General features: G+C 37.9%; 39 protein-coding genes. 18 read left to right on the top strand and 21 right to left on the bottom strand.

The features are described 5' to 3' along the window. Positions 1 to 24 precede the first annotated feature (24 nt). On the bottom strand, positions 25 to 849 hold the full coding sequence (gene dapF, locus ACWIW0_RS07525; protein WP_454452820.1) for a diaminopimelate epimerase: 825 nt from the start codon (positions 847 to 849) through the stop codon (positions 25 to 27). A gap of 157 nt (positions 850 to 1,006) precedes the next feature. Here dapF and ACWIW0_RS07520 point away from each other — a divergent pair, with 157 nt between their 5' ends. Next, positions 1,007 to 2,329 (top strand): anaerobic C4-dicarboxylate transporter, encoded by a 1,323-nt coding sequence (locus tag ACWIW0_RS07520; protein WP_157394298.1) that lies wholly within the window; start codon positions 1,007 to 1,009, stop codon positions 2,327 to 2,329. Between the two features lie 90 nt (positions 2,330 to 2,419). Here ACWIW0_RS07520 and tpx read toward each other — a convergent pair whose 3' ends face one another. Further along, positions 2,420 to 2,917 carry a thiol peroxidase gene (gene tpx / locus ACWIW0_RS07515; RefSeq protein WP_454452819.1) on the bottom strand — a complete coding sequence of 166 codons (498 nt, stop codon included), beginning with the start codon at positions 2,915 to 2,917 and terminating at the stop codon, positions 2,420 to 2,422. A 195-nt stretch (positions 2,918 to 3,112) separates the two neighbouring features. Beyond that, positions 3,113 to 4,321 (bottom strand): acetate kinase, encoded by a 1,209-nt coding sequence (locus ACWIW0_RS07510; RefSeq protein WP_454445827.1) that lies wholly within the window; start codon positions 4,319 to 4,321, stop codon positions 3,113 to 3,115. Between the two features lie 172 nt (positions 4,322 to 4,493). Between ACWIW0_RS07510 and mrcB the strand changes: the two genes are divergently transcribed. Continuing rightward, positions 4,494 to 6,884, top strand: coding sequence for a penicillin-binding protein 1B (mrcB, locus tag ACWIW0_RS07505; RefSeq protein ID WP_454452818.1), 2,391 nt, complete (start codon positions 4,494 to 4,496; stop codon positions 6,882 to 6,884). 126 nt (positions 6,885 to 7,010) lie between these two features. On the opposite strand, the gene glpK is transcribed toward mrcB, so the two are convergent. The 3 genes from glpK to glpT form a co-directional block, all read right to left on the bottom strand. Then, on the bottom strand, positions 7,011 to 8,525 hold the full coding sequence (gene glpK / locus ACWIW0_RS07500) for a glycerol kinase GlpK (protein WP_454452817.1): 1,515 nt from the start codon (positions 8,523 to 8,525) through the stop codon (positions 7,011 to 7,013). 33 nt (positions 8,526 to 8,558) lie between these two features. Then, positions 8,559 to 9,338 carry an MIP/aquaporin family protein gene (locus ACWIW0_RS07495; protein ID WP_454452816.1) on the bottom strand — a complete coding sequence of 260 codons (780 nt, stop codon included), beginning with the start codon at positions 9,336 to 9,338 and terminating at the stop codon, positions 8,559 to 8,561. A 236-nt stretch (positions 9,339 to 9,574) separates the two neighbouring features. Continuing rightward, positions 9,575 to 11,020: a glycerol-3-phosphate transporter gene (gene glpT / locus ACWIW0_RS07490; protein ID WP_454452815.1), complete on the bottom strand. Its 1,446-nt coding sequence runs from the start codon at positions 11,018 to 11,020 to the stop codon at positions 9,575 to 9,577. Between the two features lie 280 nt (positions 11,021 to 11,300). Here glpT and glpA point away from each other — a divergent pair, with 280 nt between their 5' ends. From glpA to glpC, 3 genes are all read left to right on the top strand, one after another. Next, positions 11,301 to 12,992 (top strand): anaerobic glycerol-3-phosphate dehydrogenase subunit A, encoded by a 1,692-nt coding sequence (gene glpA / locus ACWIW0_RS07485; RefSeq protein WP_454444452.1) that lies wholly within the window; start codon positions 11,301 to 11,303, stop codon positions 12,990 to 12,992. After that, the gene (glpB, locus tag ACWIW0_RS07480; protein ID WP_454452814.1) at positions 12,982 to 14,265 is read left to right on the top strand and encodes a glycerol-3-phosphate dehydrogenase subunit GlpB; all 1,284 of its coding nucleotides are present in this window, start codon (positions 12,982 to 12,984) and stop codon (positions 14,263 to 14,265) included. The genes glpA and glpB overlap by 11 nt, the downstream gene beginning before the upstream one ends. A gap of 75 nt (positions 14,266 to 14,340) precedes the next feature. Continuing rightward, positions 14,341 to 15,618 (top strand): anaerobic glycerol-3-phosphate dehydrogenase subunit GlpC, encoded by a 1,278-nt coding sequence (gene glpC / locus ACWIW0_RS07475; protein WP_454452813.1) that lies wholly within the window; start codon positions 14,341 to 14,343, stop codon positions 15,616 to 15,618. Positions 15,619 to 15,764: 146 nt separating this feature from the next. Here glpC and ACWIW0_RS07470 read toward each other — a convergent pair whose 3' ends face one another. The 8 genes from ACWIW0_RS07470 to lsrA form a co-directional block, all read right to left on the bottom strand. Then, positions 15,765 to 17,258 (bottom strand): PTS transporter subunit EIIC, encoded by a 1,494-nt coding sequence (locus ACWIW0_RS07470; RefSeq protein WP_454452812.1) that lies wholly within the window; start codon positions 17,256 to 17,258, stop codon positions 15,765 to 15,767. A 114-nt stretch (positions 17,259 to 17,372) separates the two neighbouring features. Beyond that, positions 17,373 to 18,092: a hypothetical protein gene (locus ACWIW0_RS07465; protein WP_454452811.1), complete on the bottom strand. Its 720-nt coding sequence runs from the start codon at positions 18,090 to 18,092 to the stop codon at positions 17,373 to 17,375. Beyond that, positions 18,085 to 18,387 (bottom strand): (4S)-4-hydroxy-5-phosphonooxypentane-2,3-dione isomerase, encoded by a 303-nt coding sequence (lsrG, locus tag ACWIW0_RS07460; RefSeq protein ID WP_454446943.1) that lies wholly within the window; start codon positions 18,385 to 18,387, stop codon positions 18,085 to 18,087. Before lsrG ends, ACWIW0_RS07465 begins: the two co-directional genes overlap by 8 nt. A gap of 52 nt (positions 18,388 to 18,439) precedes the next feature. Continuing rightward, positions 18,440 to 19,318, bottom strand: coding sequence for a 3-hydroxy-5-phosphonooxypentane-2,4-dione thiolase (lsrF, locus tag ACWIW0_RS07455; protein WP_157395687.1), 879 nt, complete (start codon positions 19,316 to 19,318; stop codon positions 18,440 to 18,442). Between the two features lie 14 nt (positions 19,319 to 19,332). Beyond that, positions 19,333 to 20,352: an autoinducer 2 ABC transporter substrate-binding protein LsrB gene (lsrB, locus tag ACWIW0_RS07450; protein ID WP_454452810.1), complete on the bottom strand. Its 1,020-nt coding sequence runs from the start codon at positions 20,350 to 20,352 to the stop codon at positions 19,333 to 19,335. 70 nt (positions 20,353 to 20,422) lie between these two features. Continuing rightward, positions 20,423 to 21,409, bottom strand: coding sequence for an autoinducer 2 ABC transporter permease LsrD (gene lsrD / locus ACWIW0_RS07445; protein WP_454452809.1), 987 nt, complete (start codon positions 21,407 to 21,409; stop codon positions 20,423 to 20,425). A 12-nt stretch (positions 21,410 to 21,421) separates the two neighbouring features. Continuing rightward, the gene (gene lsrC / locus ACWIW0_RS07440) at positions 21,422 to 22,399 is read right to left on the bottom strand and encodes an autoinducer 2 ABC transporter permease LsrC (protein WP_454446946.1); all 978 of its coding nucleotides are present in this window, start codon (positions 22,397 to 22,399) and stop codon (positions 21,422 to 21,424) included. 12 nt (positions 22,400 to 22,411) lie between these two features. After that, the gene (gene lsrA, locus ACWIW0_RS07435) at positions 22,412 to 23,908 is read right to left on the bottom strand and encodes an autoinducer 2 ABC transporter ATP-binding protein LsrA (RefSeq protein WP_454452808.1); all 1,497 of its coding nucleotides are present in this window, start codon (positions 23,906 to 23,908) and stop codon (positions 22,412 to 22,414) included. A gap of 224 nt (positions 23,909 to 24,132) precedes the next feature. On the opposite strand from lsrA, the gene lsrR reads away from it, so the two are divergent. Together lsrR and lsrK are read left to right on the top strand one after the other, a co-directional pair. Continuing rightward, entirely contained in the window at positions 24,133 to 25,092 is a 960-nt protein-coding gene (lsrR, locus tag ACWIW0_RS07430; RefSeq protein ID WP_454452807.1) for a transcriptional regulator LsrR, read from the top strand. Positions 25,093 to 25,165: 73 nt separating this feature from the next. After that, the gene (gene lsrK, locus ACWIW0_RS07425; protein ID WP_454452821.1) at positions 25,166 to 26,716 is read left to right on the top strand and encodes an autoinducer-2 kinase; all 1,551 of its coding nucleotides are present in this window, start codon (positions 25,166 to 25,168) and stop codon (positions 26,714 to 26,716) included. Positions 26,717 to 26,761: 45 nt separating this feature from the next. Here the strand turns inward: lsrK and rbsK are convergent, their stop codons facing one another. The 7 genes from rbsK to ACWIW0_RS07390 all read right to left on the bottom strand — a co-directional run bounded on the left by rbsK (position 26,762) and on the right by ACWIW0_RS07390 (position 34,401). Beyond that, complete coding sequence (rbsK, locus tag ACWIW0_RS07420; protein ID WP_157395681.1) at positions 26,762 to 27,676, bottom strand: ribokinase; 915 nt, start codon at positions 27,674 to 27,676, stop codon at positions 26,762 to 26,764. Between the two features lie 72 nt (positions 27,677 to 27,748). Continuing rightward, positions 27,749 to 28,621 (bottom strand): ribose ABC transporter substrate-binding protein RbsB, encoded by an 873-nt coding sequence (rbsB, locus tag ACWIW0_RS07415; RefSeq protein WP_157395680.1) that lies wholly within the window; start codon positions 28,619 to 28,621, stop codon positions 27,749 to 27,751. Between the two features lie 166 nt (positions 28,622 to 28,787). Then, positions 28,788 to 29,747 (bottom strand): ribose ABC transporter permease, encoded by a 960-nt coding sequence (rbsC, locus tag ACWIW0_RS07410; RefSeq protein WP_157395679.1) that lies wholly within the window; start codon positions 29,745 to 29,747, stop codon positions 28,788 to 28,790. A gap of 30 nt (positions 29,748 to 29,777) precedes the next feature. Next, positions 29,778 to 31,265, bottom strand: coding sequence for a ribose ABC transporter ATP-binding protein RbsA (rbsA, locus tag ACWIW0_RS07405; protein ID WP_454452806.1), 1,488 nt, complete (start codon positions 31,263 to 31,265; stop codon positions 29,778 to 29,780). Between the two features lie 8 nt (positions 31,266 to 31,273). After that, positions 31,274 to 31,693, bottom strand: a complete 420-nt coding sequence (gene rbsD / locus ACWIW0_RS07400) for a D-ribose pyranase (RefSeq protein WP_454452805.1) — start codon at positions 31,691 to 31,693, stop codon at positions 31,274 to 31,276. A gap of 493 nt (positions 31,694 to 32,186) precedes the next feature. Next, positions 32,187 to 33,332 carry an FMN-dependent L-lactate dehydrogenase LldD gene (lldD, locus tag ACWIW0_RS07395; protein ID WP_454447240.1) on the bottom strand — a complete coding sequence of 382 codons (1,146 nt, stop codon included), beginning with the start codon at positions 33,330 to 33,332 and terminating at the stop codon, positions 32,187 to 32,189. Positions 33,333 to 33,411: 79 nt separating this feature from the next. Beyond that, positions 33,412 to 34,401 (bottom strand): substrate-binding domain-containing protein, encoded by a 990-nt coding sequence (locus ACWIW0_RS07390; RefSeq protein WP_454452804.1) that lies wholly within the window; start codon positions 34,399 to 34,401, stop codon positions 33,412 to 33,414. 230 nt (positions 34,402 to 34,631) lie between these two features. Here ACWIW0_RS07390 and ACWIW0_RS07385 point away from each other — a divergent pair, with 230 nt between their 5' ends. The 11 genes from ACWIW0_RS07385 to ACWIW0_RS07335 form a co-directional block, all read left to right on the top strand. Further along, a complete protein-coding gene (locus ACWIW0_RS07385; RefSeq protein WP_454452803.1) occupies positions 34,632 to 35,513 on the top strand; it encodes a DUF6892 domain-containing protein in 882 nt (293 codons plus the stop codon). Between the two features lie 83 nt (positions 35,514 to 35,596). Next, on the top strand, positions 35,597 to 35,983 hold the full coding sequence (locus ACWIW0_RS07380; protein WP_454452802.1) for a hypothetical protein: 387 nt from the start codon (positions 35,597 to 35,599) through the stop codon (positions 35,981 to 35,983). Between the two features lie 165 nt (positions 35,984 to 36,148). Beyond that, positions 36,149 to 36,577 carry a 50S ribosomal protein L11 gene (rplK, locus tag ACWIW0_RS07375; RefSeq protein ID WP_123957011.1) on the top strand — a complete coding sequence of 143 codons (429 nt, stop codon included), beginning with the start codon at positions 36,149 to 36,151 and terminating at the stop codon, positions 36,575 to 36,577. Positions 36,578 to 36,581: 4 nt separating this feature from the next. Then, positions 36,582 to 37,271, top strand: coding sequence for a 50S ribosomal protein L1 (gene rplA, locus ACWIW0_RS07370; RefSeq protein ID WP_454452801.1), 690 nt, complete (start codon positions 36,582 to 36,584; stop codon positions 37,269 to 37,271). 301 nt (positions 37,272 to 37,572) lie between these two features. Beyond that, the gene (rplJ, locus tag ACWIW0_RS07365) at positions 37,573 to 38,064 is read left to right on the top strand and encodes a 50S ribosomal protein L10 (RefSeq protein WP_454446201.1); all 492 of its coding nucleotides are present in this window, start codon (positions 37,573 to 37,575) and stop codon (positions 38,062 to 38,064) included. 57 nt (positions 38,065 to 38,121) lie between these two features. Beyond that, positions 38,122 to 38,490, top strand: a complete 369-nt coding sequence (gene rplL, locus ACWIW0_RS07360) for a 50S ribosomal protein L7/L12 (RefSeq protein WP_157395670.1) — start codon at positions 38,122 to 38,124, stop codon at positions 38,488 to 38,490. Positions 38,491 to 38,833: 343 nt separating this feature from the next. Next, positions 38,834 to 40,279, top strand: a complete 1,446-nt coding sequence (aldA, locus tag ACWIW0_RS07355; protein ID WP_454452800.1) for an aldehyde dehydrogenase — start codon at positions 38,834 to 38,836, stop codon at positions 40,277 to 40,279. Positions 40,280 to 40,450: 171 nt separating this feature from the next. Next, the gene (gene rpsL, locus ACWIW0_RS07350; RefSeq protein ID WP_005708967.1) at positions 40,451 to 40,825 is read left to right on the top strand and encodes a 30S ribosomal protein S12; all 375 of its coding nucleotides are present in this window, start codon (positions 40,451 to 40,453) and stop codon (positions 40,823 to 40,825) included. A gap of 129 nt (positions 40,826 to 40,954) precedes the next feature. Next, complete coding sequence (gene rpsG, locus ACWIW0_RS07345; RefSeq protein ID WP_454447415.1) at positions 40,955 to 41,425, top strand: 30S ribosomal protein S7; 471 nt, start codon at positions 40,955 to 40,957, stop codon at positions 41,423 to 41,425. Between the two features lie 85 nt (positions 41,426 to 41,510). Next, entirely contained in the window at positions 41,511 to 43,613 is a 2,103-nt protein-coding gene (fusA, locus tag ACWIW0_RS07340; RefSeq protein WP_454447414.1) for an elongation factor G, read from the top strand. Positions 43,614 to 43,680: 67 nt separating this feature from the next. Then, on the top strand, positions 43,681 to 44,171 hold a 491-nt coding region (locus ACWIW0_RS07335), incomplete at its 3' end, for a GTP-binding protein (protein WP_454452799.1).

Here is a 44,171-nt window from a genome sequence, read left to right as displayed (position 1 = left end):
TAGTTGCTTATTTACCCATTACACCTATAAGTAAATATGACCATCATAAATATGCACTGCATCGCCAGTCATATAAAGTGGCGTACCTTCGCCATTCCATTCAATATTAAGTGAACCACCAGGTAAATCCACTTGTACTTGATTATCTAACAATCCTTGCATAATACCGACAGCGACAGCACCACAAGCACCACTACCACAAGCTTGAGTTTCACCTGCTCCACGTTCAAAAACACGCAGTTTAATGTGATTGCGGTTAATGACTTGCATAAAACCAATGTTGGCACGTTCTGGAAAACGTTCGTGGCTTTCCAGTAACGGACCTAATTCATCTACGTTAGCCGTTTCAATATTTTCAACTTGCAACACGCAGTGTGGATTACCCATTGAAACCACGCCACACAATACGGTCTGAATAGCGGTACGAAGAATATAATTTTTTTCAAATTTATTAGCAGTGAATGGAATTTGAGCAGGTTCCCAAATTGGCTCGCCCATATTGACTGTAATTTTTCCATTTTCTTTTAGGCTCAATACCATTTTGCCTTTGGCGGTACTTACACCAATATCTGATTTATTAGTCAGCCCTTTTAATGTAACAAAACGAGCAAAACATCTCGCACCATTACCACATTGAGAGACTTCACTTCCATCTGCATTGAAAATACGATAGTGAAAATCCAAATCAGGATCATAAGGTGGTTCAACCAGTAAGAGTTGATCAAAGCCAACGCCACGATGGCGATCAGCTAATTTACGGATAATGTCTTCCGTTAAATAAACGTTCTGCGTAACGCCATCAATGACCATAAAGTCATTACCTAAACCGTGCATTTTAGAAAATTGCATATATTTTCCTATAATTAGAAATTTTTATTGATCTGAGTTATAGCGATTATATTTATTTATTGATATATTGCTCGCCTTTCTATTGGGAAGGGGCGAATTATCGCTAGAATTTTTCGTCAGTATGAAGTTTTTTTTTGAAAATTACAATGGAGCAATTATGTCCGCAATGTTTCTTCTTCAATTTGCCGTTGTATTACTTTGTATTCTGATTGGTGCACGAATTGGCGGCATCGGTCTTGGAGTAATGGGCGGTGTTGGCTTAGCTATCTTATCTTTTGGCTTTGGGTTAAAACCAGCAGGTTTACCTATTGATGTAATGTTGATGATTATGGCAGTAGTTTCTGCCGCCGCTGCAATGCAAGCGGCTGGTGGTTTAGATTATATGATCAAAATCGCAACCAATATTTTACGTCGTAATCCTAAATATATTACATTTATTGCCCCAGCAGTAACTTGGACATTTACGGTTCTTGCTGGTACAGGGCACGTTGCTTATTCTGTATTACCTGTTATTGCAGAAGTAAGCCGCCATAATGGTATTCGTCCAGAGCGTCCACTTTCAATGGCAGTAATTGCCTCTCAATTTGCGATTGTGGCAAGTCCGATTGCTGCAGCTGTAGTTGCTGTGGTTGCGTACCTTGAGCCACAAGGCATTACATTAGGTAGCGTATTAGGCGTAACAATTCCTGCTACTATTCTAGGTTTATTTTGTGCTTGTTTAATCGTTAATAAATTGGGTAAAGAGTTAAAAGATGACCCTCATTATCAACGTTTATTACAAGATCCTGAGTATGTAAAATTAAACCACGCAGGTACTAACCCAGAAACTATCGAAATTAAATCAACTGCAAAAACATCAGTGGGCTTATTCTTATTCGGTGCGTTACTTGTTGTTGTAATGGGGGCTATTCCATCACTTCGTCCAGTATTTGATGGAAAACCAATGGGAATGGCACATACAATTGAAATCGTAATGTTAGCAGTTGGTGCGTTAATTATCTTAATTTGCAAACCAAACGGAAATGAAATTACTCAAGGTTCTGTATTCCACGCAGGTATGCGTGCGGTGATTGCTATCTTTGGTATTGCTTGGTTAGGTGATACTTTAATGCAAGGTCATATGACAGAAGTAAAAGGAATGGTTCAAGGATTAGTAGAAGCAGCACCTTGGGCGTTTGCCTTTGCTCTGTTTGTTCTTTCTGTATTAGTAAATAGCCAAGGTGCAACGGTTGCGACATTATTCCCAATCGCTGTGGCACTAGGTATCCCAGCACCTGTTTTAATTGGGGTATTTGTTGCAGTAAATGGTTACTTCTTTATTCCAAACTACGGACCAATCATTGCATCTATTGACTTCGATAGTACAGGTACAACGAAAATCGGGAAATATATCTTCAACCACAGCTTTATGTTACCAGGCTTATTAAGTATGGCATTCTGCTTAGGCTTCGGTTTATTATTCTCAAGTATCTTACTGTAACGACAACATCGTTATATTAGCTTGAATAAATAAAGCGGTTAGATTATTGCAAATTGTTGCAAAGATCTAACCGCTTTATATTAGATATCTTTAAAGCACTGCTAATGCTGCATCATAGTTTGGTTCTTGTTTGATTTCAGGCACTAATTCACTGTGTAAAACGGTGTTATTTTCATCTAGTACGATCACAGCACGAGCCGTTAAACCTGCTAAAGGCCCTGTTGCAATATCAACACCTAATTGAGAGTGTAGTTCTTTATTACGGAAAGTTGATAGTGATTGAACATTGGCAATCCCTTCTGCACCACAGAAACGAGCTTGTGCAAAAGGTAAGTCCGCTGAAATACAAAGCACCACAGTATTATTTAGCTCTGCTGCTTTTTGGTTGAATACTCGTACAGACGTTGCACAAATACCCGTATCAATACTTGGGAAGATGTTTAATACTTTACGTTTTCCTGCAAAATCTGCTAATGCAACAGTCTCTAAACCATTATTTACTACAGTAAAATTTTCAACAGTTGCATTTTTTGCTGGAAATGTACCCGCTACTTCAATCGGGTTTCCGCCTAATGTAATTTGAGTCATAATCTATCCTTCATCAAAATTAAATGGGTTGATGCTTTAAAAGCCTGACTAATATAACGATTTTTTAACGTAATTAAAAATAAATATCTTGTATTGAGTTGTTTATTCTCCTACAACAAATCACACAAAGTAACACTTTATAGGTAGTTTTACGGCACTAATTGATAAATTTCACCAAGAAATACTTTCAGACACCTAAATAAAACTCGCTGTATATTTTGCAATAACTAGCTCTTCATTTGTTGGGATCACATAGGCAGAGTGCTGAGATTGCTCAGAGGTAATTTTGCCACTTTGTCCGAAACGTGCAGCTAAATTACGCTCTTGATCGAGTTCAAAACCTAGAATGGTTAATTTCTCAAGCACTAAACGGCGTACGAGTTCTGAGTTTTCGCCAATTCCACCAGTAAATACGATGGCATCAAGTTTGTTATCTAGCAATACTGCATAAGAACCAATATATTTTACAAGGCGGTGAATGTACACATCTAATGCAATTTGGCAGTATTTATCTTTGGCATAATTCTCTGTGATGTAACGGAAATCGCTACTACTTCCGTTGGTTAATCCGAGTAAGCCAGATTGTTTGTTGATAAGATCGCTTGTTTCTTGTGTAGAGAGATTGAGCTTTTGTTTTAAATAAATCAATAATGCAGGATCAACATCTCCACTGCGAGTTCCCATTACTAGCCCTTCACAAGGTGTAAACCCCATTGAAGTATCAATACTTTGTCCATTTTTTATTGCTGTAATTGATGCACCGTTGCCTAAATGACAACTGATCATATTCAAATCTTCAAGTGGCTTACCTAAATATTCTGCCGTTTTATAAGCAATATAGTAATGACTAATACCGTGGAAACCATAGCGTCGAATACCGTATTTTTCATAGTAGGAAATCGGTAATGCATACAAATAGGCTTGGGGTGGTAAAGTGGCGTGGAAACCTGTATCAAATACGCCTACATTTTTTTCTTTTAGATGAGGGAAAGCGACTTGTGCTGCTTTTACTCCCGTTACATTAGCAGGGTTGTGTAATGGGGCAAGTTCAGCTAAGGCAGCTAAATCATCAAGTACTGATGGGGTAAGAATAGTCGGTTGGGAGTATTTTTCACCACCGTGTGTAACTCGGTGTCCGATGGCTTTAATTCGTTGTTTAAGTTCAGGATAATGAATGAGAATTTGTTCAGTAATAAATTGAAGGGCATCAGTATGGTTTGCTTTTTCAGGTAAGGGGGCTTGATGTTTTTCGCCTTGATATTTCCAACTGATTTTTGCTTCGGGTAAGAGCAGGCATTCTGCTAATCCTGATAATAAACTTTCTTCATTTACAGGGTTGATAATTGAAAACTTAAGGGAAGAGCTTCCGCAATTAATCACAAGAATGTAAGGTTGTTCAGACATAATCATAACTCCATAACTTAAAATGAGTGACCAATACCGCTATATCATTTACCCTAAATTCCCTATGGTCAAGCAAATTTGCAATAAAATCAAAAATAATTGATTTGATAGGGTACGATTTTGCAAAATTCTTGTAAAATCACACCGCTTAATTTTTATAGATAACATTACAATGTCAAATTTGCCAGAAACAGAACAACCAGAAAAACCTAAACGTAAAGCATATATTATTCCAACGCTCTTTAAGCTCTCAGTACTTGGGGCTTGTTGTGTGGGAATTTATGGTATTTATTTAGACAGTAAAATCCGTTCTAAAATGGAAGGACAGATTTGGCAATTACCTGCTGAAGTTTATTCTCGAATTGAAAGTATTAAATTATCCGATAACTTAGATTTAGAACAAGCCAAGCTACTCTTACTTCATAATGGCTATCGTGAAGTCTCTAATATTGTTACACCTGGCGATTTTAAAATTGATGGCAACACTCTAGTGTTACTTCGCCGAGCCTTTCCATTTCCTGAAACACCGGAAGCTCAACGTGTACTGCGTATGCGGTTTATAGATAATAAACTGGTGGCGATAGAAGATCTTATTCAGCGTAAGCAGATTGATGAATTTCGTTTAGATCCAAAACTGATCGCAATGCTACATTCTGATAATGATGAAGAGCGTCAGGCTTTGCATCTGCATAATTATCCTAGTTTACTGATAGATACGCTAATTTTGACCGAAGATAAGCGTTTTTATGAACATAATGGTATTAGCCCTTTAAGTATTGTGCGAGCTTTGGTAACAAACTACCAAGCAGGAAAAACAGTACAAGGGGCAAGTACACTCACTCAACAGTTAGTCAAAAATCTATTTTTGACTAGTGAGAAATCATTAGAACGTAAAATTAACGAAGCCTTGATGTCTATTATTTTAGACGCTCGCTATGATAAAAACCGTATTCTTGAAACCTACCTAAATGAAATCTATTTGGGGCAAAACGGTAGTTATCAAATTCACGGTTTTGCACTTGCCAGCCAATTCTATTTTGGGCGACCTATTCAAGAAATTAGCTTATCACAAATGGCATTATTGGTTGGTATGGCGAAGGGGGCCTCTCTCTATAATCCTTGGCGAAATCCACAACTTGCCTTAGAACGCCGTAATGTGGTGTTGAAAATTCTGCTAGAACATCAAAAAATCACTCAATCCGAATATGATTTTCTTGTACAACAGCCATTAGGTGTTAAAGAAAAAGGCAGTGTTTACCGCCAACAACCTGCATTTATGCAAACATTAACCACTGAGCTAAAAACGGAATTTGGTGAAAATAATATGACGTTACTTTCAGGGGCAAGAATTTTTACCACTTTGGATCACAAACAACAAAGTGCAGCGGAGCAAGCTGTTATTAACGGTTTAGAAAGCCTTGAAGAACAAAATAAGAAGATCAAAGACTTAGAATCAGCGATTGTTGTTGCGGAATATAAAACAGGAAAAGTGCGTGCGGTGGTGGGCGGTCGTCTAACGCAATTTGCAGGCTTTAACCGTGCAATTCAAACTAAAAGACAGATCGGCTCATTAGTTAAGCCTTCAATTTATGCGATTGGTTTAGCTCAACCGAACTTATTCCGTTTAAATACCCCAATCAATAACCAACCAATTACTATTACGATCAAAGGTAGTCCGCCTTGGTCACCACGCAACTATGATCGCCGTTTCAGTGGCTCGGTAATGTTAATGGACGCACTTGTTCGCTCTTTAAACATTCCAACGGTTAATATTGGAATGAAAGTCGGTTTGAAAAAAGTCATTGCTAAACAAAAAGAAATGGGCTGGGATAGTGCAGAAATTCCACCTTATCCAGCTACATTATTAGGCTCATATTCAATTTCACCTTATGATGTAACTAAGTCTTATCAAGTCTTGGCAAATTCAGGGTTAAAAACACCGCTTACAACCATTGAAGCGATTATTTCTCATACTGGTGAAGTTATTCAACAGCGAGATATAGATAAAGTTAGCACACAAGTCCTACCGCCTGAAGCGGCTATTCAAACCCTATATGCAATGCAACAAGTGGTAGAACGCGGTACAGCTCGTAGCCTACAAAATGATTTTGCTCAACTCCGTTTAGCAGGTAAAACAGGGACAACCAACAATGCTCGTGATACTTGGTTTGTGGGCATTGATGGCGAAAATGTAACAACAATTTGGTTAGGTAAAGATAATAACAGCGATACCCACTTAACAGGTTCAAGTGGTGCATTGCAAGTATATAAGGAGTATTTAAAACGTACCACACCATTGCCTTTCGTTTTACCAAAAAGCCCAAATTTACAGTGGGTTGGGATTAACAGCTACGGCTCTTGGGATTGTTCAAGCCCACGTCAAATCCCTGTTTGGAAAGATAAAGGTCAGCGTTATTGCACCAGTGGCGGTACAGTAGTTGAAGCCAAACCAAGTGTATGGGACGCACTCTCTCTAAGCAAGGATACACCGCAAACTCAACCAACTAAGGCAGATGAACTGGAAGGTCAAGCACCGATTGAAGAAGTTGCTCCAAGGGAATAGTTAATCATATTTTTATAGTAATCTATAAAATCTCAGTTATTTTGTCCATTACACCTAAAAGGATTGAGTCCTATACAATATAGAACTCAATCCTGAATTAAATCAGTCTAACTTTTTGGGGTCAGATCATTCTTCAGCGTCTTCTTTTTCCCATTCTAATGCACGTTTTACTGCTCGTTTCCAACCTTTATAGCGTCTAGTACGTTTTTCTTCATCACCATCAGGAATAAAAGTTGTTTCTACTTCGGCTTTACCACGCAGCTCTTCTAAACTTCCCCAGAAACCTGTTGCTAACCCTGCTAGATAGGCTGCACCTAATGCAGTTACTTCACGCACGACTGGGCGTTCAACTTTTGCATTTAAAATATCTGCTTGGAATTGCATTAAGAAGTTATTGACTACTGCACCACCATCAACTCGTAATGTTTCTAGTGTTTCGCCGCTATCTGATTGCATTGCGTCTAAAACTTCGCGTGTTTGATAAGCAATGGATTCTAATGTTGCACGCACTATGTGGTTGCGATTAGAACCACGAGAAAGCCCAACAATAGCACCACGAGCATAAGGATCCCAATATGGTGCCCCTAAGCCAGTAAATGCAGGTACAACATAAACCCCATTTGAGCTTTGAACTTTAACCGCAAAGTATTCTGAATCTCGGCTATCGTGAATAATTTTTAGCTCATCGCGTAACCATTGAATAGATGCCCCACCCATAAAGATAGAGCCTTCAAGGGCATAGCAAGGTTCACCTTTAGCATTACACGCAATTGTCGTTAATAGCCCATTTTTAGATTCAACCGCTTTATCTCCTGTATTCATTAGCATAAAACAGCCAGTACCATAGGTATTTTTTGCCATTCCTGCATCGACACATAAATGACCATATAACGCAGCTTGTTGGTCTCCTGCAATACCTGCCACAGGAATGCGTACACCACCCATACCGCCGATGTTAGTTTGCCCGTAAATTTCAGATGAATTTTTAACTTCAGGCAACATTTCTCTTGGAACATCTAATAATTCCAACATTTTGTCATCCCACTGTTTTGTATGAATATTAAACATCATTGTACGGGATGCATTAGTATAATCGGTAACGTGAACTCGACCTTGAGTTAATTTCCAAACTAGCCAAGTATCAACAGTACCAAAGAGTAATTCACCTTTTTTAGCACGCTCACGAGCACCTTCTACATTATCTAAAATCCATTTTACTTTTGTACCCGAGAAGTAAGGGTCAACGACTAACCCTGTGGTTTTACGAATATATTCTTCGTGTCCATCTTCTTTCAGTTTTGAACAAAAATCAGCAGTACGGCGACATTGCCACACAATCGCATTATAGATTGGTTTACCAGTTTCTTTTTCCCAAACAATTGTTGTTTCACGTTGGTTGGTAATGCCAATAGCAGCAATCTCATCAGAAGTTACACCTGCTTTAGCAACCAATTCATTTAATGTAGAGCTTTGGCTAGCCCAAATTTCCATTGGGTTATGCTCAACCCAGCCTGCTTGTGGGTAAATTTGTGTGAACTCACGTTGTGCAACTTCAACTATGTTAGCATTTTTGTCTAACAATACTGCACGAGAACTTGTTGTTCCTTGGTCTAAAGCAATAATATATTTTTTTGTTGTCATAGGAATCACCTTAATTAAAAAGAAATTGTTACGTTATAATTTGCAAGGTAAATTTTTACCAATTAAACGAGTGTAGAAAAAACCACCTAATAAAGCCCCAACAATAGGTCCAAAGATAGGTACAAGGAAATAAGGAATATCACGACCACCAGTGAAAGCGATGTCTCCCCAACCAGCTAAGAATGCAAAAATTTTAGGACCAAAGTCACGGGCTGGGTTCATTGCAAAACCAGTTAAAGGTCCCATTGCTCCACCAATAACAGCAATCAATAACCCAATGAGTAATGGTGCCATTGGACCTCTTGGAACACCATTACCATCATCTGTTAAAGCTAAAATAAGTACCATTAGAACGGCAGTAATTACCACTTCAACAATAAAGGCTTGGAATACGCTAATATGTTCATTTGGATAGGTGGAGAACACTCCAGCAAAGCCAACGCCTTCGCCACGCACGATATTTTGTGCAGCTTCTGTGGCAATAAAGAGATCTCTATATAAAAAATAGACTAACGCAGCAGCGGAAAAAGCACCGAGCATTTGTGAGATGATATAAGGTAAGATTTTTTTGCCATCAAAACAGGCGAATTTCCATAATGCGATGGTAACAGCAGGGTTTAAATGAGCACCAGATAACCCCGCAGACGCGTAAACAGCCATCGCAACAGCGAGCCCCCAAACAATAGAAATCTCCCATAACCCAAATGTAGCTCCTGCTACTTGGGCTGCAGCAACACAACCTGCCCCAAAGAAGATAATCAATCCAGTACCAATAAATTCACCAATGCAAGCGGCTTTTAATGATTTATCCATAACTTCCCCCAAGAAATTAGAATATAAAAAAATAGATAATTGTTTGAAAACGAAAATTTCGGATGTGAAATATAGTGAAATGATCATTTTTAGCAAATGGGAAAAGTCATTTTTGTGACATACTGCACAAAAATTTGTTACTTTTATGTGATTTTTTTGATTTTTATCACATTTCGAAAACAAAAAAGCCATATTGAAATATATCAATATGGCGTATAAAGAGAGTTATTTAATTATTATTTGCCGTAATGGTCGCCTAGTTTAGCTTTATGTTTACTTTCTTCTAGCATTGTGATGAACATTAAGAAGATAGCTAATACACCACCAGCAATCATTACATAGAAACCGCCGTCCCAGCCGTAGTATTCTGCCGCCCAGCCCACAACCGCTGATGCTGCGACAGTACCGCCAAGATAACCGAATAATCCTGTAAAGCCTGCTGCTGTTCCTGCTGCTTTTTTCGGTGCAAGTTCAAGGGCGTGTAAACCAATCAACATTACTGGACCATAAATTAGGAAACCGATGGTGGTCATTAAAATGAAGTCCATTAACTGATATGGGTTTTCATACCAAGCGTGACCAGCATATTGTGCAAGCTCATTTTCTGGTGTTGCTGGGTTAAGCCATAATGCAACGACTGCTGCCGTGGTTAAAATCATAAAGATGAAACCGGTTAAACCACGTTTTCCTTTAAAGACTTTATCTGATACCCAGCCACACAATAGTGTTCCTGGTACGGCTGCGAGTTCGTAGATAGTATATGCCCAAGCTGTTCCTTTAATATTGAAATGTTTAACTTCACCAAGATAAACAGGAGACCATTTCAATACGCCATAGCGAATTAAGTAAACGAATACGTTAGCAATTGCGATATACCACAACAGTTTATTTTTAAACACATAAGTGAATAAAATTTCTTTCACAGATAGGTTATTTTCGTAAGTTTTTTCGTTATAGTCATCTGGGTAATCATTACGCCATTTTTCAATCGGTGGTAAACCACAAGATTGTGGGGTATCACGCATTACTAAATAAATAGGAATGGCAGCAATCATTGCAGCAATACCAGGATAGTAAAGGGCTTGTTGCCAAATATCTTTCGCTGTTGCTTCTACTCCATATTCACTGAAATAAATCGCACCTGCTAAAAGAACCATAATACCTGGTACAGTTCCCCCTACGTTGTGAGCTGTATTCCAAATAGATACGATTGTTCCACGTTCTGATTTAGACCACCAGTGAACCATTGTTCTACCACAAGGAGGCCACCCCATACCTTGGAACCAACCATTTAAGAAAATCAATGCCCACATTACTGCAATGCCTGATGTTGCCCAAGGGAATAATCCCATCATTGTCATACATAAACCAGAGAGCAATAAACCAAATGGTAAGAAAACTCTTGGATTAGAACGGTCAGAAATAGTTGCCATAAAGAATTTTGACAAACCATAAGCAAAACCAGCCGCTGTACCAATTAAACCTAATTCGGCTTTTGTGTACATTCCTGCTTCAATTAACCCTTTCTGTGCTAAATCGAAATTTGCACGAACAAAATAATAAGCAGCATAACCAAAGAAGATCCCTGCAAACACTTGCCAACGTAAGCGTTTGTATGTGGAATCAATTTTGTCTGCTGGTAGCTCTGCAATATGCGGAGCAGGTTTAAATGGACCAAACATAATAAAACTCCAACGATTTGTTGTTATTGAAAAATAAGATATTCATTTACGAATATCGCGGAGAGCTATCATATCGAAAAAGAAAAAGTGTATCTAAAACAATTATGTAATTTTGTGAACTAATTCACAATAAATTTATGGTTTTTATTATTTTATATATAAATAGTGATCTTATTCACACTTTTTCGCTCATTTTGTTGTTCTAATTCGCTCATTGGAATAGAATAATGTTATTATTTTGTTGTTTTTTGATTATTTTGTTGAAATTGTGGGGGCGGTTATGGCTATATCACCTCAAATGTATCGAAATGTGGCTGATTTTTCACCATTAAGTACAGATGTCATTATTATCGGTGGCGGTGCGACAGGGGCGGGTATTGCTCGGGACTGTGCATTGCGTGGTATTGATTGCATTTTGTTAGAGCGTAGAGATATTGCAACGGGAGCAACAGGACGTAATCACGGCTTGTTACACAGTGGGGCTCGTTATGCGGTAAAAGATAGAGAGTCTGCCGAAGAGTGTATTGTCGAAAATAAAATTTTACGCAACATTGCTCGTCATTGCATAGATGAAACGGAAGGGTTATTTATTACGTTACCTGAAGATGATCTTAGTTTCCAAAAAACTTTTATTGATGCTTGTACTGAATCGGGTATTGAAGCGGTCGCTATTGATCCAAAACTTGCACGTTATATGGAACCTTCGGTAAATCCTGAATTAGTGGGAGCTGTTGTTGTGCCTGATGGCTCTATCGATCCTTTCCGTTTAACAGCATCGAATATGCTTGATGCGACTGAAAATGGTGCCAAAGTATTTACTTACTGTGAAGTAAAAGGCTTAATTAGAGAAGGGGCAACTGTTATTGGCGTCAATGTTTATGACCATAAAAATCGAGTAGATCGTCAATTTTTTGCCCCTGTTGTTGTTAATGCAGCAGGTATTTGGGGGCAAGGCATTGCTGAATATGGTGATTTGAAAATCAGAATGTTCCCAGCAAAAGGGGCATTATTGGTAATGGGACACCGTATCAATAAAATGGTGATCAACCGCTGCCGTAAACCTGCTGATGCAGATATTTTAGTCCCTGGCGATACCATTTCTGTGATTGGGACAACTTCCAGCCGAATTCCTTATGATGAAATTGATAATATGGTCGTTACACCCGAAGAAGTGGATATTCTCTTTCGTGAAGGGGAAAAACTCGCACCAAGTTTACGCCATACTAGAGTATTGCGTGCTTATGCAGGTGTGCGTCCATTAGTGGCGACTGATGATGACCCTTCAGGACGTAATGTAAGTCGTGGGATTGTGCTACTCGACCACCAAGAGCGTGATGGCTTAAATGGTTTTATTACCATTACGGGCGGTAAGTTGATGACTTATCGTTTAATGGCGGAATGGGCGACAGATCTCGTTTGCAAAAAATTAAACAAAACCGACCGCTGTATAACCGCAGAAAGAGCCTTGCCAGGCTCAAGTGAAAGCCGAGCGGAAACTAATAATAAAGTTATCTCGTTACCAAGCACAATTCGTTATTCTGCGGTGTATCGCCACGGTTCACGAGCGACTCGCTTGTTGGATAAAGAACGTCTTGATCGCTCATTAGTTTGTGAATGTGAAGCGGTAACTGCTGGTGAAGTGCGTTATGCAGTAGATGAATTAAGCGTAAATAATCTCGTTGATTTACGCCGCCGTACACGAGTAGGAATGGGGACTTGCCAAGCAGAACTCTGTGCGTGTCGAGCGGCTGGCTTAATGACTCGCTTTGAAGTCGCAACACCCCGTCAATCTACGACACAATTAGCCTCATTTATGGAAGAGCGTTGGCGTGGTATTGAGCCAATTGCGTGGGGAGATGCCATTCGAGAGGCTGATTTCACAAGCTGGATCTATTACAGTTTATTAGGTCTTAACGATGTTCAACCGCTTGAACAACAAGCACAGCAAGGGACGGATAACAATGAATTTTGATGTTGTAATTATTGGTGGCGGGCTTGCTGGTTTAACCTGCGGCGTTACCTTACAGGCACAAGGAAAACGTTGTGTCATTATCAATAACGGACAAGCGGCGATTGATTTCGCTTCAGGATCGATGGATTTACTTAGCCAATTACCAAGTGGACGGAAAATTCGTCATTTTGAGCAAAACTACACTTCATTCTATCAGCAATTACCACAACACCCTTATTGTTTGATTGGTAAAGAAAAAACGATTGAGAAAGCACAACAATTTGAAGATTTAGCTAAATCACTCAATTTAGGTTTAATTGGTAGTATTGCAGAAAATCACCTACGAGTTACGCCATTGGGGGGATTGCGTGGTAGTTGGTTGTCGCCAAATAGCGTACCAACAGTGCAAGGCAGTGATGTTTTTCCTTGCCACTCAATTGCGATTTTAGGGATTGAAGGCTATCACGATTTTCAACCACAGCTCTTAGCCGATAATTTAAAACAGAATGCTCAATTTGCACATTGTCAGCTTTCGACGGCTTATTTGAATATACCTGAGTTAGATCAGCTAAGAGATAATGCTCGAGAATTTCGTAGCGTAAACATCGCTCAATTACTTGAACATAAATTAGCCTTTACTGATTTAGTCAAAGAAATTAAAACTGCAAGCCAAGGGGCTCAAGCGATTTTCTTGCCTGCTTGCTTTGGCTTAGATGATCAGAGTTTCTTTAACGCCTTAAAAGAAGCTGTTGGGTTAGCCATTTTTGAACTACCAACCTTGCCGCCATCTCTTTTAGGTATCCGTCAGCATAAACAGCTACGCCACCGTTTTGAGCAATTAGGGGGCTTGATGCTTAATGGTGATAAAGCACTTAGAGCGGAATTTGTAGATGGTAAAGTCAGCAAAATTTATACTCAAATTCATCAAGAGAACTTTATCACTGCCGAGCATTTTGTGTTAGCAACGGGTAGCTTTTTTAGTAATGGCTTGGTTGCAGAATTTGAACATATTTTAGAACCTGTTTTTCATAGCGATATTATTGGTTGCAAAAATTTTGATAAATCTGACCGCTTATCGTGGACGGCAGAACGTTTTTCTTCACCACAACCTTATCAATCAGCAGGGGTTGCTATTAACAATAAGTGCCACATTCAAAAAGATGGGCAATTTGTTGGTAATCTTTATGCCGTAGGTAATGTGATTGGTGGTTTTAATAGCCTTGAACTTGGCTGTGGTTCAGGTGTTGCAGTGGTAACAGCATTAGTTGTGGCAGACGAGATTTTGCATCAATAAATTATTTTGTGGGTAAGCTCTCTGTTGTTAATGAATGAGAGTAGATCAAAATAAGTGAGTGATAAAGGAACCTATATGAATAATATTCAACGTTTAATTGAACAAGCACAACAGAATGTAGAGAGTGCTGTTGTTCATCACGGATTTGATGAGTCGTTTGAAAGCTGTATTAAATGTACTGCTTGTACCGCAGTTTGCCCTGTTTCTCGTCAAAATCCAAATTACCCAGGCCCTAAGCAAGCGGGGCCTGATGGGGAACGTTTACGTTTAAAAAGTGCAGAATTATATGATGAAGCTTTAAAATATTGTACTAACTGTAAACGTTGTGAAATCGCTTGCCCATCTGATGTGAAAATTGGTGATATTATTGTTCGGGCAAGAAATAAACATCTTGATCGCCAGAATAAACCATTTATGAATAAATTGCGTGATGCGGTATTAAGCAATACCGACTTAATGGGAAAACTTAATACGCCATTAGCACCGATTGTAAATACTATCACAGGCTTAAAAGCTACTCGTTTCTTGTTAGAAAAAACGTTGAATGTGAGCCGTCATAGAACACTTCCAAAATATTCTTTTGGCTCTTTCCGTAATTGGTATTTGAAAAAAGAAGCAGAACGCCAAAGTTTGTATCGTGAAAAGATTGCCTATTATCACGGTTGTTATGTGAACTACAATAATCCACAATTAGGCAAAGAGTTAATAGATGTCTTTAATGCAATGGATATTGGTGTTGTGTTACTCGAAAAAGAAAAATGTTGTGGTTTACCACTTGCAGTGAATGGTTTTCCTGAAAAAGCTAAAAAATTGGCAAAATTCAACCTAAAAGAACTTGAAAAAGTGGTGGAAAAACGTGAACTTGACGTTGTAGGGACATCTTCAAGTTGTACGATGAATTTGCGTGATGAATATCACCACGTTTTAGGAATGGATAATGCGAAAATTCGCCCTCACGTGAATATTGTTACTCGTTATCTATACAAACTCTTTAATGAAGGCAGAAAACCTAAGTTTAGATCAATGCCATTACGCATTGCCTATCATACCGCTTGCCACGTTGATAAAGCAGGCTGGGCACCCTATACTCTGGACGTATTAAAGCATATTCCTGATCTTGAAATTGTGATGCTTCCATCACAATGTTGTGGTATTGCTGGTACTTATGGCTTTAAAGCAGAGAACTACAACACATCACAAGCTATTGGTAATCCATTGTTTGAGCATATCAATAAGGGTGGTTTTGATTTTGTAGTTTCTGAATGTGAAACTTGTAAATGGCAAATTGATATGTCCACCAATTTGACTTGTTTACACCCAATCACATTGCTTTCAATGGCGATTGAGAAGTAGCATATTAGAATGGACTGACTAAAGAAATTGGTGTAATGGACAAATTTGGTGTAATGGGCAAAATGGTTGCTAAAAAGCAGATTGACACCTTATAGATAAGGTTTCGGGCCGTTTCCCCTCACACTTTTGTCCATTACACCACCACCTTAATCTTCTTTTCCTAAAATCTGATTAACTTCGCTTTTATATAAAACAGCTTTTGCACCAAAAACAGCCTGTACGCCACCGCCCACTTCAAGAACATCTATCGCCCCTAACGCTTTTAAGCGAGTCTTATTTACTGCTTTTACATCTTTAACAGCAACACGCAAACGAGTAATACAAGCATCGACATTTTCAATATTGCTCGCAGTACCTAATGCTTCAATAATATGATGTGCATTTTCAGTTAAGGAAGTGGTTTGTTGTTCTACAATTTCTTCTTGGTCTTCCGCTCTTCCTGGGGTCATTACATTAAACTTACGAATTAAGAATAGGAAAGAGAAGTAATACAAGGCAGCCCAAGGTAAACCAACTAAGACGACACGAATCCAGTGAGTATTTTCGTTACCTTGTAAAATACCAAACAATAAGAAGTCAATAAAACCACCTGAGAAGGTATTTCCGATAGATACATTTAGGAAATCCGCAATATAGAAAGATACACCATCTAAAAATGCGTGGAAGACATATAACCAAGGAGCTACGAATAAGAACATAAACTCAATAGGTTCTGTAATTCCCGTAATAAATGACGTAAGTGCAGCGCCTAAGAATAATCCACCAATCAATTTACGGCGAGCTTTAGGTACGGCGTGATACATAGCTAAACAAGCAGCAGGCAAACCAAACATCATCGTATCAAATCGACCTGCAAAGAAACGAGTTCCTTCGGTAAATAACCCTTGATGATTAGGGTCGGCTAATTGAGCGAAGAAGATTTTTTGTGCACCAATAATGGTTTCACCGTTTACGACTTCTGTTCCACCTAATTCAGTGTACCAAAATAGTGGGTAAATCATATGGTGTAAGCCAACTGCACCACTTAAACGCATTAGGAAACCATAGAAAAATGTGCCTACTTCACCCATTGATGCAATGCCTTTACCTGCGGAAACTAGCCAGTTTTGGAAAGTCGGCCAAATTAAAAAGAATATTGCCCCCAAAAAAATTGCCACAAATGCGGTAACAATCGGTACAAAGCGAGAACCACCAAAGAATCCTAAAATCTGTGGCAACTGAATATTGTGGTATTTATTATGTAGCTTAACAGTAATTAGCCCCATTACTAAAGAGCCGATAACACCTGTATCAATCCCTTTTGTTTCTGGGGAAAAGATTGGAATTAAGGCAGCAATAGTGCCTGTCATAATTAAATAACCAACAACTGCGGCTAAAGCAGCGACGCCTTTATCTCTCTTCGCAAGCCCAATACCTAAACCAATACAGAGCAGTAAAGCTAAGTTAGCAAAAACTACACTGCCTGCAGCTGACATAATTTGGAAAATACCTTGCAATGCTGGATTATCCAATACAGGATAGGCTTGTACGGTTGCCTTGTTGGATAATGCACCACCAATCCCAAGCAATAAACCCGCAGCAGGTAAAATTGCAATCGGTAGCATAAAAGCCTTTCCGACTTGTTGAAGTTGTTTAAACATAGATTGTCTCCTTTGAATAAAATAATATTCAAAGAATATAACAAATGTATGTTCAATTCTGTGATGTATATCTCGTTTTAGTGTAGAAGATCAGACTTGATCTTCTACACATTATTAATATTTCAGAATTTCCCATTTGCATAATGAGTTATGTAAGTCTTCAGAAAATAAAGCACTACCAGAAACAAACCAATCTATAGACTGACTTCTATTCAAATATAGTGCCAAATCTAAATTCATTGAACCATCAATATTTATTAACTTTGATATACGATCTTTTCCTAGTAGTTGATTTAACAAGGAAACCCTATTTTCAATATACTCTTTAGAATATTTTTCCCCTGTTCTAGGGTCCAATGTTAATATTTGAAATACATCAACTTTTTCAACATAATACGATAATAAATTAATATCTGTTTCTGGACAGATACTTAATCCAATTAATACAGGTTTATTCTCTCCTAAATATAGGTTTTGTTGCTGAGATAGCCATTCTATTGTATCAGAAAGCCCTTCTTTTTGTTCAACTTGCAATGTAACTAAATTAGCACCGTTTTCAACGCAGGATTTAGCAAAAGACTGTTGATCTTTAACCATTAAATGAACATCTTTAAAAAAGTGATCATTAAATTGTTTAATAGCCATAGGACCAACAGTAAATAATGGACTAAAATTTCCATCTGCTATATCAAAATGTAATATATTAATATTCTTATCACTTAAAATATCTAATTGCCGTTTCAAAGCAAACCAATTTGATGAAAGAATACCTACACTTAAATATTGTTTTTTTAATGTATCTATTAAATTCTTTTTTTGTTCTATTTTATTCATAACTTACTGGTAAAACCCATTCAAATACAATTTTAGATCTTGGTTCAGACATAATATTCTCTAATTCTTTTACACATCTGTGATAATGCTCGGTTTGCCTATGTTCCTCTAATGCTTCTTCATTCTTATATACTTCATAAGCATAAAATCGAGTTCTTATTTTAGGATCTCTTAATACATCAAAACGCAAATTACCTGGTTCTTTACGAGTTCCAATATGATTTCGTTCAAAAACCTCTAGAAATTCTTTTTCTTTTCCCTCTTTTATATTAATTTCAACAAGCATTGCAAACATAACCATTTTCTCCTAAATAAGTTTTGGGCTAGTAATCTAGCCCAAATGATTATTAACTATTTTTTTCGTTTAAATATAATTCATAGGCTTTTTCAGCTGTTTCTCCACCATGAACAACAGCTTGAACTGCTTTAAGCATTGCGATAGGCGAATCTGATTGGAAAATATTTCTTCCCATATCAACACCTAATGCACCTTGATCGATTGCTCTATAGCACATTTCCAAAGCATCTTTTTCTGGAAGTTTTTTTCCGCCTGCAATAACGATTGGAACTGGACAACCTGCAGTAATACGCTCAAATCCTTTATCAACATAATATGTTTTAATAATATGAGCCCCCATTTCTGCTGCGATACGAGTAGATAAAGAAAAATATCTTTGATCTCGAGCCATATCTTTTCCAACACCAGTAACAGCCATAACAGGCATACCATATCGACTACCTTGATCGACTAGTTGGATTATATTTTTAATTGATTGATGTTCATATTCTGAACCGATATATACCTGTGCAGCCATAGCAGAAACATTTAAGCGAAGAGCATCTTCTATACTCACCGCAACAGCTTCATTTGAAAGTTCGGTTAAGATAGAATTTGCCCCAGATGCTCTTAATGCGATTGGTTTTCGAGTATCTGGAGGAACAACGCTGCGTAAAATTCCTCTTGTACACATTAGTACATCTGTATATTCAAATAATGGAGCTATATTAATATCAATACGCTCAAGCCCTGTAGTTGGACCTTGAAAATATCCATGATCAAACGCAAGCATAATTGTTTTTCCTGTTTTAGGATTAAATATATTAGCTAGGCGAGATTGCATTCCCCAATCTAGGGCACCAGAACCTTTTAAATAAAATGGTTTATTTATTTGTGGTACACCTAATCCAAAATCTTTTCCATCTCTGATATCATCTAAATCAGCCATTTTTTCCTCCTTAATTAAAAATCGTAATTATCAATGTTATCTTTAGTAAAAATTACTCTTTCAGGTAATAAAACAATACCATTATCTTTAACTTCATAGTCATACCCTTGAACTTTGTTCGGAGATACTTCAACTTCTCCAATTCCTTCTACAGTTAATTTATCTCCAATATTAAGAGTTTTTCCTTTTAATAGTTCATTGGTGATTGCTACCGATAATTTTCCTTGTTTCACAACATCCCATAGGCCAAATTGATTAACTGTACCTCTTTTTACATATGGTCTCATTACATTTGGAGTACTGAAACCAACGATAACTGTTCCTTGGCGTTTTAAATTTTCGGTGGCTTGGGCCGCAGCAGGAAGTGCATTTGCATCTGGAGCAATAATTGCGTCTAAATCGGGATATGCTTTTAAAATACCTTCTGCAGTTTGTAACGATTTAATGGCATCGTTATATCCAAATTGAGTTGTAACAATTTCCCATTCAGGATGATCTTTTTCAATTTTTGCTTTTGCTTCTTTTACCCATTGATTTTGGTCTGTCACCGTTGGGCTAGAGTAGAAAAATGCGACCTTTGCTTTAGGCTTAGTGATTTGACTAGAAGCCATTTCAACCAGCATTGAACCTAGTTGAGCAGGAGTACCCTGATTGATATAGTAACTACGGCACTCAGGTTTCGTATCAGAATCCCAAGTTAATACTTTAACACCTTTTTTCATTGCTCTTTTCAATGTTGAACATAGCCCATCTGGAGAAACTGCAGAAACAATAATCGCGTTATATCCTTGATTAACAAAGTTATTGATCATCTGTACTTGGTTAGAAACACTAGGTTCTGCAGGTCCATCATAAGTAACATCAAGACCTAATGTTTTTCCCATTTCTACAGCACCTTGACCACCACTGGTAAAGAATCCAACACCAACCAATTTAGGAATAAAAGCAACCTTATCTGTTGCAGATGCTGAGCTAAGGGTTGATAATCCTAACGCAACAGAAAGTGCTACATTTTTTATTAATGAACGTTTCATAAAACTTCTCCTTTAAGTGAGTTTTTGGAAAACATACCCAAACAGCAAGTATGTTAGGATTGAGTACAGCTTAAATTAATCTCTTTTTAATAAAGTCAGTAAATATAGATTTATTACTGTTAAATGATTTTCCAATTAATACGACTATTAATAATGCACCTGATAATGCACTTGAAATTTCATTAGATATTCCGATCATTTGTAATCCTTGTTGCAAATAACCAATTAATAGAGATGCAACAGCTGTCCCAATTACTGAACCTGATCCCCCATATATATTTGCACCACCTAATACAACCGCTGTTAATGCAGGCATCAGTAAGGAGCTACCTAAATCAGAGCGAGCCGAACCAAAATAGGATACTAATAGGATTGCAACAAAGGCGGATACTAAACCGATTAAGGGATATATCGTAAATAATGTTTGATTAATTGGCATTGCACTATATTTCGACACTCTTATATTTTGACCAATTAAAAATGTCGTTCTTCCTATTCGGGTGCGATGCATTAGAAGCCAGAATAAAAATGTAATGATTAGAAAATAAATTATTGGAGTTGGAATGATCCAAATTGTTTGATTAGCAAAGTCTAATAATACATCCGGAAATCCACCAATTCCTTCGTATCCAGTAGCACCTGCAAAACCTGAAAGGAGTAATGCTCCACCACCGAATAAATACATTGTTCCTAAAGTAATTACTAAAGGATTAACTTGTGTATAAATAATGAGAGATGCATTAATAACTCCACAGATTATTCCTACTAAAAATGTAACAAATATTGCGATAATTAGAGGAAATTCCAACTTAAATAAAACGCCAAGAGTAATTGCACATAAACCAACAACTGAACCAAATGAAATATCCATTCCTCCACTAACAATAATAAGTGTTAGTGGTAATGCTAGCATTCCAATATAAATAAAATCACTTGTACTATTGAGTAATACATTTATATCTAATAGTCGAGGATTAATTACACCAAAGCCTAGAATTTCAATAATTAACAGTATGAATAAGGTAAGTTCCCAGCTATATTTTTTTAATATTTTCATTATTTACTCCTTCTAATTATCTTTTAAGAAACGAGCATAACGTTGTTGTTTGATATTATTTGCAATCATTACTCTTATTCTTCCATCAAATACCAAAACAGAAAGTAGAACAACGCCAGCAACAAAATTATTCCAATACGCTGGCACTTTCATTAATACTAATATTGTGTCGATTTGCACTAAGAAATAAGCACCAAGGACTGCACCAATAATATTACCTGCTCCACCTAATAAACTAATGCCACCTAATACACAGGCTGCGATAGCTTTCATTTCTAGTCCGTTGCCTGTAGAGTTAGGAACAAAGCCAATTTGAGAAGCAAAAATTATCCCAGCTAATGCAGCCATAGCTCCATTGATTGCAAAAGCACTCATTCTAATCAGATTTATGTTTACACCGAGCTGTAATGCACCTTGTAGATTGTCTCCAACTGCATAGAAACATCTTCCTGAGCTGGTTTTGGTAAGAAATAGATAAGCTAAAATGACGAAGACAAAAACAGACCAACCAATAGGGGATATGTTAAGTAAAATGGGCTCTGATAGTTCTTTTAGAGATTGTGGTAATCCTTCAATCCATTTTCCACCTGTTAAAACAAGCATAATCCCTTTATATAGCCCTAATGTTCCCAATGTAGCGACAATTGCAGGAATCCTTAGTATCGTAACTAAAAAGCCATTGATACCACCGACTAAAATGCCAATCAATAATGTTATTAAACAAGCAGTTATTAAGGAATATCCCAAATTCAGTAAACTACCTACAATGACTGCACTTAATCCCATTATAGAACCAACAGAAACATCAATATTACGAGTTAAAATAACGAAAGTTGCTCCAATCGCAAGTAATGCTAGAATTTGAGTTGAGTTAAAAATCATTGTTAATGTTTCTAAACTAAAATTCCCAAAAACAACTAATGATCCAAATAATATGAATATCGCTAATAATATTGTAAGCTCTCGATTATCTTGGATAAATTTCCACATATTAATATCTCCTTAGCCACTGAATGCCATTTTCATTATTGTGTCGCTATTTATTTCTTCTCCAGTTAATGAACGACTCATCACACCATCGTGCATTACTAAAACACGAGTAGACATTTGTTCAATTTCTTCTAAGTCAGATGAAATAAAAACAACAGCAACATTCTGTTTCGATATACTTTTTATAAGTTGATAAATATCGCTCCTTGCTCCTATATCCACTCCTCTTGTTGGTTCATCAACTATTAAAAGCTTAGGATTAGCCTCCAAACATTTTGCAATAAGAATTTTTTGCTGATTTCCTCCCGATAAAGTCCTTACTGATTGTTGAGAAGAATTAAATTTGATTCCAATTGCACGATGATATCGTTCGAGAATTGCTTCTTCTTTCTCCTCATTTATCCAAAAACCCATATCGTTATAAGTTAATCCGCAGGTATTCCAACTAAGAGGAGAGTCTAAGAACAAGCCAGATGCTTGACGATCTTCTGGTAAATACACAAGCCCTTCATTTAAACGTTGTTTTATTGGTAGGTGAGATATGTCCATATTGCAAAAATGAACTTTCCCTTTTTTAGCTTTTCGTAACCCATATAGTGTTTCCGCCAATTCAGTTCGACCAGAGCCAACTACTCCTGCAATTCCTAGAATTTCACCAGGGTAAACATCAAAAGTTATATTTTTAAATCCTTCGCCTGTTAATTCCGCTACAGATAAAATAGGTTTATCAGTGAATTTAATTTTTTTATGACCCGGCATATCTAGCCATAATTGTTGGCTATTAGTTAGTTTTTGGTTTTTAGATTTAGGTTTTATCGCATTAATTACTTCATTATGATCTAACGTTTCGGTTACACCACTCAATGCAATATAACCATCTCTCATTACGCTAACCCAATCCGATATTCTCCAAACTTCGGGTAACTTATGTGATATGAAAACAATCCCAACACCTTTTTGTAACAAAGCCTCAATTTGCTTAAATAAATTATCTGTTTCAGCTGGAGTGAGGGATGCAGTAGGTTCATCTAAAATAAGAATAGAAGCATTTCTAATTAACCCTCTCATAATTTCCACTAATTGTTGATCGGCAACATCTAACAAACCTGCAGACATATCTAAATTTAGATGGCAATTCAAATCAGCTAGTAAAGCGGTAAGTTTAGGTAATAAATTTGCAGAATTTGGTAACCCGAAAAGGATATTTTCTTTCACGCTTAAATTGGGAAAAAGCAAAGGCTCTTGTGGAACTAAATAAATACCCAATTGATGAGCTTTACTTGGTGTCAGAGAAGTTTGTGCTTCTCCTCTAATTTTCAATACGCCAGAATCTGGAGACTGGATGCCCGCTATAATTTTCATTAATGTCGATTTTCCAGCTCCGTTACCGCCCAATAGTGCGTGAACCTGTCCAGCTCGAAGTGAAAAATTAATGTCTTTTAGTACAGATACCCCTGAAAAAGATTTCTGTACATTGGTAACCTCAAGCAATAATGTTTTATCTGCCATACTTACCTCTTTACTTGAACAAATGATTATTTAATTTATCAACTGTTCAAATGTTAAAATAAAAAAAGATCAAAAAATGTGATATACATCACAAACTGATGAAGTTAATAGCAATATTTTTCAATTTAATGTGTAAAATGTGAACCAAATCACAAAATTTATAACTCATTAAAATGAACATTTGATTTATAATTAAAACAAATGAATACTATAGGTAAATAAAAATGAAAGTAATCGATGAATACAATGGTGTTGTTATCAATGAAGAAGAGCTTTTAGCAAGAATTGCTTGGTTCTATTATCACGATAACTTAACTCAGAGTGAGATTGGTGAAAAACTGATGCTTCCTCGATTGAAAGTATCTCGTCTACTTGAAAAAGGCAGGCAGATGGGGTTGATCAAAGTTCAAATAAACTCTCGCTATAAAGGTTGTTTAGAACTAGAGGAAGTTTTAAAACAGCGGTTCCAGTTACAGCATATCAGAGTATTACCTGAGCTTGATAATTACGAAATTAATGCTCGTTTAGGAGTTGGTGCATCTCAAATGCTAATGACTTTACTAAAGCCAAAACAAGTTCTCTCTTTTGGTTTTGGCGACACCATTATGCATACAGTGAGATTCAGTAATGATTTTATTAAACAAAATAAGATAAAACTTATCACTCTGACCGGTGGTGTTGGACCATATATGCAAAGTATTGGTCAATTAGATGGAAGCTGTTCTATTAGTATTATTCCAGCGCCTCTAAGGGCTTCATCTCCTGAAGCAGCTCAACTATTTCAAAAAGAAAGTTATGTTCGAGATATTATGCTTGCCGCTAGTATGGCTGATGTCGCTATTGTTGGGATTGGTTCAACAAATCAGAAACAACACTCAACCTTACTTAAAGCAGGATATTTAATTAATGAAGAACAACTAGATAGCTTTAAACAAGCAGGGGCTGTTGGTGATATTTTAGGATATTTCTTTAAAGAAGATGGTTCTTTACAAGAGGATATGTCAATCCATCAAGAACTAATAAGTGTATCTCTTGATAATTTAAAAAGAATTCCAAGTGTAATTGGTGTGGCAGGCGGTGAAAATAAAGTCGATGCTATTTTGGCTGCCTTAAAAGGAAAATATATTAATTCATTAGTAACAGAGGAAAAAACTGCTCGATGTATATTATCTAAGCTAGTATAACAACATAGTAGCACGAATTTCCTTCTACATAGATTAGGAGATTAATATGACACATAACAAACCAAGCTATCTAATGGCTCTTGATGCTGGTACAGGAAGTATTCGTGCGGTTATTTTTGATACTGAAGGAAACCAAATAGGCGCATTTCAACAAGAGTGGACTCATCTATCCGATCCAAATATTCCTGGCTCAATGGAGTTTGATATATCAAAGAACTGGGAATTAGCTTGCTTGTGCATTCAAAATGTACTGAAGCAAAATAATATTCCCTCAGAGCAAATTGTGGCGATATCTACTTGTTCAATGAGAGAGGGTATAGTTCTTTATGATACGCATAAGACACCTATTTGGGCCTGTGGAAATGTTGATGCAAGAGCGGTCAATGAAGTTGTAGAACTTAAATCTCTTTACAATAATACGTTTGAACAATACGTTTACGACATATCAGGTCAAACATTGGCACTGAGTGCTTTGCCTCGTTTATTATGGTTAGCCCACAATCAAAGTGATCTTTATCGTGAAGTGAAATATATTTCTATGATCAGTGATTGGCTTGGGTTTATGCTTAGCGGAGAGCTTGCTGTTGAACCATCGAATGCAGGCACAACAGGAATGTTAAATCTAAAAACTCGCCAGTGGCATTCTGATTTATTAGAAATGGTAGGGTTAAATGCTGATATTCTGCCTCCAGTTAAAGAAACCGGTGAGAAATTAGGTGTAATTACAGAAAGTGTTGCTACTAAAACAGGCTTAAATGCTGGAATCCCAGTTATTGTTGGGGGAGGAGATGTCCAATTAGGTTGTATTGGGTTAGGCATAACGGAACCAGAACAAGCTGCGATCATTGGTGGAACTTTCTGGCAACAAGTTGTAAATCTTCCCTCTACAACTACCGATCCTGTAATGAATGTAAGAATAAATCCACACGTAATTAATCCTCTTGTTCAGGCAGAATCCATAAGTTTCTTTACAGGGCTGACAATGCGATGGTTCAGAGATGCTTTCTGTGAAGAAGAAAAGAATGTAGCAAATAAATTAGGAATTGATGCTTATACATTATTAGAACAAATGGCAGAGAAAGTTCCTGTTGGCTCAAACGATGTCATTCCTGTTTTTTCTGATGCAATGCATTTTAAATCTTGGTATCACGCGTCACCATCATTCATTAATCTCTCAATAGATCCTGAAAAATGCAACAAAGCAGTGCTCTTTAGAGCATTACAAGAAAATGCAGCTATTGTTTCTTCCTCTAATCTAGATCAAGTTAAGGAATTCAGTAAAGTAAATTTAACTTCCGTTGTTTTTGCTGGAGGAGGATCAAAAGGTAAATTATGGAGCCAAATTCTCGCCGATGTAACAGGGCTTATTGTGAATGTTCCTGTAGTTAAAGAAGCCACCGCTTTGGGTTGTGCGATCGCAGCTGGTGTAGGGGCAGGTATCTATCCTTCGTTAGCAGAAGCTGGTAAAAAATTAGTAAAATTTGAAAGACAGCATATTCCAAATATGGAAAACCATAAACTTTATAAAGCACACAAGATTAAATGGATTGATGTTTATAAAAAACAATTACAACTTGTCGATCTAAATTTAACAAAATCTTTGTGGAAAGCACCCGGTTTGTAATAGAAGGTATAAAGCCTAGTTCAATTAAATACTAGGCTTTATTTTTTACATTAAAAAATCTTCCACTTCTTTTCTCATTGGAATTGCCGTTTGAGCCCCCATTCGGGTAACGGAAATTGCGGCAGCGGCGTGAGCAAAGCGGATAGATTCGCTTAAAGTTTTCCCTTCTAACAATGCAGTAACAAGTCCGCCATTAAAGGTATCGCCTGCTGCTGTTGTATCAACGGCTTGAACACGAAAACCTGCAATAATTTGTCCGTTGCCTTTTTCGCTGACATAAACCCCTTTTGCACCGAGCGTGATGAGTACAGTTTCAATGCCAACTTGATGAAATTTATCCGCAGCAAGTGCGGCAGTTTGCTCATCAACAACTTTCACGCCCGTCAAAATTTCAGCTTCGGTTTCATTTGGGGTAATCATATCCACTAAAGAGAGCAAACTTTGTGGTAAAGGTTGTGCGGGAGCTGGGTTTAAGGCAACTTTTGTCTTTGCCTGTTTTGCTAATTTTGCTGCTAATGTTACCGCTTTGAGCGGGCTTTCTAGTTGCATTAACAACATATCGGCTTGTGCAATAATCGCTTGGTGCTTTTCAACCAATTCAGGAGATAACTCGCCATTTGCTCCCGCAGAAATAACAATGCTATTTTCGCCCGAATCTGCCACTTGAATCATTGCCAAACCCGTGCTTTGATTTGGAATTTCTTCAATGGCTGTAATATCAATACCATCTTGAGCAAATGCATCACGCATTGTATAACCGATTTGATCTTGCCCTATTGCCCCAATAAATTGCACATTAGCACCGAGACGAGCAGCCGCAACAGCTTGATTAGCCCCTTTTCCGCCAAAGGCAATTTGATAATCATAGCCTGTTAAAGTTTCGCCTGCTTTAGGGAAGTAAGGCACTCGAATAACGTGATCGACATTGATACTGCCTAGTACACAAAGTTTGTTTTTCATTTTTACCGCCTTGATAAAAAACAAGCGGTATGATTTTGCAAAAATTTTACGAAAACCAACCGCTTGTATAGATTATTTACTGATAACTTTTAATGGTACTGGAATTTGTGCTTCTACTTTTTCGCCTTTGAGGACTTTTGCCGCCGTTTCTACGCCTAATTCACCAATTTTTTCAGGCTGTTGAGCGATAGTTGCAGCTAATTTGCCACCTTCAACGGCTTTGACTGCATCATCTGTACCATCAAAACCAACAACAAGAATATCTTTACCTGCCGCTTTAATTGCACGCAATGCACCTAGTGCCATTTCATCATTTTGAGCAAAAACAGCTTTTGCAGAACCGTGGCTTGCTAATAAATTTTCCATTACATTTAAGCCTTTTGTACGATCAAAATCAGCAGGTTGGCTTGCTAATAATGCAAACTGGTTAGCTTCAACAGCTTGTTTAAAGCCCTCACCACGTTCACGAGCAGCGGATGTTCCTGCAATACCTTCAAGTTGGATCACTTTGGCATTTTTGCCCACTTTTTCAGCAATAAAATCGCCCGCCATTTTTCCGCCTGCAATGTTATCTGACGCAATATGGCTCACTACTGTGCCTTTGTTTGCACCACGATCTAAGGTAATCACAGGAATATTTTTCTTATTCGCCACAGATACGGCATTGCCTACGGCTTCAGAGTCTGTCGGGTTGATCAGTAGCACTTTTGCACCACGAACGGTAACATCTTCTACATTTGCCAGTTCTTTGGCTGGGTCGTTTTGTGAATCTAATACCACTAATTCATAGCCCAGTTCTTTGGCTTTTTTCTCCGCACCTTCTTTTAAGGTAACAAAGAATGGGTTATCTAGGGTTGAGATAGCAAGTGCGATGGTGTCTTTTGCCATAGCAGATGCACTGAAAGCAAGTCCAACAGCAAGGGCTAATGAAGTTAATTTTTTCATAATGTTCTCCTAATGTAGAGTAAGTAGAGTGAGTTAGGCATTACAACGTTAGTTAAACTGCACTAACTGCCTGTTACTTCTTTTGCATTTGCAAAAAATTGTTGAAATCCGACCGCTTAATTGCGGTTTCAAAGTGAATACCGTTGAGTAAAATGTTAAACAACAGCTACACCTTTTTACGTCCAATAAAATTATCGAGTACAACTGCAGCCAAAATCACTAAGGCTTTAGCGACTAGCTGATAGTAAGAGTCGATATCTAATAAATTTAAAGCGTTACTTAAAAATCCGATAATCAATGCACCGATAAGCGTTCCCATAATGCGACCTTTACCGCCCATCAAAGATGTGCCCCCTACGACAACCGCAGCAATGGCATCTAGCTCATAACCTGTGCCAGCGGTAGGTTGTGCCGAACCTAAGCGAGACGTTACAATTAAACCTGCCAATGCAGCTAACACGCCACTTACCGCAAATACAAAGAGTTTTACTTTATTCACATTAATGCCAGAGAGTGCCGTAGCAGATTCATTCCCACCAAGTGCATAAATATAACGTCCGATACGCGTTTGAGTTAGCACAAACCAACCGATTGCAAACAGAATAAACATTAACCACACAGGCACAGGAATGCCTAAAATCACGCCCGTACCAATTTCAGCGAAAGCATCTGCACTATCAGAAAATCCTGTACTAATGGGGCGACCACCCATATAAATCATAGTGATCCCACGCAATAACAACATTGTGATTAATGTTGCCATAAAGGCTTGCACTTTACCGAAAGCCACCAGTGAACCATTAAGTAGCCCGATCAAGCCACCAAAAATCAGTACCGCAGGAATAACCAGATAAATGGATAAATCCATTCCAATTAGTGTTGCAGCTACCGCACCAGTCAATGCCAATACCGACCCTACCGATAAATCAATCCCTGCGATTAAGATCACAAAGGTCATTCCAATCGCAATGATGGCATTAACAGATGTTTGACGAAGAATATTTAATAAGTTATCCGCACTGAAGAAGTTCGGGTTTAAGAAAGAAACGACAGCAATCAATGCCAATAAGGCGATAATGGAACGCTGTTCAATTAAAAATTTGCTTAAATTAAATGGTTTGTTCATTGTAAATTTCTCGCTAAAAATAACCGCTTGTTAGTGTGATTTACCAATGGCAGCGGCGAGTAGTTTTTCTTGAGTCGCGTCTTCTCGGCTAAATTCACCAGTAATTTTGCCTGATTTCATCACAAGAATGCGGTCAGACATTCCTAACACTTCTGGCATATCCGAAGAAACCAAGATAATGCTAAGCCCTTCTGCTTTAAATTTATTGATGAGTTGGTAGATCTCTTTTTTGGCACCAACATCAACGCCTCGAGTTGGCTCATCTAAAATTAAGACATTGGGGCGTGTCATCAACCCCTTGGCAATCGCCACTTTCTGCTGATTTCCCCCTGATAATTCACCAATGATCTTATCGGGGCTTGGTGTTTTGATATTAAAGAGATCGATAAAATCAACGACAGTCATTAACTCTTTGGCTTTATCAATTCTGCCTAAGTGGGAAAGATAATCTAATGCTGTCAGCGACATATTTTCTTTCACCGACATACCGAGAACTAAGCCATCGCCTTTACGATCTTCTGAAATATAGACAATGCCATTCTTTAACCCATCTTGTGCGGTTCGGTTAATAATCGGTTTTCCATCTAAATAGATACTACCTGCAGTGCGAGGTAATGCCCCGTAGAGAACCTTCATCAACTCTGTGCGTCCTGCTCCCATTAAGCCAGAAATACCCAAAATCTCACCGCTTTTCAGGTTAAAACTCACATTATCGACCCCACTTCCTGTCAAGTTCTCAACCGACAGACGAAGCGTACCTTGTGGTACATCAATATGTGGATATTGATCTTCTAATTTCCGCCCAACCATCATTTCAATCAGCAGATCTTCGTTAAGATCAGCGACTGCTCGCTCTCCAATAAACTGCCCATCTCGCAAAACGGTAACATCATCACAAATTTGGAAAATTTCTTGTAAACGGTGTGAAATGTAAACAATGCCACGCCCTTCTGCTTTTAGTTCACGAATAACCGCAAAGAGTGCTTCAGTTTCGGTATCGGTCAGTGCATCGGTTGGCTCGTCCATTACAATCACTTGAGACTCAAAACTAAGTGCTTTGGCAATTTCTACCATTTGGCGTTCACCAATTGATAGCTCACTGGCAGGTAAACGGCTTGAATGACTAACACCTAAACGAGCTAACAAGCGGTCAGATTCTTGATACATTTTACGCCAATCAATTCCGCCCCAAGCGTTCACAAATTCTCGTCCAAGGAAAATATTTTCTGCAATGGATAAATTACCCAAAATATTTAGCTCTTGGTGGATAATACTAATCCCTGCTTCTTGCGATGCTTTAGGGTTGGTAAACGTTACTTTTTGACCAAGATATTCAATAGTACCCGCATCACGCTGATAAATCCCTGTCAGAATTTTCATTAGCGTTGATTTGCCCGCACCATTTTCCCCCATCAACGCCATTGCTCTACCTGCATAGACATTTAAGCAAGCATTTTTTAATGCCTGTACACCTGGAAAGGCTTTATCTATACCACTAATGTGTAGTAAGGTTTTCATAAGCTCTCCTAAAAAGGTACGCCCGAATAGAGAATAATATTGGCGTAAGGCGAGCATTCTCCTGTTCTCACTACCGCTTTTGCTTGATTACTTTGATACTTAAATTCTGAATGGGGAACATATTCCACACGAATCTTTTTTTGTTGGCTCTGTTCTATTTTTTCCAAAATGGCAAGTGTTTGTTGTTCAATTTGTGGGTTATGATGTTTAATTTCTTCTGCAAGCAATACTTTTTCCACAAATAGCTCAGATAAAACCACTTCTAATGTGGATAAGAAATCAGGCAAACCTTTTGTTAAGGCTAAATCGACACACTGTTGCTCACTGGGAATAGGTAAACCTGCATCACAAATCGTTAAACCATCGGTATGTCCCATTGTAGCTATCACCTGTGAAAGTTGAGCATTTAAGATTGTTGTTTTTTTCATATAAACCGCCTTTAACCTTCGATAAAAATAGTTCTAATACCAATTCAATATCAAATATAAATTACACTTAAAATTTTCATCGAAACGTTTCGATAACAATAAACTAAAGGGTAGGCAATTTAACTTAGAAAAACAAATAGATTTTATGAAAAGTGTGAAGTGGTTCAAAAAATTGTGGCAACACACTTTGTTAAAAGGAGCGGTATTATGTAGCAGTTGCACAATTCCCCTCGCCCGCTTGCGGGAGAGGGAAAGGTTTGTCGTTCGTTTAGAACGACAAATCAGGGAGAGGGCAAAAAGTGGAATATCTGTTAAAAATTGATGAAAAGTTACCGCTTGTTTGCCCTCTCTCTGCTCAAAACTGCTGAACGCATTTTTGAGCTGTCTCTCTCCCACAAGTGGGAGAGAGTTTTTTCAATTTTGTGCAACTGCTACATAATACCGCATAATACCGAAAAAGAGTGTTGCCTAATATAAGAGAAATGAAAATAGATTAGAGTTTACTCAAATCAACCAACGCATCTGAAGTAATATCCTTAATGCTTTGATTGCTGGTTAAGGTCATAGCGACACGCATTTCTTTTTTGAAAATATCGAGCATATTTTCTACGCCTGCTTGCCCAGCCGCACCAAGAGCATATACAAACGCACGTCCTAACATACAGGCATCAGCACCTAATGCAATCATTCTGACCACGTCTAAACCATTACGAATACCTGAGTCAGCTAAAATTTTAATATCGCCTTTAACTGCATCAGCAATTGATGGTAATGCTTTAGCACTCGATAGTACACCGTCTAGCTGACGGCCACCGTGATTTGATACCACAATACCATCTGCACCGAAGCGAACGGCATCTTTGGCATCTTCAGGATCTAAAATACCTTTGATAACCATTGGACCGTCCCAAAATTCACGAATCCATTCCAAATCTTTCCAAGAAATAGAAGGATCAAAATTTGCGGTAAGCCAACCGATATAATCATCTAAGCCTATCTGTTTTCCCATATAGTTTGAAACGTTGCCTAAAGTATGTGGTTTACCCTTTACACCAACGTCCCAAGCCCAGAATGGATGAACAACAGATTGTAGTACTCGGCGAATTTCTTTATAAGGCCCACTCATACCTGAGTGCATATCACGGTATCTTGCACCTGGTGTAGGCATATCAACGGTAAAGACTAACGTTGAGCAACCTGCTGCTTTTGCTCGCTCTAGGGCATATTTCATAAAGCCACGATCTTTTAATACATAGAGCTGAAACCACATCGGGCGGTTAATGGCTGGGGCGACTTCTTCAATCGGGCAAATTGAAACAGTCGAAAGTGTGAAAGGAATACCTTTGTTATCGGCTGCTTTTGCAGCTTGCACTTCGCCACGACGAGCATACATTCCACAAGCTCCCACTGGTGCAAGTGCAACAGGCATTGAGAGTTTCTCACCGAATAACTCAATCTCGGTATCTAGTTGCGACATATCTTTCAATACACGCTGTCTTAATGCAATATTCTCTAAATCAGTTACATTACGTTTAAGGGTTTGCTCGCTATAAGAGCCACCATCGGCATAGTGGAACATAAACGGGGGAACGCGGCGGCGAGCCGCTCGTTGGTAATCTTTTGCTGATGCAATAATCATATTGTAGCCTCATACTTCTCTTAATGGAAATTTGAAACACTATTTTAACATCATTTTATTAAATAAAAATGATTTTTATTTAAAACGAGCTTCTTTTAATCAATTCTGGAGTAAGTTGTACAATATTTAATGGAATTTGTGGTTCTTTAATACGTTTCACTAATTGTTCAACGGCATTTTTGGCTAAACGAGCTTTCGGTTGGTGAATCGTGGAAAGTGGTGGTGATAAATACTGAGCTAATTCAATGTTGTCATAGCCAATCACTGCAATATCTTGTGGGATCTGCAAGCCTGCTTGCCAAAGGGCTTGATAAACTCCAATTGCAATACTATCACTCATTGCAAAAATTGCTCTCGGACGTTGCGGTAAAGCCAATAATTGCTGAGTTGCCTCAATCCCTCCTTCAAAATGGAAATGGCTTTCGATAATCCATTCGGGGCGATATTGTAAATGATATTCTGAAATCGCCCGCTTATAGCCCTGTAAACGATTAACAGTTAAAGGTTTAGATGATTCTCCAGTAATAACCGCAATGCCAGTATAACCTGCTTCAATAAGTGCTTTTGTTGCAAGATAACCGCCAAGTTCTGAATTTTCGTGAACAATATCGGCTTTTAACGGCTGTTGCCACCAATCAATAACTACCATAGGTAAGTGAATCTCTGTAAGAAATTCAGCATTGATATCCTGTGGTTCAGCACACATCAGCAATAACCCATCAACTTGTTTTAATAACAGGCGTTCTAAGTGTTTCTGTAAACTTTGATGGTTAGCTTCCGTATTGACGAGAATAAGATGATAATTGTGTCGTTCGCAGTAACGCTCAACGTGGCGAACAACTTCAGCAAAGAAAGGGTTATTACTTGCAGTTACGATCATTCCAATCGTATTCGTTTCTTTTACTTTCAGGCTACGGGCGACAAGGGAAGGCTTATAATGCAATTCATCAATCACTTTCTGCACTCGTTCTGTGATTTCTTCACTGACAAAACGAGAACGATTGACAACGTGTGAGACGGTAGAAAGCGATACCCCCGCAATTCGTGCAATATCCTTCATTGTTGCCATAGAAAATCCCAGTATTACTTACTTTATTCATCATCTTAAAAATTAAATTTATCACACTATAATAGCAAAGAAATTTAGTAAAGTTCTAGGTTTCTTTTGACTCAGCTATAGTATGCAAAATGATGTTAATTTTAGCTTACTGATAAGCAATGATATTTTTATTTCTTGCGATACAAATTGTCGCATCAAGTTTATATACTTCATTCCAATTAAAAAAAAGAGGAAATAATATGTTCTTTGAATTTTTCAAAAAATCATCAGCAAAATCGTTAATTGAAAAAATTGCAAGTCGAGAATCGATTGTGTTTGAGAAAGCTGATTTTTATCAGGAGTTAAAGATAGCCCTTGATTCATTAGACAATTGGTCAGCAGAAGAACGAGCTGATTTAGTTGCTGTATCGATTTCATTATTTGAAGGAATGGATGGTTGGGATTTTATTGCCGCAGATAGTTGGGTTAATATCTATGGCTTAACTACTCGTTATGATAAAAGCGTGAAGTGCTTAACGTTAATTGCAGAAAAATTGCCAAATGAACCCGATAGCCCGAAATTACACTATATCCTTTCAGAAGTAGCACGAATTAAACAGAGACAGCGTTATCCGATTTACAATGTTAATCAAACGCCAAGTGTGATATTTAATGATATAGGCTTTAAATTTGCCGTAATCAATCAGCTAATGTATCGTGATAATGAGCTAAAACCGAAATTTGATGTTGATACGTTTGCAGAAGAGTGTAAAACGGAGTTGATTTATCCTTCGTATTATGGAGCAACAATTGCAGGTGGAGAATACTTGCAGAACTTAGATATTCCACAATGTTTGCTCAATAAAATGTATAAATTGGAATTGGATTGTAGTGCGAGTCTGTATTATAAGGTTATTATTCCGTCAGATGTATTAAGTTTTGCCTTTATGAAGTATAAAACAGGAAAATACATTCCAATTGGTGAAGAAGCCAGCCTTGATTTAGATCTATTGCCTAAATTAAAAGAAATTCATATTCGTAATTCAACTCAGGAAGAAATGACTTTACCGGAGAGTTTTTTACAGGCAATAAAAGAGCGAGGGATTAAGCTATATAAAGAGGGTAATTTGGTTTCTATATGACAAAGGAAGATAAATAAGCGGATACATTTAGGAAATTCTTTGCAAATATCAAAAGGTTAAAATAAATTGAGAGAAGTAATGATATGAAAAAATATATATTCTTAGCTACGTTAGGAATGGCAACTAACACTGTAATAGCAAATGATACTATTGTATTTTCTTGTTTTGCGAAGAACGGTAAACAAATCGCAATATTAGAAAGTAATGGTTATTATGAATACAGTTTCGGTAAACCAGGTAAACCTGAACTCGTGTTTAAAAATTCAATAAAAGAAGTTGAAAAACGTTCTGAAAAATGGAATGGAGTAGGTGCGTGGTATTGGGAAGAATACAATTTAAAAAATGGGGAGTTTTATTATACGGTTTATAGTGCAGTAAATAGAATGACAGAAGAACACGAGCAAGAAGGAGCTGTGACTGTATTTAAGGGAAATAAAGAATTAGCAAGAATTGTATGCGATCGTTTTTAATTTCTCCATACAGATAGCTTGAAAAACGATCACGAATTCTGTACAATTCGTTCCCTAATTTACGAGCTAGTATCGCTAGCTCGTATTTTTTGTGTAGCACTTAGTGCATTTAATTCATAGGGGAGCTAGCAATAGCGTTATTACCCATTTCAGAGGAAGCTAAAAATGGCAAAAAAAGTACAAGCCTACGTTAAGTTGCAAGTTGCAGCAGGTATGGCTAACCCATCACCACCAGTTGGTCCAGCATTAGGTCAACAAGGTGTAAACATTATGGAATTCTGTAAAGCATTCAACGCTCGTACTGAGAGTTTAGAAAAAGGTTTACCAATTCCAGTTGTTATCACTGTATATGCAGACCGTTCTTTCACTTTCGTTACTAAAACTCCACCAGCAGCGGTATTATTGAAAAAAGCTGCAGGTCTTAAATCTGGTTCTGCAAAACCAAATAAAGACAAAGTAGGTAAAGTAACTAAAGAACAAATCCGTCAAATCGCTGAAACTAAAGCAGCTGATATGACTGGTGCAACAATTGAAACTAAGATGAAATCTATTGAAGGTACTGCACGTTCAATGGGCTTAGTGGTGGAGGAATAATACGATGGCTAAATTGACTAAAAAAATGAAAGCAATCAAAGCTGGCGTAGATTCTACTAAAGCATACGAAATCAACGAAGCAATCGCAGTATTAAAACAATTTGCGACAGCTAAATTCGTTGAAAGTGTTGATGTTGCTGTTAACTTAGGTATCGATCCTCGTAAATCAGACCAAAACGTGCGTGGTGCAACTGTATTACCACACGGTACAGGTCGTACAGCTCGTGTTGCTGTATTTACACAAGGTGCTAATGCAGAAGCTGCTAAAGCTGCTGGTGCAGATTTAGTTGGTATGGAAGATCTTGCTGAGCAGATCAAAAAAGGCGAAATGAACTTTGATGTTGTTATCGCTTCTCCAGATGCAATGCGTGTTGTTGGTCAATTAGGTCAAGTATTAGGTCCACGTGGCTTAATGCCAAACCCGAAAGTAGGTACTGTAACACCAAACGTTGCTGAAGCAGTTAAAAATGCGAAATCTGGTCAGATCCGTTACCGTAATGATAAAAATGGTATTATCCATACAACTATCGGTAAAGCAGATTTCTCTCCAGAACAATTAAAAGATAACTTAAATGCGTTGTTAGCAGCTTTAACTAAAGCTAAACCAACAACAGCAAAAGGTGTATTTATCAAGAAAGTAAGCATCTCAACAACAATGGGTGCTGGTGTTGCTGTTGATCAGTCTTCACTATAATTGTTGATAAAACAATCTTTACAAGGTCGTAGATTATCTCTATAATCTGCGACTCTCTTTGACCTTTTAGGTCATCTGATGGTGCTTGCCTTTCAAGCCCCATCCAAGACCGTAGGTGAACTTAGGTTCTTAATAACCCTACGTAGATGGTGAACAGACAGAATAATCTGCTTCTGGACACCTTAGCCTCAAAAACGTTGCTTATTTTAATTTAGATAAAATCTAGTTATTATAAGCGGTTACTTTTTGAGATTTTTTGTAAATTCTACATTTTTTGTGGAGTGTATCAGGAGCTAAACCAATGGCATTAAATCTTCAAGACAAAAAAGCAATTGTTGCTGAAGTAAACGAAGCTGCCAAAGGTGCCCTTTCTGCTGTTGTTGCGGATTCTCGTGGTGTAACAGTAGAGAAAATGACTGAATTACGTAAAACTGCTCGTGAAGCAGGTGTTTCAATGCGTGTTGTTCGTAATACATTATTACGTCGTGCGGTTGAAGGCACTGAATTCGAATGCTTAGCAGATACGTTTACAGGTCCAACTCTTATTGCATTCTCTAACGAACACCCAGGTGCAGCAGCACGTTTGTTCAAAGATTTTGCAAAAGCAAACAAAGAGTTTGAAATTAAAGGTGCAGCCTTTGAAGGTAAGGTGCAAGATGTTGAATTCTTAGCAACATTACCAACTTACGAAGAAGCAATTGCACGTTTAATGGGCACAATGAAAGAAGCTGCGGCAGGCAAACTTGTTCGCACTCTTGCGGCATTACGCGACAAATTACAAGAAGCGGCATAATTTTTATTCGCCGTATTCTTAACTCGTTTAACTTATTTACTTTAGGAATTGATTGTTATGTCATTAACTAACGAACAACTTATCGAAGCGATTGCTTCTAAATCAGTATCAGAAATCGTTGAATTAATCGCAGCGATGGAAGAAAAATTTGGCGTATCAGCAGCAGCGGCTGCAGTTGCAGTAGCAGCTGGTCCAGCAGAAGCAGCTGAAGAGAAAACTGAATTCGATGTTATCCTTGCAGAAGCAGGTGCTAACAAAGTAGCAGTAATCAAAGCAGTACGTGGTGCAACAGGCTTAGGCTTAAAAGAAGCTAAAGACTTAGTTGAATCTGCTCCAGCAGCATTAAAAGAGGGTATCTCTAAAGCTGAAGCTGAAGCACTTAAGAAAGAATTAGAAGAAGCTGGTGCAAAAGTAGATATCAAATAATTTTTGATAATACTTTTACCTTCTTTAAGGTTCAGAAAAACCCGATAGATTTCCTGTCGGGTTTTTGTTTTCATCTTAACTCGCAAAATTTTCTACAAAACCCACCGCTTATCTTCTTTTAAATTATGACCGTTATTGACTTTATTTGAATAAATCGGGCATTTATTTTTCTTCTCAAACAATAAAAACTGTGAATAAAATCACAATTTTTTAACATTTCATTGACAAGAATTATAAATTTATTTAAATGGTTGATTTTTTATTCGACAATATCCCTGTCCTTTATGGTATTTCACATTAAATGACCATCTTTTGAATAATTACTACACCTAAGGAGTTTATTATGGCTAAATCCTATCAAATGTATATCAATGGTAAATTTACCGATGCTGCACACGGACACACATTAGAAGTATATAACCCCGCAACTGAAGCAGTAATTTCTCTCGTACCTCGTTCAAGCGATATTGATGCCAAAATTGCAATTGATGCTGCTTATGAAGCTCAAGAATCTTGGGAACGCTTACCTGCCATAGAAAGAGCAAGATATCTGCGTTTAATTGCTAATGGTATTCGAGCAAGAGCTGATGAAATCGCCAAGACGATTTCTGAAGAAATGGGTAAAACATTAGCGTTATCTTTAGTTGAAGTGAATTTTACCGCTGACTATATGGATTATATGGCTGAATGGGCAAGACGCTATGAAGGAGAGATTATTCAAAGCGATCGTCCTAATGAACACATTTTCTTATACAAAAAAGCGATTGGTGTAACAACAGGAATATTACCTTGGAACTTCCCATTCTTTTTAATTGCCCGTAAAACTGCCCCTGCATTAGTTACAGGTAATACTATTGTTATAAAACCAAGCGAAGATGCTCCGAATAATGCAATTTTATTTGCTGAAATTGTTCACGAAGTTGGCTTACCAAAAGGGGTATTTAATGTGGTAACAGGCTTCGGCAATGAAGTAGGACCAGAGTTATCATCTAATGAGAAAGTAGGAATGGTCTCTTTTACAGGTAGCCAGCTTGCAGGGCATAAAGTAATGGAAGCAGCGAGTAAAAATATCGTAAAAGTTAATTTAGAATTAGGTGGTAAAGCCCCTGCGATTATTCTTGATGATGCGGATTTAGATCTTGCAGCAACGGCTGTTGTTAATTCGCGTATTATTAACTCAGGACAAGTTTGTAACTGTGCGGAACGAATTTATGTTCATAGCAATGTTAAAGATATTTTTGTGCAGAAATTAGTGGAACGAATGAAAGCGGTTCGTTACGGAAATCCACTAGAAAATCAAGATATTGATATGGGACCTTTAGTCAATGAAAAAGGCTTAATTAAAGTCAAAGAATTGGTTGAACGCTCTTTACAACAAGGTGGAAAACTAGTTCTTGGTGGAAATATTGTGGAAGGAACGGGCTACTATTTTGAGCCAACAATTATTGATAATGTAGATAACTCAATGGAAATTATGCGTTCTGAGATTTTCGGACCAGTTATTCCTGTCGCAACATTTGAAACCATTGATGAAGTGATTTCTCTCGCAAATGATTGTGAATATGGCTTAACATCTTCGGTTTATACACAAAATATCAATAAGGCGATGAAAATTATTTCTCGCTTAAAATTTGGTGAAACCTACGTTAATCGTGAGAATTTTGAAGCAATGCAAGGCTATCACGCAGGTTGGCGTAAATCTGGTATTGGTGGTGCTGATGGCAAACATGGGTTAGAAGAGTATTTACAAACCCAAGTTGTCTATTTGCAGTTTGATGATAAGGTATAATCTTTAATGCTAATTCTCGCCGAATATTTATATTGAATAACAGCAAATTTTAGCTGTTATCCTAATTTACCCTTGACTAGGGGGCACAATATCCTTACAATTTAGTGTCCTTTTGTCTATAAAGGCAAAAGGCTTTTTTGTAATTTTTTAATTTTAACTGGAGCTTAATTAATGGCAACTATCAACCAGCTAGTACGCAAACCGCGTGTGAAAAAGGTTGTAAAAAGCAACGTTCCTGCATTAGAGGCTTGCCCGCAGAAACGTGGTGTATGTACTCGTGTATATACTACAACTCCTAAAAAACCAAACTCAGCATTACGTAAAGTATGCCGTATTCGTTTAACGAATGGTTTTGAGGTTACTTCTTATATCGGTGGTGAAGGTCATAACCTTCAAGAACACAGTGTTGTATTGATCCGTGGTGGTCGTGTTAAAGACTTACCAGGTGTGCGTTACCACACAGTACGCGGTGCATTAGACTGTGCAGGCGTAAAAGACCGTAAACAAGGTCGTTCTAAATACGGCGTAAAACGTCCTAAATCTTAATGGTTCTCCGTTAAGTAAGGCCAAACGTCTAAATTTAATATTTAAACCATAAACTCCAGTCAAATGTGATAATTATCACGCAAGATGAGTTTTGGATATCCTGAAGATTTATAATACGGAGAAATTAAAATGCCACGTCGTCGTGATGTAGGTCAACGCAAGATCCTCCCAGATCCAAAGTTCGGATCAGAATTGCTTGCAAAATTCATTAATGTTTTAATGGTAGATGGTAAAAAATCTATCGCAGAATCAATTGTTTATGCTGCGTTAGATACTTTAGCACAACGTTCAGGTAAAGAAGCATTAGAAGCATTTGATGCTGCACTTGAAAATGTGCGTCCAACTGTTGAGGTTAAATCTCGTCGTGTTGGTGGTTCTACTTACCAAGTACCAGTAGAAGTTCGTCCAACTCGCCGTAATGCGTTAGCAATGCGTTGGATTATCGAAGCTGCTCGTAAACGTGGTGATAAATCAATGGCACTTCGTTTAGCTAACGAACTTTCAGATGCAGCAGATAACAAAGGCTCAGCAGTGAAAAAACGTGAAGATGTTCACCGTATGGCTGAAGCTAACAAAGCATTTGCTCACTATCGTTGGTAATTTTGTAGGCTTCATCTCAAAGTTTGTGATGAAGCCTCTTACTATATAAATAAATTCACATTAGATTCCAAATAAGGTAATAATAATGGCTCGTGTAACTCCTATTGAGCGCTATCGCAACATTGGTATTAGTGCTCACATCGACGCAGGTAAAACAACTACCTCTGAGCGTATCCTTTTCTACACAGGTGTAAGTCACAAAATCGGTGAAGTACACGATGGTGCAGCGACGATGGACTGGATGGAACAAGAACAAGAGCGTGGTATCACAATCACCTCAGCTGCAACAACAGCGTTCTGGTCTGGTATGTCACAACAATATCCACAACACCGTATCAACGTTATCGATACTCCAGGACACGTTGACTTTACAATCGAAGTTGAACGTTCAATGCGTGTTCTTGATGGTGCGGTAATGGTTTACTGTGCGGTAGGTGGTGTTCAACCACAATCAGAAACAGTATGGCGTCAAGCAAATAAATACCAAGTACCACGTATTGCGTTCGTAAATAAAATGGACCGTACAGGTGCTAACTTCCTACGCGTTGTTGAGCAAATCAAAACTCGTTTAGGTGGTAACTCTGTTCCTCTTCAACTTCCTATCGGTGCAGAAGAAAACTTCAAAGGTGTAGTTGATTTAATCAAAATGAAAGCAATCAACTGGAATGAAGCAGACCAAGGTATGACTTTCACTTATGAAGATATTCCTGCTGATATGTTAGAAGCGTGTGAAGAATGGCGTAATAACTTAGTAGAAGCAGCAGCAGAAGCATCAGAAGAGTTAATGGAAAAATTCTTCTCAGGCGAAGAATTAACTGAAGAAGAAATTAAATCAGCATTACGTCAGCGTGTATTAGCAGGTGAAGTAATCCCTGTTTGCTGTGGTTCTGCATTTAAGAATAAAGGTGTTCAAGCTATGCTTGATGCGGTAATTGATTACTTACCAGCACCAACAGATATTCCTGCGATTAAAGGTATCAATTTAGATGAAACTGAAGGCGAGCGTCACGCAAGTGATGAGGAGCCATTCGCATCTTTAGCATTCAAAATTGCAACAGACCCATTCGTAGGTAACTTAACATTCTTCCGCGTGTACTCAGGTGTAATCAACTCTGGTGACACAGTAATGAACTCTGTGAAACAAAAACGTGAGCGTTTTGGTCGTATCGTTCAAATGCACGCAAACAAACGTGAAGAGATTAAAGAGGTTCGTGCGGGCGATATCGCTGCTGCAATCGGCTTAAAAGATGTTGGTACAGGTGATACATTATGTGCTATTGATGCACCAATCATTCTTGAACGTATGGAATTCCCAGAGCCAGTAATCTCTGTTGCAGTAGAACCAAAAACTAAAGCAGACCAAGAGAAAATGGGTCTTGCATTAGGTCGTCTTGCTCAAGAAGACCCTTCATTCCGTGTTCACACAGATGAAGAGTCAGGCGAAACCATCATCTCAGGTATGGGTGAGTTACACTTAGATATTATCGTTGACCGTATGAAACGTGAATTCAAAGTTGAAGCGAACATCGGTAAACCACAAGTATCTTACCGTGAAACTATCCGTACTCGTGTTAATGATGTTGAAGGTAAACACGCAAAACAATCTGGTGGTCGTGGTCAGTATGGTCACGTTGTTATCGACTTATACCCATTAGATGCTGAAGGTCCGGGCTATGAGTTCGTAAACGAAATCAAAGGTGGTGTAATTCCTGGTGAATATATCCCAGCAGTTGATAAAGGTATCCAAGAACAGCTTAAATCTGGTCCATTAGCAGGTTACCCAGTAGTAGATTTAGGTGTACGTTTACACTTCGGTTCATACCACGATGTTGACTCATCAGAATTAGCGTTTAAACTTGCAGCGTCTTTAGCATTTAAAGCTGCGTTCGCAAAAGCAAACCCAGTTCTACTTGAGCCAATTATGAAGGTAGAAGTTGAAACTCCACCTGACTATGTTGGTGATGTAATCGGTGACTTAAGCCGTCGTCGTGCTATGGTAAACGGTCAAGAAGCAAACGAATTTGTTGTTAAAATCAATGCGGAAGTTCCACTTTCAGAGATGTTTGGTTATGCAACAGACCTTCGTTCACAAACTCAAGGTCGTGCATCATACTCAATGGAACCATTGAAATATGCTGAAGCACCATCAAGCGTTGCTGCTGCAGTAATTGAAGCACGTAAAAAATAATTTATTAGTTAAATAAAATCCGTAGTGTATTTCGCACTACGGAATATCAACAAAGGAAACATTAGCAATGTCTAAAGAAAAATTTGAACGTACAAAACCGCACGTTAACGTGGGTACAATCGGCCACGTTGACCATGGTAAAACAACTTTAACAGCAGCAATCACAACTGTATTAGCGAAACACTTCGGTGGTGCAGCTCGTGCATTCGACCAAATCGATAACGCGCCAGAAGAAAAAGCGCGTGGTATCACCATCAACACTTCACACGTTGAATACGACACAGAAACTCGTCACTACGCACACGTTGACTGCCCAGGACACGCGGACTATGTTAAAAACATGATCACAGGTGCGGCACAAATGGACGGTGCAATCTTAGTAGTAGCAGCGACAGATGGTCCAATGCCACAAACTCGTGAACACATCCTTTTAGGTCGCCAAGTAGGTGTACCATACATCATCGTATTCTTAAACAAATGCGATATGGTGGATGACGAAGAGTTATTAGAATTAGTAGAAATGGAAGTTCGTGAACTTCTTTCTCAATATGATTTCCC

This window comes from Ursidibacter sp. B-7004-1, assembly GCF_053654055.1.
The sequence above is the reverse complement of the archived record's forward strand: the minus strand, read 5'-3'. Positions and strand labels throughout refer to the sequence as shown.

Excerpts from the sequence above, each read along its gene's own strand:
- dapF (WP_454452820.1), bottom strand. The coding sequence starts at position 849 with ATGCAATTTTCTAAAATGCACGGTTTAGGTAATGACTTTATGGTCATT.
- ACWIW0_RS07520 (WP_157394298.1), top strand. The coding sequence starts at position 1,007 with ATGTCCGCAATGTTTCTTCTTCAATTTGCCGTTGTATTACTTTGTATT.
- tpx (WP_454452819.1), bottom strand. The coding sequence starts at position 2,917 with ATGACTCAAATTACATTAGGCGGAAACCCGATTGAAGTAGCGGGTACA.
- ACWIW0_RS07510 (WP_454445827.1), bottom strand. The coding sequence starts at position 4,321 with ATGTCTGAACAACCTTACATTCTTGTGATTAATTGCGGAAGCTCTTCC.
- mrcB (WP_454452818.1), top strand. The coding sequence starts at position 4,494 with ATGTCAAATTTGCCAGAAACAGAACAACCAGAAAAACCTAAACGTAAA.
- glpK (WP_454452817.1), bottom strand. The coding sequence starts at position 8,525 with ATGACAACAAAAAAATATATTATTGCTTTAGACCAAGGAACAACAAGT.
- ACWIW0_RS07495 (WP_454452816.1), bottom strand. The coding sequence starts at position 9,338 with ATGGATAAATCATTAAAAGCCGCTTGCATTGGTGAATTTATTGGTACT.
- glpT (WP_454452815.1), bottom strand. The coding sequence starts at position 11,020 with ATGTTTGGTCCATTTAAACCTGCTCCGCATATTGCAGAGCTACCAGCA.
- glpA (WP_454444452.1), top strand. The coding sequence starts at position 11,301 with ATGGCTATATCACCTCAAATGTATCGAAATGTGGCTGATTTTTCACCA.
- glpB (WP_454452814.1), top strand. The coding sequence starts at position 12,982 with ATGAATTTTGATGTTGTAATTATTGGTGGCGGGCTTGCTGGTTTAACC.
- glpC (WP_454452813.1), top strand. The coding sequence starts at position 14,341 with ATGAATAATATTCAACGTTTAATTGAACAAGCACAACAGAATGTAGAG.
- ACWIW0_RS07470 (WP_454452812.1), bottom strand. The coding sequence starts at position 17,258 with ATGTTTAAACAACTTCAACAAGTCGGAAAGGCTTTTATGCTACCGATT.
- ACWIW0_RS07465 (WP_454452811.1), bottom strand. The coding sequence starts at position 18,092 with ATGAATAAAATAGAACAAAAAAAGAATTTAATAGATACATTAAAAAAA.
- lsrG (WP_454446943.1), bottom strand. The coding sequence starts at position 18,387 with ATGTTTGCAATGCTTGTTGAAATTAATATAAAAGAGGGAAAAGAAAAA.
- lsrF (WP_157395687.1), bottom strand. The coding sequence starts at position 19,318 with ATGGCTGATTTAGATGATATCAGAGATGGAAAAGATTTTGGATTAGGT.
- lsrB (WP_454452810.1), bottom strand. The coding sequence starts at position 20,352 with ATGAAACGTTCATTAATAAAAAATGTAGCACTTTCTGTTGCGTTAGGA.
- lsrD (WP_454452809.1), bottom strand. The coding sequence starts at position 21,409 with ATGAAAATATTAAAAAAATATAGCTGGGAACTTACCTTATTCATACTG.
- lsrC (WP_454446946.1), bottom strand. The coding sequence starts at position 22,399 with ATGTGGAAATTTATCCAAGATAATCGAGAGCTTACAATATTATTAGCG.
- lsrA (WP_454452808.1), bottom strand. The coding sequence starts at position 23,908 with ATGGCAGATAAAACATTATTGCTTGAGGTTACCAATGTACAGAAATCT.
- lsrR (WP_454452807.1), top strand. The coding sequence starts at position 24,133 with ATGAAAGTAATCGATGAATACAATGGTGTTGTTATCAATGAAGAAGAG.
- lsrK (WP_454452821.1), top strand. The coding sequence starts at position 25,166 with ATGGCTCTTGATGCTGGTACAGGAAGTATTCGTGCGGTTATTTTTGAT.
- rbsK (WP_157395681.1), bottom strand. The coding sequence starts at position 27,676 with ATGAAAAACAAACTTTGTGTACTAGGCAGTATCAATGTCGATCACGTT.
- rbsB (WP_157395680.1), bottom strand. The coding sequence starts at position 28,621 with ATGAAAAAATTAACTTCATTAGCCCTTGCTGTTGGACTTGCTTTCAGT.
- rbsC (WP_157395679.1), bottom strand. The coding sequence starts at position 29,747 with ATGAACAAACCATTTAATTTAAGCAAATTTTTAATTGAACAGCGTTCC.
- rbsA (WP_454452806.1), bottom strand. The coding sequence starts at position 31,265 with ATGAAAACCTTACTACACATTAGTGGTATAGATAAAGCCTTTCCAGGT.
- rbsD (WP_454452805.1), bottom strand. The coding sequence starts at position 31,693 with ATGAAAAAAACAACAATCTTAAATGCTCAACTTTCACAGGTGATAGCT.
- lldD (WP_454447240.1), bottom strand. The coding sequence starts at position 33,332 with ATGATTATTGCATCAGCAAAAGATTACCAACGAGCGGCTCGCCGCCGC.
- ACWIW0_RS07390 (WP_454452804.1), bottom strand. The coding sequence starts at position 34,401 with ATGGCAACAATGAAGGATATTGCACGAATTGCGGGGGTATCGCTTTCT.
- ACWIW0_RS07385 (WP_454452803.1), top strand. The coding sequence starts at position 34,632 with ATGTTCTTTGAATTTTTCAAAAAATCATCAGCAAAATCGTTAATTGAA.
- ACWIW0_RS07380 (WP_454452802.1), top strand. The coding sequence starts at position 35,597 with ATGAAAAAATATATATTCTTAGCTACGTTAGGAATGGCAACTAACACT.
- rplK (WP_123957011.1), top strand. The coding sequence starts at position 36,149 with ATGGCAAAAAAAGTACAAGCCTACGTTAAGTTGCAAGTTGCAGCAGGT.
- rplA (WP_454452801.1), top strand. The coding sequence starts at position 36,582 with ATGGCTAAATTGACTAAAAAAATGAAAGCAATCAAAGCTGGCGTAGAT.
- rplJ (WP_454446201.1), top strand. The coding sequence starts at position 37,573 with ATGGCATTAAATCTTCAAGACAAAAAAGCAATTGTTGCTGAAGTAAAC.
- rplL (WP_157395670.1), top strand. The coding sequence starts at position 38,122 with ATGTCATTAACTAACGAACAACTTATCGAAGCGATTGCTTCTAAATCA.
- aldA (WP_454452800.1), top strand. The coding sequence starts at position 38,834 with ATGGCTAAATCCTATCAAATGTATATCAATGGTAAATTTACCGATGCT.
- rpsL (WP_005708967.1), top strand. The coding sequence starts at position 40,451 with ATGGCAACTATCAACCAGCTAGTACGCAAACCGCGTGTGAAAAAGGTT.
- rpsG (WP_454447415.1), top strand. The coding sequence starts at position 40,955 with ATGCCACGTCGTCGTGATGTAGGTCAACGCAAGATCCTCCCAGATCCA.
- fusA (WP_454447414.1), top strand. The coding sequence starts at position 41,511 with ATGGCTCGTGTAACTCCTATTGAGCGCTATCGCAACATTGGTATTAGT.